The organism is Actinomycetospora sp. ABD4_176, assembly GCF_056311855.1.
In genome coordinates this window covers 3,441,050-3,498,720 of sequence record NZ_CM149974.1, presented here as the reverse complement: position 1 = coordinate 3,498,720, position 57,671 = coordinate 3,441,050, and the positions used below count along the sequence as shown (strand labels likewise).

At 75.3% G+C, this 57,671-nt stretch carries 42 protein-coding genes (2 of these 42 running past the window's edge); 28 read left to right on the top strand and 14 right to left on the bottom strand.

All coding sequences use genetic code 11. From position 1 onward, the window contains the following. From ACYX4T_RS16920 to ACYX4T_RS16895, 6 genes are all read left to right on the top strand, one after another. Window positions 1-616 carry the 3' portion of an amidase family protein gene (locus ACYX4T_RS16920; RefSeq protein ID WP_476010462.1) on the top strand. The gene continues 584 nt to the left of window position 1, outside the view, so the window shows 616 of its 1,200 coding nt (coding positions 585-1,200); the start codon falls outside the window, past its left edge; the stop codon is at window positions 614-616. A gap of 95 nt (window positions 617-711) precedes the next feature. After that, window positions 712-2,520 (top strand): alpha/beta hydrolase, encoded by a 1,809-nt coding sequence (locus ACYX4T_RS16915; RefSeq protein ID WP_476010461.1) that lies wholly within the window; start codon window positions 712-714, stop codon window positions 2,518-2,520. Further along, window positions 2,517-3,293 carry a lysostaphin resistance A-like protein gene (locus tag ACYX4T_RS16910; protein WP_476010460.1) on the top strand — a complete coding sequence of 259 codons (777 nt, stop codon included), beginning with the start codon at window positions 2,517-2,519 and terminating at the stop codon, window positions 3,291-3,293. The genes ACYX4T_RS16915 and ACYX4T_RS16910 overlap by 4 nt, the downstream gene beginning before the upstream one ends. A 26-nt stretch (window positions 3,294-3,319) precedes the next feature. Next, window positions 3,320-4,345: a magnesium/cobalt transporter CorA gene (gene corA, locus ACYX4T_RS16905; protein WP_476010459.1), complete on the top strand. Its 1,026-nt coding sequence runs from the start codon at window positions 3,320-3,322 to the stop codon at window positions 4,343-4,345. Further along, entirely contained in the window at window positions 4,342-5,088 is a 747-nt protein-coding gene (locus ACYX4T_RS16900) for a class I SAM-dependent methyltransferase (protein ID WP_476010458.1), read from the top strand. The genes corA and ACYX4T_RS16900 overlap by 4 nt, the downstream gene beginning before the upstream one ends. Window positions 5,089-5,169: 81 nt before the next feature. After that, the gene (locus ACYX4T_RS16895; RefSeq protein WP_476010457.1) at window positions 5,170-5,592 is read left to right on the top strand and encodes a hypothetical protein; all 423 of its coding nucleotides are present in this window, start codon (window positions 5,170-5,172) and stop codon (window positions 5,590-5,592) included. Here ACYX4T_RS16895 and ACYX4T_RS16890 read toward each other — a convergent pair. Next, window positions 5,577-5,840 carry a DUF1540 domain-containing protein gene (locus ACYX4T_RS16890; RefSeq protein WP_476010456.1) on the bottom strand — a complete coding sequence of 88 codons (264 nt, stop codon included), beginning with the start codon at window positions 5,838-5,840 and terminating at the stop codon, window positions 5,577-5,579. The two genes, ACYX4T_RS16895 and ACYX4T_RS16890, sit on opposite strands and share 16 nt — an antisense overlap. Before the next feature lie 303 nt (window positions 5,841-6,143). Between ACYX4T_RS16890 and ACYX4T_RS16885 the strand changes: the two genes are divergently transcribed. From ACYX4T_RS16885 to ACYX4T_RS16860, 6 genes are read left to right on the top strand one after another with little or no spacing between them, the layout of a single operon-like run. Next, entirely contained in the window at window positions 6,144-8,543 is a 2,400-nt protein-coding gene (locus tag ACYX4T_RS16885) for a xanthine dehydrogenase family protein molybdopterin-binding subunit (protein ID WP_476010455.1), read from the top strand. 32 nt (window positions 8,544-8,575) lie between these two features. Beyond that, the gene (locus ACYX4T_RS16880) at window positions 8,576-9,010 is read left to right on the top strand and encodes a class F sortase (RefSeq protein ID WP_476010454.1); all 435 of its coding nucleotides are present in this window, start codon (window positions 8,576-8,578) and stop codon (window positions 9,008-9,010) included. 41 nt (window positions 9,011-9,051) lie between these two features. Next, complete coding sequence (locus ACYX4T_RS16875) at window positions 9,052-9,960, top strand: 5-oxoprolinase subunit B family protein (RefSeq protein WP_476010453.1); 909 nt, start codon at window positions 9,052-9,054, stop codon at window positions 9,958-9,960. Next, window positions 9,957-10,928, top strand: a complete 972-nt coding sequence (locus ACYX4T_RS16870) for a 5-oxoprolinase subunit C family protein (protein ID WP_476010452.1) — start codon at window positions 9,957-9,959, stop codon at window positions 10,926-10,928. Before ACYX4T_RS16875 ends, ACYX4T_RS16870 begins: the two co-directional genes overlap by 4 nt. A gap of 22 nt (window positions 10,929-10,950) precedes the next feature. Then, window positions 10,951-11,193, top strand: a complete 243-nt coding sequence (locus ACYX4T_RS16865; protein ID WP_476010451.1) for an acetyl-CoA carboxylase — start codon at window positions 10,951-10,953, stop codon at window positions 11,191-11,193. After that, on the top strand, window positions 11,190-12,539 hold the full coding sequence (locus ACYX4T_RS16860; RefSeq protein WP_476010450.1) for an acetyl-CoA carboxylase biotin carboxylase subunit: 1,350 nt from the start codon (window positions 11,190-11,192) through the stop codon (window positions 12,537-12,539). Before ACYX4T_RS16865 ends, ACYX4T_RS16860 begins: the two co-directional genes overlap by 4 nt. Here ACYX4T_RS16860 and ACYX4T_RS16855 read toward each other — a convergent pair. Beyond that, a complete protein-coding gene (locus tag ACYX4T_RS16855) occupies window positions 12,499-13,356 on the bottom strand; it encodes a methyltransferase domain-containing protein (protein WP_476010449.1) in 858 nt (285 codons plus the stop codon). The two genes, ACYX4T_RS16860 and ACYX4T_RS16855, sit on opposite strands and share 41 nt — an antisense overlap. Window positions 13,357-13,406: 50 nt before the next feature. Here ACYX4T_RS16855 and ACYX4T_RS16850 point away from each other — a divergent pair, with 50 nt between their 5' ends. Next, window positions 13,407-14,198 carry an alpha/beta fold hydrolase gene (locus ACYX4T_RS16850; RefSeq protein WP_476010448.1) on the top strand — a complete coding sequence of 264 codons (792 nt, stop codon included), beginning with the start codon at window positions 13,407-13,409 and terminating at the stop codon, window positions 14,196-14,198. Then, window positions 14,195-15,184 carry an LLM class flavin-dependent oxidoreductase gene (locus ACYX4T_RS16845; RefSeq protein ID WP_476010447.1) on the top strand — a complete coding sequence of 330 codons (990 nt, stop codon included), beginning with the start codon at window positions 14,195-14,197 and terminating at the stop codon, window positions 15,182-15,184. The genes ACYX4T_RS16850 and ACYX4T_RS16845 overlap by 4 nt, the downstream gene beginning before the upstream one ends. Here the strand turns inward: ACYX4T_RS16845 and ACYX4T_RS16840 are convergent. From ACYX4T_RS16840 to ACYX4T_RS16830, 3 genes are all read right to left on the bottom strand, one after another. Then, the gene (locus ACYX4T_RS16840) at window positions 15,166-15,930 is read right to left on the bottom strand and encodes a LamB/YcsF family protein (RefSeq protein WP_476010446.1); all 765 of its coding nucleotides are present in this window, start codon (window positions 15,928-15,930) and stop codon (window positions 15,166-15,168) included. The two genes, ACYX4T_RS16845 and ACYX4T_RS16840, sit on opposite strands and share 19 nt — an antisense overlap. Window positions 15,931-15,941: 11 nt before the next feature. After that, entirely contained in the window at window positions 15,942-17,225 is a 1,284-nt protein-coding gene (locus ACYX4T_RS16835) for an aminotransferase family protein (RefSeq protein WP_476010445.1), read from the bottom strand. 315 nt (window positions 17,226-17,540) lie between these two features. Beyond that, the gene (locus ACYX4T_RS16830) at window positions 17,541-20,768 is read right to left on the bottom strand and encodes a BTAD domain-containing putative transcriptional regulator (protein WP_476010444.1); all 3,228 of its coding nucleotides are present in this window, start codon (window positions 20,766-20,768) and stop codon (window positions 17,541-17,543) included. Window positions 20,769-20,893: 125 nt separating this feature from the next. On the opposite strand from ACYX4T_RS16830, the gene ACYX4T_RS16825 reads away from it, so the two are divergent. Continuing rightward, entirely contained in the window at window positions 20,894-22,555 is a 1,662-nt protein-coding gene (locus tag ACYX4T_RS16825; RefSeq protein WP_476010443.1) for a phytoene desaturase family protein, read from the top strand. On the opposite strand, the gene ACYX4T_RS16820 is transcribed toward ACYX4T_RS16825, so the two are convergent. Then, on the bottom strand, window positions 22,510-23,961 hold the full coding sequence (locus tag ACYX4T_RS16820) for a lipase maturation factor family protein (protein ID WP_476010442.1): 1,452 nt from the start codon (window positions 23,959-23,961) through the stop codon (window positions 22,510-22,512). The two genes, ACYX4T_RS16825 and ACYX4T_RS16820, sit on opposite strands and share 46 nt — an antisense overlap. A gap of 116 nt (window positions 23,962-24,077) precedes the next feature. After that, entirely contained in the window at window positions 24,078-24,656 is a 579-nt protein-coding gene (locus ACYX4T_RS16815) for a sigma-70 family RNA polymerase sigma factor (RefSeq protein ID WP_476010441.1), read from the bottom strand. A 355-nt stretch (window positions 24,657-25,011) separates the two neighbouring features. Between ACYX4T_RS16815 and ACYX4T_RS16810 the strand changes: the two genes are divergently transcribed. From ACYX4T_RS16810 to ACYX4T_RS16795, 4 genes are all read left to right on the top strand, one after another. Then, complete coding sequence (locus tag ACYX4T_RS16810; protein ID WP_476010440.1) at window positions 25,012-28,962, top strand: Pls/PosA family non-ribosomal peptide synthetase; 3,951 nt, start codon at window positions 25,012-25,014, stop codon at window positions 28,960-28,962. A 31-nt stretch (window positions 28,963-28,993) separates the two neighbouring features. After that, window positions 28,994-29,884 (top strand): dimethylarginine dimethylaminohydrolase family protein, encoded by an 891-nt coding sequence (locus ACYX4T_RS16805; RefSeq protein ID WP_476010439.1) that lies wholly within the window; start codon window positions 28,994-28,996, stop codon window positions 29,882-29,884. A 353-nt stretch (window positions 29,885-30,237) separates the two neighbouring features. Continuing rightward, window positions 30,238-31,452: a heparan-alpha-glucosaminide N-acetyltransferase domain-containing protein gene (locus tag ACYX4T_RS16800; RefSeq protein ID WP_476010438.1), complete on the top strand. Its 1,215-nt coding sequence runs from the start codon at window positions 30,238-30,240 to the stop codon at window positions 31,450-31,452. Beyond that, window positions 31,449-32,876 carry a M1 family aminopeptidase gene (locus ACYX4T_RS16795; protein WP_476010437.1) on the top strand — a complete coding sequence of 476 codons (1,428 nt, stop codon included), beginning with the start codon at window positions 31,449-31,451 and terminating at the stop codon, window positions 32,874-32,876. Before ACYX4T_RS16800 ends, ACYX4T_RS16795 begins: the two co-directional genes overlap by 4 nt. A 36-nt stretch (window positions 32,877-32,912) precedes the next feature. On the opposite strand, the gene ACYX4T_RS16790 is transcribed toward ACYX4T_RS16795, so the two are convergent. Continuing rightward, window positions 32,913-35,249, bottom strand: coding sequence for a transketolase-like TK C-terminal-containing protein (locus ACYX4T_RS16790; protein WP_476010436.1), 2,337 nt, complete (start codon window positions 35,247-35,249; stop codon window positions 32,913-32,915). A 152-nt stretch (window positions 35,250-35,401) separates the two neighbouring features. Between ACYX4T_RS16790 and ACYX4T_RS16785 the strand changes: the two genes are divergently transcribed. Then, the gene (locus tag ACYX4T_RS16785) at window positions 35,402-35,872 is read left to right on the top strand and encodes an Lrp/AsnC family transcriptional regulator (protein ID WP_476010435.1); all 471 of its coding nucleotides are present in this window, start codon (window positions 35,402-35,404) and stop codon (window positions 35,870-35,872) included. A 45-nt stretch (window positions 35,873-35,917) separates the two neighbouring features. Here the strand turns inward: ACYX4T_RS16785 and ACYX4T_RS16780 are convergent, their stop codons facing one another. From ACYX4T_RS16780 to ACYX4T_RS16770, 3 genes are read right to left on the bottom strand one after another with little or no spacing between them, the layout of a single operon-like run. Continuing rightward, window positions 35,918-37,390, bottom strand: a complete 1,473-nt coding sequence (locus tag ACYX4T_RS16780) for an aldehyde dehydrogenase (RefSeq protein ID WP_476010434.1) — start codon at window positions 37,388-37,390, stop codon at window positions 35,918-35,920. A gap of 25 nt (window positions 37,391-37,415) precedes the next feature. Further along, window positions 37,416-38,303, bottom strand: coding sequence for a hydroxymethylglutaryl-CoA lyase (locus ACYX4T_RS16775; protein WP_476010433.1), 888 nt, complete (start codon window positions 38,301-38,303; stop codon window positions 37,416-37,418). Window positions 38,304-38,319: 16 nt separating this feature from the next. Beyond that, window positions 38,320-39,381, bottom strand: a complete 1,062-nt coding sequence (locus ACYX4T_RS16770; RefSeq protein WP_476010432.1) for a hypothetical protein — start codon at window positions 39,379-39,381, stop codon at window positions 38,320-38,322. Window positions 39,382-39,594: 213 nt separating this feature from the next. Between ACYX4T_RS16770 and ACYX4T_RS16765 the strand changes: the two genes are divergently transcribed. The 6 genes from ACYX4T_RS16765 (at window position 39,595) to ACYX4T_RS16740 (ending at window position 49,073) form a co-directional block, all read left to right on the top strand. Then, on the top strand, window positions 39,595-40,773 hold the full coding sequence (locus tag ACYX4T_RS16765; protein WP_476010431.1) for a lysylphosphatidylglycerol synthase transmembrane domain-containing protein: 1,179 nt from the start codon (window positions 39,595-39,597) through the stop codon (window positions 40,771-40,773). A 227-nt stretch (window positions 40,774-41,000) separates the two neighbouring features. Next, a complete protein-coding gene (locus ACYX4T_RS16760; protein ID WP_476010430.1) occupies window positions 41,001-42,353 on the top strand; it encodes a hypothetical protein in 1,353 nt (450 codons plus the stop codon). A gap of 161 nt (window positions 42,354-42,514) precedes the next feature. Beyond that, entirely contained in the window at window positions 42,515-44,428 is a 1,914-nt protein-coding gene (locus tag ACYX4T_RS16755) for a dynamin family protein (RefSeq protein WP_476010429.1), read from the top strand. 239 nt (window positions 44,429-44,667) lie between these two features. Further along, a complete protein-coding gene (locus ACYX4T_RS16750; RefSeq protein ID WP_476010428.1) occupies window positions 44,668-46,122 on the top strand; it encodes a dynamin family protein in 1,455 nt (484 codons plus the stop codon). 89 nt (window positions 46,123-46,211) lie between these two features. Further along, complete coding sequence (locus ACYX4T_RS16745; RefSeq protein ID WP_476010427.1) at window positions 46,212-47,168, top strand: hypothetical protein; 957 nt, start codon at window positions 46,212-46,214, stop codon at window positions 47,166-47,168. Between the two features lie 96 nt (window positions 47,169-47,264). Next, entirely contained in the window at window positions 47,265-49,073 is a 1,809-nt protein-coding gene (locus ACYX4T_RS16740; RefSeq protein ID WP_476010426.1) for an Hsp70 family protein, read from the top strand. A 9-nt stretch (window positions 49,074-49,082) separates the two neighbouring features. On the opposite strand, the gene ACYX4T_RS16735 is transcribed toward ACYX4T_RS16740, so the two are convergent. Continuing rightward, window positions 49,083-51,740 carry a helix-turn-helix transcriptional regulator gene (locus ACYX4T_RS16735; protein ID WP_476010425.1) on the bottom strand — a complete coding sequence of 886 codons (2,658 nt, stop codon included), beginning with the start codon at window positions 51,738-51,740 and terminating at the stop codon, window positions 49,083-49,085. Between the two features lie 364 nt (window positions 51,741-52,104). Between ACYX4T_RS16735 and ACYX4T_RS16730 the strand changes: the two genes are divergently transcribed. Continuing rightward, window positions 52,105-54,300: a protein kinase domain-containing protein gene (locus ACYX4T_RS16730; RefSeq protein ID WP_476010424.1), complete on the top strand. Its 2,196-nt coding sequence runs from the start codon at window positions 52,105-52,107 to the stop codon at window positions 54,298-54,300. A 394-nt stretch (window positions 54,301-54,694) separates the two neighbouring features. On the opposite strand, the gene ACYX4T_RS16725 is transcribed toward ACYX4T_RS16730, so the two are convergent. Both ACYX4T_RS16725 and ACYX4T_RS16720 read right to left on the bottom strand, forming a co-directional pair. Next, window positions 54,695-56,524 carry a hypothetical protein gene (locus ACYX4T_RS16725; protein ID WP_476010423.1) on the bottom strand — a complete coding sequence of 610 codons (1,830 nt, stop codon included), beginning with the start codon at window positions 56,522-56,524 and terminating at the stop codon, window positions 54,695-54,697. Window positions 56,525-56,817: 293 nt separating this feature from the next. Continuing rightward, complete coding sequence (locus ACYX4T_RS16720) at window positions 56,818-56,991, bottom strand: hypothetical protein (RefSeq protein ID WP_476010422.1); 174 nt, start codon at window positions 56,989-56,991, stop codon at window positions 56,818-56,820. A gap of 141 nt (window positions 56,992-57,132) precedes the next feature. Between ACYX4T_RS16720 and ACYX4T_RS16715 the strand changes: the two genes are divergently transcribed. After that, window positions 57,133-57,671: the beginning of a dynamin family protein gene (locus ACYX4T_RS16715; protein WP_476010421.1), read on the top strand. Its footprint extends 1,336 nt past the window's final position; only the first 539 of its 1,875 coding nucleotides appear in the window; its start codon is at window positions 57,133-57,135; its stop codon lies off the right edge, out of view.

The window sequence follows — 57,671 nt, the reverse complement described above, 5'->3', positions numbered from 1 at the left end:
TCTCGCCGCCGCCCGCGCCGCCCTCGCCGGCCATGCCCCGGCGCCGGCGTCCGGTACCCCGCCGCGGCTCCTCACCTGGGACGGGACCGATGTCGCGGACGTCTCGCCCGCGATGCGGGAGGCGCACGCCGACGCCGCCGCGCGGGCGGGCGCGGCGGGGGCGGGCCTCGCGACCTGGGACCTCGACCTGCGCCGGGCCACCGTCGACCACCGCACGGTCATGGCCGCCGAGGCGGCCACGACCGTGCCGGACGCGCCCGGTCTCGGGCCGAACCTGCGGGCCCTGCTCGCGGAGGGGCGCGCGGTGCCGCCCGACGAGCTGGCCGCCGCCCGCGAGCGCGCCGCGACGACCCGGGAGGCCGTGCTGGCGCGCCTCGACGAGGCCGACGCGGTCCTCGTCCCCGGCGCGCTCGGTGTGGCCCCGCCGGGCCTCGACGCCACCGGTGACCCGGTGCTCTCGCGGCCCTGGCACCTGCTCGGCCTGCCCGCCCTCGCCGTGCCGGGCGCCCGCGACGCCGCCGGCCTGCCGCTGGGCCTCGCCCTCATCGGCCACCCCGACCGCGAGGACGCCCTGCTCGCCGCCGGCCGCTGGCTGGAGCCGCTCCTCGGTCCGTGAGCACTTTCCGGGCCTATAGCCCCGGAAAGTGCTCACATGGGTTGGTTCTGCCACCTCCCGTGTCGCGGCTTGCGCGGCGCGGGAAGCTGGGACGCGTGGCGGAGGGCGATGCCCGCACGGAGCTCGACAGCGAGTTCCAGCGCGAGTTCGAGGAGGAGCTCGACCACCACCACCTGTGGCACCGCGACGGCCAGCGCCACCAGTTCGGCGGCGACTCCCCGCTGCTCCCGCCCCGTCTCGCCGCCCTCGTGCGCTACGTCCCGCGCGCGCACCCCGCGGGCTTCGTCGTCGGCGTCGCGTTCGCCCTGATCTCGCTCACCCCGTCCCTGATCCCCCGCGACTACCTCTTCCAGGGCCTCGCCACCGGCATCTCCGGCGGCCTGGGCTACGGGCTCGGCGTCGCGTTCGCGTGGCTGGTCGGCCGGACGGGCAAGTGGACCCACCTCACCGCGCGGGTGCAGCGCGCGACACCGGTCTGGCTGACACCCGGGGCCTGGCTCGTCCTCGTCGTCACGGCGACCGTGGCGCTGCTCGGGATGCTCGTCGCGGGCGCCGGGTGGCAGCAGCAGGTCGCCGGGCTCATGGGGATCGCGCAGCCCACCACCGACGGCTGGCTGCGCGCCGGACCGGTCGCGCTCGTCGTCGCCGGGCTGATCGTCGGGTTCGGCCGCGGCGTGCGCTGGCTCGCCGGCCGGGCCGGTGACCTGCTGCGCCGCCGCGCGCACCTCCCCGCGCAGGTGGCGACGGTCGTCGGCACCGTGGTCGTCGTCGTCCTCGTCGCCACGATCATCGACTCGCTGGTGCTGCGCACCGGCCTGCGCGTCGCCGACGCCGCCTTCAGCGCCACCAACGACGAGACCTACCCGGGCGTCGTCGCGCCGATCTCCCCGCTGCGCTCGGGGTCGCCGGCCTCGCTCGTGCCCTGGAGGTCGCTGGGGCGCGAGGGCCAGGACTTCGTCGCGGGCGGGCCCACCCTGGCCCGGCTCGGCGAGGCGTCCGGGCGCCGTCCCGTGCCGCCGGTCCGCGCCTACGTCGGGCTGATGTCCGCGCCGGGCCCGACCGAGCGGGCCCGCCTCGCCGTCGCCGAGCTCGAGCGCACCGGGGGCTTCGAGCGCGACGTCGTCGCGGTCGTCACCACCACCGGCACCGGCTGGATCGACGACCCGGTCGCCGACTCCCTGGAGATGATCTGGGGTGGGAACACCGCGATCGTCGCCACCCAGTACTCCTACCTGCCGAGCTGGCTGTCGTTCGTCGTCGACCGCAGCCGCGCCGCGGCCGAGGGGCGGGCGCTCTTCGACGCCGTCCACGCCCGCGTCGAGCAGATGCCCCCGGACCGGCGGCCCCGGCTCATCGTGTTCGGCGAGAGCCTCGGCTCGCAGGGCTCCGAGGCGGCGTTCTCCAGCCTCGAGGACGCGCGGGCCCAGGCCGACGGGGTCCTCTGGGTGGGCCCGCCGAACTCCAACCGGCTCCACGCCGCGCTCACCGCTCGCCGCGACCCCGGCACGCCGGAGGTCCTGCCCGTCGTCGACGGGGGACGCGAGGTGCGCTTCGGGGCGACCGCGGCGGACCTCCGGGAGCCGCCGGCCGTGTGGTCCTCACCACACGTGGTCTACCTGCAGCACGCCTCCGACCCGGTCGTCTGGTGGTCCCCCGAGCTCCTCTGGCGCCGACCCGACTGGCTCGCCGAACCCCCAGGTCGGGACGTGTCCGAGGCCGTCGACTGGTACCCCGTCGTGACGTTCTGGCAGGTCACCATCGACCTGACCAACTCCCTCTCGGTGCCCGACGGGCACGGCCACCAGTACCGCGCGGTGATGGTCGAAGGCTGGCTCACGATGGGTATGCCTCCGGGGTGGACCCCTGCGGACACGGAGAGGGTGGCAGGCATGCTGGGGCTGTGACCGCTCCCCAGCACACGGCCACGGACGCGCGCCCGTCGTCGGACGACCCCGCCCGGGACGGGGCGGGGGTGACGTGGACAGCGGGGACGGCCCCCCACTGGCGGCGCCTCGCCCCGCCTGCGGTCGTCGCGATCCTGCTGCTCGGCTGGAGCAACGTCGCCCTGCCGGCCCTGCCCGCCGACCCGGTGCTCAAGGCCCTGTTCAACCTCGGTGGGGTCGCCGCACTCGTCACCGTGGCCCGCCTGCTCGGGCTGACCTGGGCCGACCTCGGCATCGGCCGCGGCACCTGGGGGGCGGGCGCGCGCTGGGGCGGCGCGGCCATCGGTGTCGCGGTCCTCGGGTACGGCGCGGTGCTCGCCGTCGCGCCCCACCTGCTCGAGAACCCCCAGCTCGCCGGCGCCTCGCCCGGGGCGCTCCTCCTGCGCGGCCTCGTCCTCATCCCGCTGGGCACCGTGCTCGCCGAGGAGCTCGCGTTCCGCGGCGTGCTGCAGGGCCACACCGTCCGCTCGCTGTCCGCCCGCGTCGCGCTGAGCACCACCGCGGTGGCGTTCGGGCTCTGGCACCTCACCGTCGCGCTCGGCCCGTCGGCGGTGCCGCTCCCGCCGACCCTCCAGTGGACCTCGGCGCTCGCTGTCCTCGTCGTGACGGTGCTCGGCGGCTTCGTCCTCGGCTGGCTGCGCCACCGCACCGGCTCGGTGCTCGCCCCGATCGGGCTGCACCTGGGCACCAACGCCGTCGGGCTCGTGGCCGCCGGTGTGGCCCTCGCGCAGTAGCGCAGGCCGGAGGCGACAATGCCGCGATGACCGTCGTCGACAACGCGGTGTACGTCCACGGGGAGCGCTCCCGCGAGCCGGACTCGCTGGACCGCACCCTGGAGATGCTGCGCACGCACGGCGCCGACGACGGGTTCGCCTGGATCGGCCTGCTGCGTCCCGACGCGGAGGAGATCGACCGCCTGGCGCAGGAGCTCTCGCTGCCGCCGCTCGCGGTCGAGGACGCCGTGCACGCCCACCAGCGCCCCAAGCTGGAGCGCTACGACGACGTGGAGTTCGTCGTGCTGCGCCCCGCCTGGTACGTCGACGAGGACGAGGACGTCCAGGTCGGCGAGATCCACCTCTTCCTCGGGCACGACTTCGTCGTCACGGTCCGCCACGCCGAGACCCCCGACCTGTCGTCGGTGCGCGCGCGCCTGGAGGCGGACCCGTCGCTGCTGGCCCAGGGCCCGCGGGCGGTCCTCTACGCCGTGCTCGACCGCATCGTCGACGACTACCACCCGGTCGTACGGGGCCTGCGCCACGACATCGACCAGATCGAGACCCAGGTCTTCGGCGGCGACCCGAGCGTCTCGCGGCGCATCTACCAGCTCTCCCGCGAGGTCATCGAGCTGCAGCGCGCCGTCGACCCGCTGCGCGAGGTCCTCGACGGGCTGCTCGAGGAGCCCGCCGAGGACGAGCAGGGCGTCGCCCTGCACCGCGGCCTGCGCGACGTCGCCGACCACGTCGCCCAGACCCGGGAGTCCGCCGACAACTTCCGCCAGCTGCTCGGCAACATCCTGCAGGTCAACGCCGCGCTCGTCGGGCAGCGGCAGAACGAGGAGATGCGCCGGATCTCGGAGACCAGCCTGGCCCAGGGCGAGGAGGTCAAGAAGATCTCGAGCTGGGCGGCGATCCTGTTCACCCCGTCGCTCATCGGGGCGGTGTACGGCATGAACTTCGACCACATGCCCGAGCTCCACTGGACACTCGGCTACCCCTTCGCGCTCCTCCTCATGGTGCTGGTGTCGCTGACGCTGTTCCTGGTGTTCCGCAAGCGCGGCTGGCTGTGAACCCCGAGCGGGCCCGGTCGTTCGGCGCGGCCGCCGACGACTACGACCGCCTGCGCCCGTCCCCGGCACCCGAGGCCGTGCACTGGCTGCTGCCGGGGCCCGACGCCACCGTGCTCGACCTCGGCGCCGGGACGGGCCTGCTGACCCGCGCGCTGGCGGGCGAGGGCGTCACCGACGTCGTCGCCGTCGAGCCGGACGACGCGATGCGCGCGGTGCTGGCCGCGCAGAGCCCGGGGGTCCGGGTGCTCGCCGGCACGGCCGAGGACGTCCCGCTGCCCGACGCGTCGGTCGACGCCGTCCTCGTCGCGTCGGCGTGGCACTGGTTCGACCCGGACCGGGCGAGCGGCGAGATCGGGCGCCTCCTGCGGCCGGGCGGGGTGCTGGGCCTGCTGTGGACCTACGGGGACCCCGCGCAGGAGTGGGTCGCCGAGCTCCGGGCGATCGGGGGACTCGACGACCAGGGCCGTGCGCCGGCCGTGGACGCCGACTTCGTCGTCGAGCTGCCGGAGGGGGCGCCGTTCACTGCCGGGGAGCCGCAGGTGTTCCGGCACGCGATCGGGATGGCCGCCGACGACGTCGCCGCGATGCTCGGCACACACTCCGCGGTCCTGACGCTCCCGGCCGCCGAGCGGGCGGAGGTGGACCGCCGGGCGCGCGAGCACGTGGCGCGGGCGGTGGGCACGGACCCCGTGCGCGTGCCGTTCCTGACCGCGGCCTGGAGGGCGTTCCGGACATCGCTGTGAGTTCCGCCCAGGGCGCGTCCGGGCATGGACGGCGGCGGGCAGGCGAGGTTAGCCTCCCCTCACTGAACGAGGAGGCGGGCGATGACGCTGCGACTGCCCACGGCCGAGGTGACCGTGCTGCTCGGCGAGCCGATCGTGCGGCGACGGCTGATGGCGATGTGCGACGACGCGTCGTCGGGGGTCCGGCGGATCACCGTCGACCCGTCGTCGGGGGTGCTGGAGCGGCGCCGCCGCCTCGAGGAGGCGGGCGGTGCCGCGGTCGTGCTGGTGGACCGGGTCACCGGCGGGCTGGACGCCGCCGGGCGCCGCGTGGTGCTGGGCGCGCTGGCGAGCCTCGCCGCGCGGGGTGCCGCGGTCCTGGTCGACGACGACGACAGCGTGGCCGCGCTCGCCGTCGCCGACGCGACGCTGCGCGCCGACCCCGTGCGCGGGCTCGTGGTGGAGCCCGCGGTCGGGACCGCGGGGTCGGTCGCGCCGCTCGAGGAGCTCTACCGGGCCTCGTAGGTCAGGCAGTCGGCGACGTCCTTGCCGGCGCCGATCTCGACCGACGGGGCGGTGCACTCGAGCTTGTCGTTGAACTTGCACTCCGAGCGGTGGCACGCGCCGACCACGCCGTTGCGGTCGACGCCGCCACGGAAGGAGATCTCGACGAAGGTGCCGCACGCGGCGTTGTCGCCGGCGATGGTGATCGCGGCGGCGTGGCAGGTCGAGCCCTCGTTGTAGGCACACGAGGTCGCGGAACAACCCTGCACGGTGGGCAGGCTCTGAGCTGCGGTCATGACGTCGATGGTGGCGGTCCGACGGACCCCCTCGCCAGACAGCGAAGGCTGCCCTGACCAGGGCGGACGGCTCTCCCGGGGGTGGACGACCTGCGGGAACCGCAGCGACACCCGTGACAAACTGCCGAGAGTGTGATGACGGTCACGTTGCGTCCCACCCGTCCGGGCCTGTCGGGCGAAGGTTGTCCTGACCTCAGCCGCGGGGCTCTTCCCCATCCCGCTCGGACAGGCCACGGTGATCGGTACCACCACCGCCGGCCGACGGGAGCACCCCGGATGACCGAGACCGTCCCCCAGCCCGCCGCGACGACCACGCACGTCGGCCGGAGCCTCAAGCGCCGGGAGGACGCCGCGCTGCTCACGGGCCGCGGTACCTGGACCGACGACATCGCCCCGCCGAGCACCGTGCACCTCGCGCTCGTGCGCAGCCCCGTGGCCCACGCGCGGATCGGCGGCATCGACACGGCCGCCGCGCGCGAGGCCGACGGCGTCCTCGCCGTCCTCACCGGGGCCGACCTGTTCGACGAGTTCGTCGCCGGCATCCCCTGCGGCTGGCCGGTCACCGAGGACATCCTCGTGCCCGACCACCGGCCGCTGGCCCGCGACGAGGTCAACCACGTCGGCGACGCGGTCGCGGTCGTCGTGGCGACCGGCGCGGCCGCGGCCCGTGACGCCGCCGAGCTCGTGGTCGTCGACTACGAGGAGCTCCCCGCGGTGGTCGACGTCGAGGCGGCGCTCGCCCCGGACGCCCCGCTGGTGCACGAGGAGCTCGGCAGCAACCACTGCTACACCTGGCCGCTCGCGGTCGGTGACGTCGACGCCGCGCTGGCGCAGGCCGACGTCGTCGTCGAGGGCCGCTACATCCAGCAGCGGGTCATGGCCTCGCCGATGGAGACGCGCGCGGTGGTGGTCACCCCGGACGCGGTCGGCGGCGGGTTCACGATCCACACCTCGACCCAGGTGCCGCACTTCGTGCGCGACATCCTCGCCGCGATCTGCGGCATCTCCGACACCAAGCTGCGGGTCGTCGCCCCCGACGTCGGCGGCGGCTTCGGGGCGAAGCTCAACGTCTACGCCGAGGAGGCGCTCGCGCTGGTCCTCGCGCGGCGGCTGCGCCGGCCCGTCAAGTGGACCGAGACGCGCTCGGAGCACCACATCGCGACCACGCACGGCCGCGGGCAGGTCCAGTACATGACCGTGGGCGCGACGCGCGACGGGACGATCCTCGGGATGAAGGTCCGTCTCGTCGCGGACATGGGCGCCTACCTGCAGCTGCTCACCCCCGGCATCGCCGTGTTCGGGGCCTTCACCTACTGCGGGCTCTACGACTTCGGCGCCTACGACTTCGAGTGCCGGGGCGTGTTCACCAACCTCACCCCGACCGACGCCTACCGCGGCGCCGGGCGCTCCGAGGCGGCCTACGCCCACGAGCGGGTCCTCGACGACCTCGCCCGCGCCCTCGGGATGGACCCTGCCGAGCTGCGGCTGCGCAACCTGCACCCGCCGTTCTCCGAGCCGCGCACCGTCCCGTCCGGTGTGCAGTACGACTCCGGCGACTACGAGCCCTGCATGCGCCGCGCGCTCGAGCTCGTCGACTACGAGGGGCTTCGCGCCGAGCAGCGCCGCCGCCGCGAGGCCGGCGAGACGGTCGAGATCGGTGTCGGCATCGGCAACTTCACCGAGTCCGGCGGGCTCTCGCCGTCCAAGGTGGCCGCCGGCGTGCGGCTGCAGAGCGGCGGCTGGGAGGCCGCGACGGTCCGGATGACGACGGCGGGCCGGGCCGAGGTCGTCACCGGCACCAGCCCGCACGGCCAGGGCCACGAGACGGCGTGGGCGCAGATCGTCGCCGACTCCCTCGGCATCGACCCCGCCGACGTCGAGGTGTTCCACTCCGACACCATGATCGCGCCGTTCGGGCGGGACACCTACGGCTCGCGCAGCCTCGCGGTCGGCGGCTCGGCCGTGTACGGGGCGGCGGAGAAGGTCGTCGACAAGGCCCGGAAGATCGCCGCGCACATGCTCGAGGCGTCCGAGGACGACCTGCAGTTCACCGGCGGCGTCTTCTCGGTCGCCGGCACGTCGGGGCCGTCGCTGACGATCCAGGAGGTGGCGGGCGCGGCGTCGCTGGCCGCGGATCTGCCCGAGGGCATGGAGCCGAACCTCACCGCCGACCACCACTTCGACCCGCCCAACTTCACCTGGCCGTTCGGCACGCACATCGCCGTCGTCGAGGTCGACACCGAGACCGGTGACACGCGGGTCCGGCGCTTCGTCGCGGTCGACGACTGCGGGCGCATCGTCAACCCGCAGATCGTCGACGGGCAGCTGCACGGCGGCATCGCCCAGGGCATCGCGCAGGCCCTCTACGAGCAGGCCACCTTCGACGAGGCGGGCCAGCCGACGGCGGCGACGCTCGCCGACTACGCGGTGCCCGCCGCCGCCGACCTGCCCGGGTTCGAGCTCGACCAGCGGGTCACGCTCTCGCCGACCAACCCCCTCGGCGCGAAGGGGATCGGCGAGTCCGGGGCGATCGGGTCGTCGCCCGCGGTGGTGAACGCGGCGATCGACGCGCTCGCGGCGCGGGGCGTCACGCACCTCGACATGCCGCTCACCCCGCAGCGGGTCTGGCGCGCGCTGAAGGGCGGGGAATCGGCGCCCCCGACCATCGTCAGCTGAGCGCAAGGTGACGGCGATGGCGCCGCGCGGGCGTGCACACCGACCTCGTCACCCTGGGCCTGCGGCCCGACGGGACCGTCGAGGTCCCGCCGCACGCCGCGCGGCAGGACTCGCGGGCCGGTTGGTACCGCCACTCGCCGACCCCGGGGGAGCGCGGCCCCTCGGTGCTGCTCGGCCACGTCGACTCCGCGCAGGACGGCCCGGCGGTGTTCTTCGAGGTCGGCGCGGTGCGTCCCGGGGACACCGCGTCGGTCACCCGCGCCGACGGGAGCCGCGCGGACTTCCGGGTGACGCGGGTGTCGACCCACCCCAAGGACCGGTTCCCGACCGAGGAGGTCTACGGCGACCGCCCGGGCCCCGAACTGCGCCTGATCACCTGCGGCGGTGCCTTCGACCGGGCCGCGGGCAGCTACACCGAGAACGTGGTGGTGGACGCCGTCCTGATCGGGGCGGCGTCCGATTCCTGAGGGCTCTGGACCCGCCGACACGGACACGCCAAGGTGATCGCATGAGCGCCGGTACCGAGACCGACACCGAGACGCGGTACGACTACGGGGGCGACGAGTTCGTCTACGTCGAGCTCTCGGCGGCGATGAGCCTGCCGGTGCACTTCACGTCGCTGGCGATCACGCGGCGCCTGGGCGAGGAGGCGATCCCCGGCGTCGAGGAGATCTGCCCGTCGAACGCGTCGTACATGGTCCGCGTCGACCCCGACCGCCTGCACCCGCGTGACCTGGTGCGCGAGCTGCAGCGCATCGAGGGAGAGGTCGGATCGCTGTCCGACGACCTCACCGTGGCGACGCGCATCGTCGACGTCCCGATCATGCTGAACGACCCGTGGACCCACGAGGTCCTCATGAAGTTCCGCGACCGCCACCAGGACCCGACGGGCACCGATCTCGACTACGGGGCCCGGATCAACGGCTACTCGTCGACCGAGGACTTCATCGACGCGCTCGCCGCCTCGCCGTACCTCGTCACGATGATGGGCTTCGTGCCCGGGCTGCCGTGGTGCTTCCAGCTCGTGCCGCGGGAGCGGCAGGTCGAGGTGCCGAAGTACGTGCGCCCGCGGACCGAGACCCCGGAGCGTGCCTTCGGGTTCGGCGGCGCGTTCGCGGTGATCTACCCGGTGAAGGGTGCGGGTGGCTACCAGCTCTTCGGCTCGGCGCCCGCGCCGATCTTCGACGGCGAGCAGCGGCTGCCGGACTTCGCCGAGAACGACTCGGTGGTGTTCTTCCAGCACGGGGACGTGATCAACTACCGGCGCGTCGACCAGGCCGAGTACGACGACGTGCGCGCCCAGGTCGACGCCGGGACCTGGCGCTACTCGTACCGGGAGCTCGAGTTCTCACCGAGCCGCTTCCTCGCCGACCCGGACGGCACCAACGCGAGCATGAAGGAGGTGCTGTACGGGTGACGATCAGGGTTCAGGATCCGGGCCTGGAGACCACCGTCCAGGACACCGGGCGGCTGGGGTACTACAGCATCGGCTTCCCGCCCTCGGGCGCGCTCGACTCGTTCGCCTACCACGTGGGCAACGCGCTGGTCGGCAACGAGCCGGGAGCGGCGGCGCTGGAGGCGGTCTACCTCGGGCCGACGCTGGAGTTCACCGTGGACACGGTCATCGCCGTGACCGGCGCGGACATCCCCGCGTTCGTCGACGGCGAGGAGATCCCGACGTGGGAGTCGGTGGCCGTGTCATCGGGGTCGGTGCTGTCGTTCGGGCAGCTGCGTGCCGGCGCCCGGCCCTACGTCGCCGTCGCGGGCGGCATCGACGTGCCGCTCTACTACGGGAGCCGCTCGACCTACACGCTCGTCGGGATCGGCGGCTTCGAGGGGCGCGCGCTGCGGGCCGGGGACGAGCTGGCGCTGGGCTCCGACGCGCGGGACCCGAGGGCCGGACGACGCCTCGACGGCGGGGACGTGCCGGTGCACCCGTCGACCGCCGAGGTGCACCTGCTCGTCGGGCTGCACAGCTACCGGCTCACCGAGGACAGCCTCGCCCGGTTCACCGACACCGAGTGGAAGGTGACCCCGGACGCCAACCGCGTCGGCTACCGCTTCCGCGGAGCCGAGCTCGAGTTCGTGCCGCGCGAGCAGCCGTTCGGGGCGGGCAGCGACCCCGCGAACGTCACCGACTGCGGCTATCCCGTCGGGTCGGTGCAGGTGCCCGGGGGCGTCGAGCCGATCGTGCTGCTCCAGGACGCCGTCACCGGCGGGGGCTACGCGACGCTCGGCACCGTCGTCTCCGTCGACCGCGATCGGCTGGCGCAGACCAAGACCGGCGACAGGACCCGCTTCGTGCCGGTCGACCTCGACGGGGCGCTGGAGGTCCGCAGGGACCGCCTCGGCGCGCTCGACCGCATCCGTTCCGCGCTCACCTGAGCCGATCGACTGGGAGCCCGAGTTGGGAAGCCACACGATCACGTCCCGCACCCCGGGCGTCTTCTACCACCGGCCGTCACCCGACGCCGATCCCTACGTCACCGAGGGCGCCTCGGTGGCCGAGGGCGACACGGTCGGGCTGGTGGAGGTGATGAAGACGTTCCACGAGGTCAAGGCGGACGCCGCGGGCACCGTCTCGCGGTTCCTCGTCGAGAACGAGGACGAGGTGACGATCGGCCAGGACCTGGTCGAGCTGGAGACGTGAGCCTGCGCAGCGTCCTGGTCGCCAACCGCGGCGAGATCGCCCTGCGGGTCGTGCGCGCGTGCCGGGAGCTCGGCATCCGCGCGGTCGCGGTGTACTCCGACGCCGACGCGTCGGCCGCGCACGTGCGGATGGCCGACGACGCGGTCCACCTCGGGAAGTCGGCGGCGTCGAAGAGCTACTTGAACTCCGACGCGGTGCTCGAGGCCGCGCGCTCGGCCGGGGTCGACGCGATCCACCCCGGCTACGGCTTCCTCTCCGAGCGCCCCGGGTTCGCCGCGGCCGTCGAGGAGGCGGGCCTGGTCTTCGTGGGCCCGCCGGCGTCGGTGATCACGACGATGGGGGACAAGGCCGCCGCGCGCGCGGTCGCCCGGTCGGCGGGCGTGCCCGTGGTGCCGGGCAGCGACGAGGTGTCGTCGGTGGACGAGGCGGTGGCCGCGGCCGAGGAGGTCGGCTATCCGGTGCTGGTCAAGGCCTCGGCGGGCGGCGGCGGGCGGGGCATCCGCCCGGCGGGGTCGGCGGACGAGCTGCGCACCGTCGTCGCCGAGGCCCAGCGGGAGGCGGCGTCGGCGTTCGGCTCGGACAAGGTCTACCTCGAGCGCGCGCTGCAGGGCCCGAAGCACGTCGAGGTGCAGGTCCTCGCCGACACCCACGGCGCGGTCGTGCACTGCTGGGAGCGGGAGTGCTCGCTGCAGCGGCGCCGGCAGAAGATCCTCGAGGAGGCGCCGGCGCCGGGGCTGGATCCGGACCTGCGCTCGGGTCTCTGCGACGCGGCGGTCCGGCTCAGCCGCGAGGTGGGCTACGTCGGCGCGGGCACGGTGGAGTTCCTGGTCGAGGGCGACGAGTTCTTCTTCATCGAGATGAACACCCGCATCCAGGTCGAGCACCCGATCACCGAGTGGATCACCGGGCTCGACCTCGTCGCCGAGCAGCTGCGCATCGCCTCGGGCGACCCGCTGTCGGTGGCCCAGGACGACATCGCGTGTCACGGGGCGTCGATCGAGTTCCGGGTCAACGCCGAGGACCCCGACCAGGACTTCCTGCCCTCGCCGGGCACCGTCGAGGCCCTCGAGCTGCCGGGCGGGCCGGGCGTGCGCGTCGACACCGCGCTGATGGCGGGCGACGCCGTGCCGCCGTTCTACGACTCGCTCGTCGCCAAGCTCTCGGTGTGGGCGCCGACGCGCGAGCAGGCCCTGGCCCGCGGCCGGCGGGCGCTCGCGGAGTACCGCGTCGACGGCTTCCCGACGACGATCGGCCTGCACCGGCGCCTGCTCGACGAGCGGGCCGTCGTCGAGGGCAGCTACGACATCACGACGCTGGAGACGTGGCTGGCGGAACGGTCGCCGTGAACAGGTAGTAGCCGACCGCCCCGAACAGCCGCCCGTCGCGGTGCAGCGCGGCGATCGTCGAGGTCCAGCGCCGGCCGTCGTCGGCGTCGATCGCGCCCGCCGCGGCCGCGGCCTCGCCGATCCCGCTGAAGTACTGGGCGGCGAGGTCCGGCGAGAAGATCACCATCCGGCTGTCGACCTCGACGTCGGTGAGCCCGAGGTCGCCGAGGTCGCCGCGCAGGTCGCGCACCAGGCGCGGGTTGACGACGGCGGTGTCGGCCTCGTGCGCGAGGACGGCGCGGACGAGGCGCGCGTCGTCCACGTTGACGGTGTTGGTCTCGAAGTCGGGCTCGATGACCGCGATCCGCCCGCCGGGGCGGGTGACGCGGGCGAGCTCGGCGAGGGCGCGGCGCGGGTCGTCGAGGTAGATGAGCACGCGCTCGGCGCGGGCGACGTCGACGGCGTCGTCGTCGAACGGCAGCGCCTCGGCGTCGCCGGGGACGAGGTCGACGTCGAGCCCCGCCGCGGCGGCCCGGCGGCGCGCCTCGGCGACGAAGTCGGCGGACAGGTCGATGCCGGTGACGGTGCCGCCGGGGCGGACGAGCCGCGCCAGCCGGAGGGCCTCCAGGCCAAAGCCGCACCCGACGTCGAGGACGCGCCGGCCCGGTCCGGTGTGCGTGCGCTCGATCGCGAGGGCCTTGAGCTCGCGCAGCAGCGGCAGCCGGTCGAACGCCTCGAGCGCCGCGACGTAGGTCGACTCGGCGGAGTGGTCGATGTCGGTGAAGTCGTGCAGGGAGATCGCCGGTGCGGCGGGCTCGGGTGCGTCCTGGGCGGTCACGGCTCCTCCGGGCGTTCCTCGGTGACGTGGATCACGCTAGCGTCGTCGGGGTGGGTACGGGGGTCGACGTCCTCGAGGCGGGCGCGGGGCCGCCGGTCGTCCTGCTGCACAGCTCGGTCAGCGGCAACCGGCAGTGGAAGGCGCTCGTCGCCGACCTGCGGGACCGCCACCGCGTGCTCGCGCCGAACCTGCTCGGCTACGGCGCTACGCCGGCCTTCGCGGGGCCGGGTCCGCAGCGCCTCACCGACCAGGCCGCCCTGGTCCACGCCGTGTTGGAGGGGGTCGACGAGCCGGTCGCGCTCGTCGGGCACTCGTTCGGCGGCGCGGTCGCGATGCGGGCCGCGGTCGAGCTGGGCGACCGGGTGCGGGCGCTTGTGCTGCTCGAGCCCAACCCCGTCGCGCTGCTCGTCGCGGCGGACCGGCACGACGCGTTCGCCGAGGCGTGCGCCCTGCGCGACCACGTCCAGCGCCACGCCGCCGCCGACGACTGGACCGAGGCCGCTCCGCGCTTCGCCGACTACTGGTTGGGCGACGGCTCCTGGGACACGATGCCGGAGTCCCGGCGCGCCGCGTTCGTCGCCGCGCTGCCGCCCAACCGTCACGAGTGGGACGCCGTCACCGACCCGGAGCTGACGATCGACCACCTCGCCGCGCGCGGCGTCCCGACCCTCGTCGTCCACGACCCCGCCACCCGCCGTCCCATCCGCGAGGTGGTGGAGGTGCTGCGCGAGGCCTGTCCCGGCTGGCGGTTCGTCACCGTTCACGGGGGCGGACACATGGCCCCGCTCGTGCGCCCGGACCTCGTGAACCCGCTGGTGACCGCGTTCCTGGCGGCGTCGTGACCGGTCTCGGGGTCGGCCTGACGCCGATGGAGACCCGCCGTGACGTCGTGCTCCACGTGGCGCGGCGCGCCGAGGAGCTCGATTACTCCACCTTCCTGGTCGCGGAGGCGTGGGGGTGGGACGCCGGCGTCCTGCTCGCCGAGGTGGCCAGGGCCACGGAACGGATCGGCCTCGGCATCGGCGTCATGAACACCTGGGGCCGCAGCGCCGCGACGATCGCGATGCTCGCGGCGAGCGTGGACGCCGTCTCGGGCGGGCGGTTCCGGCTCGGTCTCGGCGCCGGGAGCCCGGCGCTCGCCGAGGGCCTCCACGACGTCGCGTTCGACCGGCCCGTCGAGCACCTCGCCGCCGTCTCCGTGCAGGTTCGCCGCCTGCTGCGCGGCGAGCGGCTCGAGCCGACGACGGGATCGCGAGGGCTGCGCCTGGCCGTGCCCCCGTGCCCGCACGTGGCCCTGCACCTCGCCGCCCTCGGGCCGCGCTCGATCCGCCGGGCCGGCGCGCTGGCCGACGGGTGGGACCCGTTCCTCGTGCCGGTGTCCGCGCTCGGACGCCTCCGGGAGGAGCTGCGCGAGGGCGCGGCGCAGGTCGGGCGGGACGTCGTCCCCGTCGTGTGTCCGGCCGTCCCCACGGCGGTCGCCGCCGACCCGGGCGTCGCCCGGGGGACAGCGTCCTGGTGGGTGGCCTTCTACCTGACCTCGATGGGTCCGCTGTACCCGCAGACGCTGCGCGCGCACGGGTTCGGTGCCGCCGTCGACGAGGTCGTCGCCGTGAACCCGACCGGACGCACCACGGAGGTCCCGGAGAGAGCGGATGTGCTCCTCGACGAGCTCACCATCCACGGCGACGCCGACCAGGGGCGTGCCGCCCTCGAGCGCTGGCGGGCCGCCGGCGCCGAGGAGCCGACGATCGTGCTGCCGCCGGGCCGGCCGGTCGAGGAGCTCGACCACGTCCTCGAGGCGCTGGCTCCTCAGCCCCGCAGCAGCTGAGCCGCCGGCACGCGTTCGACCCCGAGGTCGTCGAGGCGCCGCACGAGCGCCTCGGCGATCTCGACGGAGTTGGGCCGGTCGCCGTGCAGGCAGATGGTGTCGACCTCGACGTCGAGGTGCTTGCCGGTCGTCGACGTCACGTGCCCCTCGAGCAGGTCGACGGCCTGCTGGGCGACGGCGTCGGGATCCTTCGCCTTCGGCTCGGGCTCGACGATGATGTGCCCCTCGTCGGTGTACTCGAGGTCGGCGAAGCCCTCGCGGGCCACGGTCGCGCCCAGCGAGCGGGCGAGATCCGCGGTCGGGCCGGCGAGCCAGAAGATCATGAGGTCGGGGTCGAGGCGCAGGACGGCCTCGGTGATCGCCGACGTGATGTCCGGGTCGGTCAGCGCCATGCCGTAGAGCGCGCCGTGCGGCTTGACGTGCACGACCTCGGCGCCCTCCGCGCGAGCCGTCGCCTGCAGCGCACCCGTCTGGTACAGCACGAGCTGGGCCGCCTCGTCGGGGCGCAGCGCCATCCGCCGCCGGCCGAAGCCGACGAGGTCGGGCAGTCCCGGGTGGGAGCCGATCGCGGTGCCGGTGGCGACCGCGGTGCGCACCGAGTCGCGCATCGTCACCGGGTCGCTCGCGTGGTAGCCGCAGGCGACGTTCACCGAGGTCACGTGCACCATCAGCTCGCTGTCGTGCCCGAGCTTCCAGCGCCCGAGGCTCTCGCCGGCGTCGGCGTTGAGATCGACGCGTGTCTGCATGTGGTGACTCCTCATGCTCCGGGGGCGGACGGGACGGGGCTCTCGACCGGGAGGTCCTCCAGCCCGGTCCGGATGGCCTGGGCGAGCAGATCGATCTCCTCCTGCCCGACGACCAGCGGCGGCGAGACCGCGATGCCCTTGCCGAGCCCGCGCACCAGCACCCCCGCCTTGCGCACGGCGCGCAGCAGGACGTTCGGGGCGTCCGGGACGCCGTCGAGGATCTCCTGCTCGAGCTCGATCGCGGCGAGGAAGCCGAACCCGGCGCGGACCTCGTGGACGTAGGGGTGCGAGGTCAGCGGCGCGAGGGCCTCGAACAGCGGGCTCTCGAGCTCCTGGCCGCGCGCGATGAGCCCCTCGCGCTCGTAGATGTCGAGCGTCGCGAGGCCGACCGCGCAGGCCGTGGGGTGGCCGGAGTAGGTCGGGCCGTGGCGCAGGGTGCGCTCGCCGGGCGTCGTCCACCACGGGGCCGCGACGTCGCCCGACGCGATCACGCCGCCGAGCGGCAGGTAGCCGCTGGTGACGCCCTTGGCGAAGGTGATCATGTCGGGCCGGACGCCGAAGCGCTCGATGCCGAACCAGGTGCCGAGGCGCCCGAAGGCGCAGATGACGGCGTCGATGATCAGGAGCACGCCGTGGCGGCGGCAGAGCTCGGCGACGCCCTCGACGTAGCCGTCGACGGGCAGGTGCACCCCGCCCGCGCCCGTGACCGGCTCGATGACGAACGCGGCGATCCGCTCCGGGCCGACCTCGGCGAAGACCTTCTCGACGCCGTCGAGGTCGTGCAGCGGCGCCACGGTGTTCTCGCCGGCCAGCACCCCCCAGCCCTCGCGGTTCGGCGGGATGCCGGTGATCGAGGTCCCGTAGCCGTGGGTGCCGTGGTAGCCGGTCTCGCGGGAGACGACGTGCACGCGCCGGTGCTCGCCGCGGGCCTGCCAGTAGCCGCGGGCGAGCTTGACGGCGGTGTCGATCGCGTCCGCGCCGCCCGACCCGAAGAAGACCCGAGCGTCGTCGACGGGGGCGAGACCGGCGAGACGGTCGGCGAGCTCGAGCGCCGGCCGGTTGGCGATGTCGGCGAAGCACGAGTACGCCTCGAGCTTGCCCATCTGGGCCATCGCGACCTCGCCGAGCTCCTGCCGGCCGTGGCCGATGTTGGCGTACCAGAGGCTCGCGCAGCCGTCGAGGTAGCGCCGCCCGGCCTCGTCGAAGACCCAGGGCCCCTCGCCCCGGTCGACGACGAACTCGCGGCCGTCCACGGCCGCCATGTCGGAGAACGGATGCCACAGGCGGGTGCTCATGGGCCGGATTCTCCGCGTTCGACGCGTCCGGCGGCACCCCCGACGACGAGCTACTCGGGGCGATCGCCACGCGCGGTCGATCGCCGGAGCACCGCGCGTGATCGACGCGTGTGGCGCCTCCACTCGGCGCCCCGGTCGCTCGTGGCGGCCTGCTGAGCCGTGATCGCGATCTCGGTGACGAACCACCGCAGTTCTGCGGGCCTTCGTCACCGAGACCGTGATCAAGGGGTTGCCGCCGCCCCGCTGCCCCGCCTCGGTCACGCCTGCTCGACCGGCCGCACGAGGTCCTCGTCGACCCGCCCGGACGGCGGACGATCAGCTGCTCGGCGGCCCGCCCCCCAGGCCCAGCGGCAGCGGCGCGGCCGGGTCCGACAGCGACGCGAGGCACTGCCGGGCGGCCGCCGCCCACGGAGTCCAGCCGGCGCGGTCGGCGAGGGCGACGGAGGCGGTCCACTCCCGCTCGGCGGTGCCGGGGTCGTCGAGGGTCCGGGCCGCGAGCCCCGTCCAGAGCGTCACCGGCCCGAGGACCGCGCCGCCGAAACCGACGAGGACGGCGGCGTCGGGGTCCGCGGGCAGCACATCGCGGACGTGGGCCGCGGTGGCGCGGTCCCCGAGGCGGAAGGCGGCCGCCGAGGCCATCGCCGCCGCCGCGCGTGCGAACCACATCGCCGGGTTGACCGCCCGGCGCGCGTACTCCGCGAGGTGCCCGCGGGCCCGCTCGTCGTCCCCGGCGCACGACGCCGCGTAGGCCGCGGCGGCGGACCACGCCCCGGTGTTGAGCGCCTGGGTCGCGGCGTGCGCGGCGAGGGGAGCGAGGTCGGCGACGGTCCCGAGCAGCAGGTTCTGGACGAGCAGGTGGGCGCCGGCGGCGTAGGGCGCGGCCGGCAGCTCGAGCGCCTGGCCCCGCTGGGCCGCGCGGGCGGCCGCGGCGTCGGCGCCGGGGTCGCCCTCGGCCAGCAGCATCGCGGCCTCGGTGGTCTGGGCGGCCCAGATCGACCGCGGGCGGAACCAGCGCTCGGCGGCGGTCTCGAGCTCCACACGCAGCTTGTGGGCCTTTTCGGTGTGGCCGACGGTGAGCTCGGCGGTCATGAGCAGCTCGGTGCCGTCGAGCTGGAGTGACGGGTCGTCGGTGGCGAGCGCGAGCCGGCGGGCGTCGGCCGCGAGGGCCAGGCGCTCGACCGCGGAACTCGTCGTGTCCGCGAGGTGGCGGACCTCGAGCGCCCGGACGCGGGCCTGCACCTCGGGCTCGTCGCGCGCCAGCGTGTCGGCCAGCGCCCTCGCCTCGGCGACGAGGGCCGGGGCGCCGTCCTGCGCGGTCGCCGACGCCTCGCGCACGGTGGCGACGAGCAGGTCGAGCCGGAGGCGGGGTGCCAGCGGCCGGTCGAGGAGCCGGTGCAGCCGGGCGTGCCGGCGCGGGTCGCCCTGCACCGAGAGCCCGAGCGGCTCGTCACCGATGGCGACGAGCGCCGCGAGCCCGTCGTCACCGGCGGCGAGGGCCGCGTCGAGCGCCTCGTCGAGGGCCGTGTCGAGGGCATCGACGTCCTCGACCTGCGCGGCGCCGGCGTCCTCGTCGGTCCCCCGCAGCGCGGACCGGCAGAGCGCGCGGTGACCGAGCAGCCGGGCGCGGGCGCCGGCCTCGGCGCCGGGGAGCGCCTCGTCGAACAGGGCCAGCGCCTCGGGGAGGGCGCGCCGGCGGTAGGACGCGACGCCCGCGTCGACCTGGGCCGCGGCGCGCCGGGCCGGCGCCAGCAGCGACGCGGCGCCCTCGGTGTGGCGCAGCACCGTGAACGCGTCCGCGTCGTCGCCGAGCGCCTCGAGGCGGGCGAGGTGCAGGTGGGCGGTGCGGACCGGGGGCACGCCCGCCCGCAGGCCGTCGGCGTCGAGGTCGTGGCGCAGCACGTAGCGGTCGCCCTCGCCGGCGACGAGTCCGGCGCGCGCGGCGGGCTCGAGGTCGTCGGCGACGTCGAGCGGGCGGCGTCCCAGCACGGCGGCGAGGTCGGCGAGGTCCACCGGGTGCAGCACCGCGAGGGCCTCGAGGGCCCGGCGCGTCGCGTCCGGGAGCTGGGCGGCCTGGTGACCGACGACGGCGCGCACCTGCTCGGGCACCGCGGTGACCGCGTGCCGGGCCCCGTCGAGGGTGGAGCTGCGCGCGAGGAGGTCGAGCAGCGCGGTGACGTGGAGGGCGAGGCCCCCCGAGCGGTGGACGACGGCGGCGACGAGGTCGTCGTCCGGGGAGAGGTGGGCGAGGCGGCGCCGGACGAGGACGGCGACGGCCTCGGGCGCCAGGGGCCCGACCTCGGCGGTGTCGACGACGGCGTGTCCCCGCAGCTCGGCGAGGGCCCGCTCCCAGCGCGGGTGCGGCACGGCGTCGGGGCGGCGGGCCGCGACGACCAGGACGACCCCGGCGGGCAGGCCGCGGCGCGCGAGGGTGCGCAGCACGTCGAGCGAGGCGGAGTCGGCGCGGTGCGCGTCGTCGAGGGCCACCAGCACCGGCGCGTCCCGCGCCCGGTGGCCGAGCCGGGCGTGGAGCCAGGGCCCGAGGTCGCGGTCCGGCGCGGGCCCCCGGATCCCGAGGTCGCCCCGCACCTCGTGCCAGGGCGCGGCGGGGGTGTCGTGCTCCCCCCACGCCGACGCCGCGGTCGAGGCGCCCCGGGCCCGCGCGGTGTGGACGACGGCGCGCAGCACGGCGGTCTTCCCGGCGCCCGCGCGTCCGTGCAGGACGATCAGCCGGCCGTCACCGTGCAGGGCGTCGAGGACGGTGCCCGCGAGGGCGTCGCGCCCGACGAGCTCGGGGGGCGGGGCCCGCTCGGGACGGGGGCGGGCGGTGAGCGAGCCGTACAGGGAGCGCAGCTCCGGCCCCGGCTCCACGTCGAGCTCGTCGCGGAGCCGCCGGCGGACCTCGAGGTAGGTCTCGACGGCGTCGCGGTGCCGGCCGGCGTCGCGCAGGGCCCGGACGAGCAGCGTCGCGAGCTCCTCGTCCAGGCGGTCCTCCCCGGCCAGGAGGTCGGCGGCGTCGCCGTGGCGACCGGCGTCGAGGAGCAGCCCGGCGTGGCGGACGACGAGGGCCCGTCGCCGGTGCTGCGCGCTGCGCCGGGCCTCGGCGAGCCGGTCGGTGTCGAGCCCGAGGAACGGCGTCCCGTGCCAGGCCGCGCGGGCCTCCTCGTGGGCGGCGAGGTCCCCGCCGTGCCGGGCGACGTCGGCGAGACGGTCGAAGTGCAGGAGGTCGACGGCGTCCGGCGGGAGGCGCAGCGTGTACAGGCCGTTGCTCGCGGTGATCCACGGCTCGGGCCGCGCGCCGAGCCACGCGCGCAACCGGGTGAGCGCGACCTGGAGCGCCCCTCGCGGGTTCTGCGGCAGGTCCTCGCCCCACGCCGCGTCGATGAGCGCGTCGCCGTCGACGGCCGCGCCCGCGTGCAGGGCGAGGAGCCCGAGCAGAGCGATGTGGGTGCGGCTGCGGCGCGGCTCCGGGATCCCGTCGCGTACGACGGCCACCTCGCCGAACAGCCGGATCCCGATCGACGCCATCATCCCCCCGGACGTCACGTCACGTGATCGCTGCGCGGAAGCCTACGTCCTCCGGCGGAGCGCTCGGTGCGGCCGAGTGGACGAATCGCTCGGCCGCGCCGCCTGGCCGTGGTGCGGCCCCGGCGACCGGGAACACTGCGCCCATGACATCGGCCCCGGGTGCCTCCGCCCTGACCACCGGCACGGAGACCGCCGACGCGGTGGTCGTCGGGGCCGGGCACAACGGGCTGGTGGCGGCCAACCTGCTCGCCGACGCCGGCTGGAGCGTCGTCGTCCTCGAGGCCTCGGACGCGCCGGGCGGGGCCACGCGCACCGAGGAGATCACCGAGCCCGGGTTCCTCAGCGACCTCGGCAGCGCGTTCCACCCCATGGGCTACGTCTCGCCGGTGCTGCGCGGGCTCGACCTCGGCGCCCACGGCCTGGAGTGGAGCCACCCGCACGAGCCGCTGGCCCACGTCCTGCCCGACGACCGGGGCGTGCTGCTCTCGCGCGACCTCGACGTCACCGCGGCCTCGGTCGACCGCTTCGCGCCCGGCGACGGCGACGCGTGGCGGCGGCTCGCCGAGGAGTGGCAGCAGCTGCGCGACCCGCTGATCGCCGCGTTCCTCGGGCCGTTCCCGCCGGTGAGGGACGCGACGACGGTGCTGCGGACCCTCGGCGGCCCCGACGCGCTGCGCCTGGCCCGGCGGATGCTGCTGCCGGCGACACGGTTCGGGCAGGAGGAGTTCCGCGGCGAGGGCGCCCGGGCGCTCGTCGCCGGCAACGCGCTGCACACCGACCTCGGCGTCACCCAGACCGCGAGCACGGCCTTCGGCTGGCTGCTCTCGATGCTCGCCCAGGACGTGGGGTTCCCGGTGCCGGTGGGCGGGTCCCGCTCGATCGCGCGGTCCCTCGTCGCGCGCCTCGCCACCCGCGGCGGTGCCGTGCACAGCCGCCGGCCCGTGACCCGGGTCCTGGTCGAGGGCGGCCGGGCCGTCGGGGTGGTGGACGCGGAGGGCGGCGTCGTGCGGGCGCGGCGGGCCGTGCTCGCCGACGTCCCGGCGCCCCTGCTGCTGCGCGACCTCGTCGGCGACGAGCACCTGCCGGCCCGTCTCGTCGCCGACCTCGAGCGCTTCCAGTGGGACGACGCGATCCTCAAGGTCGACTGGGCCCTGTCCGGCCCGATCCCGTGGACCGCGCCCGAGCCCCGCGCCGCGGGCACCGTGCACCTCGGCGGCGACGTCGCCGGGCTCGTCGACTTCGGCGCCGACCTCGACGCCGGCCGCATGCCCGCGAACCCGTTCATGCTGCTCGGCCAGATGACCCTCGCCGACCCGACGCGCTCGCCGGCGGGCACCGAGTCGGTGTGGGCGTACACGCACCTCCCGCACGCGCGCGAGCACTCCGACGCCGAGCTCGACGAGCAGGTCCGCCGTATGACGGCGTGGATCGACCACCACGCGCCGGGGTTCTCCGACCTCGTCGTCCGCCGGACCGTCTCCCGCCCGTCGGACCTGCAGGCCCGCAACCCGTCCCTGGTGTCCGGCGCGCTCATGGCCGGGACGGCGCAGATCCACCAGATGCTCGTGTTCCGCCCGACCCCCGGCCTCGGCCGGCCCGACACCGTCGTCGACGGCCTGTTCCTCGCCGGCGCGACGGCCCACCCGGCGGGCGCGGTGCACGGCGCGCCCGGCGCGAACGCGGCGCGGGCGGCGCTGGCGCGGGCGGGGCGTCTCGGCCGCGTCTACGCCGCCGGGATCCGCGCCGGGCACCGGCTGGTCTACGGCGCCGCCGATTCCCGCGGCAGGGTCCTCGCGGGCAGGTAGTCACCGATCAGCTCGCGGTGCCACCAGGCCCCGGTCGCGCGGCGCTCGGCGCGGGTGGTGAAGCGGTAGCGGTAGAGGCGCGCCCGCACCCAGGCCGGGCGCTCGCCGTCGAACGGGTCGCGGCGCAGGAGCCGCAGCGTCGGGCGGTCGGCCTCGAGCAGGCGGTCGAGCAGCGTCGGCAGCCACGTGCGCGCCATCCGCGGGGCGAGCGGCGCGAACCACATCAGCCAGTCGAGCCGGCGGTGGTACGGCGCGGTCTGGGGCGGGCGCCGGTACGGGTCGCCGGGCTTGGAGCGGAACTCGTACTCGCGCCACACGACGTCGTCGGGGGAGTCGCCGCCCGACGGGTCGTCGGTGCCCTCGAGGACGACCTCGTCGCGCTCGCGGGTCACCGAGCCGAACGCCCCGTAGGTGTTGCCGAGGTGCACCGGCGTGATGCCGGCGTTCATCTTCTGCCGCGGGCTGAGCATGTTCGTCGCCGGCCACACCGACAGCGCCAGCATCAGCCCCGTCACCGCGAGCACGACGACCGCGAACCACAGGGGGAGCGGCGCGGGGTCGGGCAGCGGGATCGGCAGCAGCCATCGCAGGCGCGCGTCGTCGACCGCGACGACGGCCAGCGAGATCGTCAGGAAGTTCAGCCAGGCGAAGTTGCCGCTGCTCACGAGCCAGCCCTGGGTCACGATCACCACCGCGGCGCCGACCGACGCGACCGGCTGGGGGAGGAAGAGCAGGAAGGGGACCGCGAGCTGCGTGACGTGGTTGGCGAGCACCTCGACGCGGTGCAGCGGGCGCGGCAGGTGGTGGAACCACCAGCTCGTCGGGCTCGGGAGCGGCTGGGTCTCGTGGTGGTAGTCGAGGCAGGTGAGGTCGCGCCAGCAGCGGTCGCCGCGCATCTTGATCAGGCCGGCGCCGAGCTCGACGCGGAAGAGCAGCCACACCAGCAGCCAGAGGATCGGCGCGGGCGGGGCGACGTCGGCCGGCCCGAGGAACGTCACGAGGAAGCCGGCCTCGAGCAGCAGCGACTCCCAGCCGAAGCCGTACCAGACCTGTCCGACGGTGACGATCGACAGGTAGAGCACCCAGAGCAGGCCCCACAGCGCGAGCCCGGCGCCGAGCGGCAGGACGTCGGTGGCGCCGGCGAGGGCGGCGACGGCGAGCACGAGGCCGGTGCCGGCGACGACGCGGAAGAGCGTGTCGGAGTAGCGCAGGTGGAAGACGCTGGGGTGGCGGCGGAAGGTCGTGCGGGCGAGGAAGCGGGGGATCGGGGTCAGCCCGCGCTCGCCGATCAGCGGGCGGAACTGGGCCAGCGCGACCGTGAACGCGATGACGTAGACCAGGGCGACGAGGTGCTGGAGCACCCAGCGGGCGGTGGCGTAGTCGGGTGCGGCGAGCCAGTCGAGCACGGGCGCCTCCCCTCGGCAGGTGAAGGTGGCGTGTACCCGCTGGGCCGGTCGGACGATGCCTACCGCGTGATCGAACGAGGAGCGAGCACCTCATGCCGGGGCGGGCCTCGAGGGCGTCAGCGCTCCACCCCCATCCGGTCGACCTGCCCCCGGAGAGCCCTGAGCGCGTAGAACACGCGACTGCGCAGCGTGCCCTCCGGGATCGACTCCTCGGCCGCGACCTCCGCGTAGGGCCGGGCGTGCAGGTAGGTCTCGACGAGCGCGGCACGGTGCTCGACGCTCAGGCCGTCGAGCGCGGCCGCCAGGAGCTGGGCGTCGAGGACGGCGTCGTCGAAGTCGGGCTCGGACTCCGCCATCGCGACCAGGTCGTCCCTGTCCACCGGCACGTCGGGGCGGGCCTGCCGGCGCCGCATGCGGTCGATGACGACGTTGCGGGCGATGCCGAAGAGCCACACGCGGAGGCTGGCGATCCCCGGGTCGAACCGGTCGGCCTGGCGCCAGGCCCGCACGAAGACCTCCTGCACCACCTCCTGGGCGGCGCCGTCGTCGTGCAGCCGGCGCACCGCGAAGCCGTACAGCTCGTCACCGTGGGTGCGGTAGGCCGCTCGCAGGCCGTCCTCGTCGGCGACACCCGCGGTGTCGCCGTCGCGTCCTCGGCGTGCCGTGACGTCGCCCGAGGCCGTCCATCGGCGCATCGACGCTGCCCCCCGTCGGATCCTCGGCGACCGACCGTACGGACACGCGGGAGACGTTCACGCCGTCGAGACCTTGCGGTCCGCTGTCGAATCGCGATCTTCGACGGAAGGTGACGACAGCCACCACGACGGAGTGAACGCACCCGGCCCAGCGTGCGAAAACACCCTCCGGTGCCCGACCACACGCGGCCCGTGTCCGTGGCCCGTCCGACCGGATCCACCCCTGCGCGTGGTTCCCGGTCGGCCTGCCGCCGCTGCCGCCCCGAGGGAGCGCATGACCGGCATCGACGCCCATCAGCCGTCCCCCGCACGCCATCGACCCCCCGTGCCCGATGCGCCCGGGGACAGCGGCGACGTGACCGTCGTCGACCTCCTGCCGCGCCGGCGTCCCCGGCGCATGGAGCACGTGTTCGAACGCTCCGCCGACACCGTCCCGCTGGCCGTGGCGCTGGACCACGACGGCGCGGAGACGACCTACGCGCAGCTCGAAGCGCGCGCCAACCAGCTCGCCCACCGTCTGCGGCACGCCGGCGTCGGAACGGGTGCCCGGGTCGCGATCCTGCTCGAGCGGTCGCCGGAGACCTACGTCGCCCTCCTCGGCGTGCTCAAGGCGGGTGCGGCGTTCGTCCCCGTCGACCCCGAGGCCCCGGCCGACCGCGTCGCCTACATCGCCGAGGACGCCGCGGTCGACCTCGTCGTCACGAGCAGTGACCTGGCCCCGTCGCTCGCCACCTCGAGCACGCCACGCCTGGAGCTCGACACCGCCCGAGCGGAGATCGACGCCTGCCCGACGACACGACCGGCCGTCCCGCCGGCTGACGACCCGCCCGCCTACGTGATCTACACCTCCGGGTCGAGCGGGCGTCCGAAGGGCGTCGAGGTCGCGCAGTCCAGCATCGTCAACTTCCTCGACGTGGTGCCCGACGTCTACGACGTGCGCCCGGAGGACCGCGTCTACCAGGGCATGACGATCTCGTTCGACTTCTCCATCGAGGAGATCTGGCCGACGTTCGCCCGCGGGGCGACGCTGGTGATCGGTCCGAACGACTCCCGGCGCCTCGGCGGGGAGCTCGCCGACTTCCTCGAGCAGTCGCGGGTCAGCGTCCTGTACTGCGTGCCCACCCTGCTCGCGACGCTGCCGCGCGACCTGCCCGGCCTGCGCAGCGTCCTCGTGGGCGGGGAGGCCTGCCCGGCCGAGCTCGTCGAGCGCTGGAGCCGCCCGGGCCGGCGGATGCTCAACACCTACGGACCCACCGAGGCCACCGTCACCGCCACCTGGTGCGAGCTCCTCCCGGGCCGGCCGGTGACCATCGGGCGGGCGATGCCGACGTACTCGATCGTCCTGCTCGACGACGACCGGGAGCCGGTGCCCGACGGCGACGTCGGCGAGATCTGCATCGGCGGTCCCGGCGTGGCCCTGGGCTACGTCGGCCTGCCGGAGAAGACCGCCGACCGCTTCGTGCCGCACCGGCTCGCGCCCGCCGGCGGCCGGCTCTACCGGACCGGTGACCTCGGTCGGATCACCGGCGACGGCGAGATCGAGTACCGGGGACGGGCCGACGCCGAGGTCAAGGTCCGCGGCCACCGGGTCGACCTCGGTGAGATCGAGAGCGTGCTGCTCACCGACGCCGCGGTCGGCGCGGCCGTGGTGACGCTGGTCGAGGAGACCGGCTCCCTCGCCGCGTTCGTCGTCCCGCCCCACGGGACGGACCGGCCGGACGAGGCGGAGCTGGCCGCCCGCCTGCACGGGGTGGTGCACGAGCGGCTGCCCGAGTACATGATCCCGTCCACCCTCGACGTCCTCGTCGAGCTCCCGACCATGCCCAGCGGCAAGGTCGACCGCACGAAGCTGCCCGCACCCGCCGGACGGCGGCTCGTCGCGGACACCGGCCCGGTGGTCGAGGCGCAGGGGCAGGCCGAGGAACGCCTGCGCGCGGTGTGGGCCGACGTGTTCGGCCTGCGGGTCGCCGAGCTGTCGGTGACCGCCGACTTCTTCGAGGACCTGGGCGGGCACTCGCTGCTCGCGGCCACCGCGGTGTCGCGGATGCGCGAGCAGGGGGTGGGCGCCGGCCCCGCCGTCCGCGACCTCTACGCGCACCCCAGCGTCCGCGCCCTCGCCGCGCACCTGGCCCAGGAGTCCGCGGCGCCGGCCATCGACGCGCCGCCGCGCCCGGGGCCGGCGCGGCACAGCGGGCGGCAGGTGGCGCGCGCCGGCCTCGCGCAGGCCGTGCTGATCTACGGCTTCCTGCTCGCGGCGACCCTGCCGGTGTCGTTCGTCTACACGCGCAACGACGGCACCGTCTCCATCGGGGTGCTGCTCCAGCTGATGGGCGCCGTCGTGGCCACCTACCTCGGCACCCGCTGGCTCCTGCCGCTGCTGGTGCGCCCGCTGACCGCCGGTGTCCGCCCCGGGCGCTACCGGCTCTGGGGCGTCACCTACGTGCGGCTGTGGTTCGCCGACCTGCTGCTGGGGGCGAGCCCCCTGCCGGTGCTGTCCGGCTCGATGGCGGCCGGGGCCTACCTGCGCCTGCTCGGGGCGGACGTCGGTGACCGCGCCACGATCGCCACCAGCACGATCTCGCTGCCGCGGCTGGTCCGCATCGGCGACGACGCCGCGGTCGGCTACGGGGTGCACGTGCGGCCGTGGGAGGTGCGCGACGGGATCGTCACCGTCGGCACCGTGACCGTCGGCCGGGCCTCCTACGTGGGGGCGAACGCCGTCCTGGGACCGGGCAGCACGGTCGGCGACGAGGCCGCCCTGGGCGAGCAGTCGGTGCTCGACGAGGGTGAGACGGTCCCCGACGGCGAGGGCCGCGCGGGCTCGCCACCGGTGCCGGTGACGAGCCTCGACCCGGCGGTGGAGGAGATGCTCGTCGCGCCGCCCGCGCCGGGGTGGCGCTGGTACCACGTGGCCGCCACCGCTGCCGGCGTGGTGGGGCTCGAGGCCGCCGCGGTGGCGATGGTCCTGCCCGCCGTGGGAGTGGTCTGGTCGGCGTTGCTGGCCTGGGGCGTGCTGGCGGGCCTGGCCTCGACGCTGCTCGCCGGCCCGGTCTTCGTGCTGACCGTCTGCGCGGTCGTCGCGACGGGCAAGCGGGTCGTGCTGCCGCGGCTGCCGCAGGGGATCCATCCCGTGCGGTCGGGGCTGGGCATCCGCAAGTGGATCGCCGACACGCTCTTCGAGTTCAGCCTCGCGTTCACCAACGCGCTCTACGCGACGCTCTACACGGTGCCCTGGCTGCGGCTGCTGGGCGCCCGCGTCGGGTCGGGCGCGGAGGTCTCCACCGCCGCGCACCTCGATCCCGACCTGTTGGTGCTGGGCCGCGAGAGCTTCGTCGCCGACATGGCCAGTGTCGGCAGCGCCTCCTTCGCCCACGGCCGGATGGCCCTCGCCCCCACCGAGATCGGCGCCCGCTCGTTCGTCGGCAACGCGGCGTGCGTCCCGGCCGGGACCCGCACCGGTGAGGGCTCGCTGGTCGGGGTGCAGACCGTGCCCCCGGCCGAGGGCGTCCCGCACGACAGCTCGTGGCTGGGCTCGCCGGCGATCCACCTGCCCCGGCGGCAGGACAGCGGCGACTTCGACGAGGCGTCGACGTACCGGCCGGGCCGCCGGGCCGTGCGGCAGCGTCTCGCGATCGAGTTCGCCCGCGCGACCCTGCCTGGCTCGGTCATCGCCGTGAGCGTCTACCTCTACCTGCTGGCGCTCTCCGCGCTGGCCCAGGGCCGTGCCCTGCCGGAGGTGGCCTTCGGCGCGCCCCTGATCGCGATGGCGGCGGCGTTGCTCGTCGTGCTCTACGTCGCGGCGGTCAAGAAGCACGTCGTCGGCACCTACGAGCCGCGGGTGGAGCCGCTGTGGAGCCCGTTCGTGCGCCGCACCGAGTTCGTGACCGGCCTCTACGAGGCGGCCGCGGTCCCGGTGCTGCTCGGCCTGCTCGTCGGCACCCCCGCCCTGCCCGCGGCGCTGCGCCTGATGGGCGCCCGCATCGGGCGCCGCGCCTGGATCGGCACGACCTACCTCACCGAGTTCGATCTCGTCCAGGTCGGCGACGACGCGTGCGTCGGCACGGCGGTCTCGCTGCAGACCCACCTGTTCGAGGACCGGGTGATGAAGATGTCCGCCCTGCGCGTCGGCGACGGCGCGAGCGTCGGCACCCGCTCGGTCGTGCTCTACGACGCGGTGGTCGGCGACGACGTCGCCCTCGCGCCGCTGTCGCTGCTGATGAAGGGCGAGGAACTGCCCGCGGGGAGCGACTGGCGCGGCATCCCCGCGCAGGGCGCGACCCCGGCCGCGGCCCCGACCGCCGCCTGACCACCACCACACCCTCGTCTCGGAGACATTCGTGCTCAACACGCACCTGCTCGTGTCGGACGCCCGGCACTTCCGGATCGACGACGTGATCAACCCCTACATGGACACCACCGACCAGCCCGATCCCGCGGCGGCGGCCGCGGAGCACGAGGCCCTCGTCGACGCCCACCTCGCCGCGGGGCGGACCGTCGAGCGCATGCCCACCGTCGCCGGACAGCCCGACATGGTCTACACGGCCAACGGCGCGGTCGTCGTCGACGGTGTCGCCGTGCTCGGCGACCCGCCGGCGCCCCGCCGCGGGGAGATCCCCCACCACCGGCGGGCCCTCGCCGACCTGGGACTCACGGTCCTCGAGGCGCCGTTCCCGTTCAGCGGGCAGGGCGACGTCCTGGCCTGCGGGAACCTGCTGCTCGCCGCGCACGGCCGCCGCACCGACGCCCGCATGCTGCCGTTCCTGGCCGAGCACCTGGGCCGGACCATCCTGCCCCTGCGCACCGCGGGCCCCGAGTGGTACGACCTGGATCTGGCCGTCGGTGTCGTGGACGCGACCACGGTGGCCTGGTTCCCGGACGGTCTCGAGGCGTCCAGCCGGCAGCGGCTCGCCCTCCTCGCGGACATCGAGGGCATCGACCTCGTCGAGGTGACGCGGGCCGACGCGGAGGCGTTCGCGCTCAACCTCGTCAGCGACGGCCGGACCGTCACGATGACCGACGGCGCGCCGCGGCTGGCCGCCGAGCTGCGCCACCGTGGCTACGCGGTGGACGAGGTCGGCACCGCGCAGCTGCGCAAGGGCGGTGGCGGGGTGCGGTGCACCGCGCTGACGCTGGACGGGGCGCCGGCGCACCGGGCTCCGCACGACCTCGGTGCCGACGTCCTCGTGCGCCCCGGCGAGGGCGCGTCGCTGCCGGCGGGCCGCCGGTGAGCGCCCCCCGCCGCTCCACGGACGGGAGGCACGGCGCCGACGGGCCGACGGTCTTCCTGCCCCGTCCCTCACCCCGCCCGGACCGGGCACCCCGGCCGAGCCCGCGTCCCCGCCGCGGGCCGGACGGCTCCACCGACCGGCCGACCGAGCCCCTGCCCCCCGTGCCGGCCCCGCCAGACCTCCCGAGCCCGCGCGTGGGCCCCGAGCGGAACGGCCTGGTGCGTCTCGACGTCCTCGCCGCCCCGTCCCACGCCCCGGAACGGGCATCGAGGCCGGAGCCGGCGCCGGAGTCGGCGCCGGAGCCGGAGCCGGAGCCGGCGTCGCCACGCGACGCGCGGGGAGCAGCAGCCGCGGTGGCCGCTCCCGGTCCCGACCGCGAGGACGCCCGCCCGCCCGCGCGGAGCACCGGGCTCGACGCCGCCCGCGGCGTCGCGCTCGTGGGCATGGTCGCCGTCCATTCGCTGGTCGTGGTCGACGCCGCCGGCAGCCCCACGCTCGTCGGCCAGATCTTCCAGGGTCGCTCGGCGGCGCTGTTCGCTGTGCTGGCCGGTGTCGGGATCGCCGTCCTCACCGGCCGGAGCCGCGTCCGCGCGGCCGACGGGGCGGGCGCCGCCGCCTCGCTGATCACCCGCGCGCTGCTGCTCGGCGTGCTCGGCCTGGCCCTCGGCGGCGTCGACGCCGAGGTCGCCGCGGTGATCCTGCCGTACTACTCCCTGCTGTTCGTCCTGGCCGTGCCCCTGGTGTTCCTGGACCGCTGGTCGCTCCTGGCGCTCGGGGTGGTGGGGATGGTCGCCGTGCCGGTCGCGAGCCACGTCCTGCGCGGGTACCTGCCGCCGGCGGACCTGGACAACGTCACCCTGGGCGCGTTCGTCGCGGACCCGGCCGCGGTGCTCCTCGAGCTCGGCCTCACCGGGTACTACCCCGCGCTGTCGTGGCTGCCCTACCTCTGCGTCGGGATGGCGGTCGGGCGGATGCGACTGTCGTCGGTGCGGGTCGCGGGCGTCCTGCTCGTCGGCGGTGCGGTCGCGGCGGTCGCGGCGAAGCTCGGCTCGTGGCTGGCCCTCCAGCGCTTCGGCGGGCTCGCCGCGCTGCAGGCGGACGCCTCCGCGAACGGCATCCCGCCCGCGCTGCTGCAGGAGTACCTCACGGTCGGTCCGGCCGGGACGACACCGCCCACCTCCTGGTGGTGGCTGACCGTCGCCACGCCGCACTCCTCGACCCCGCCCGACCTCGTCCACACGACGGGCGTGGCGCTGGCGGTGCTCGGGCTCATGCTGCTGCTCGACCACGTCGCCCGGCCCGGGGCGCGCGTCGCGGCCGGTGCGCTGCGGGCCCCGCTGGCCGCCCTCGGCGGCCTGACCCTCACCCTCTACACGGTGCACATCCTGTTCATCGGCTCGGACTTCGACACCTTCGCGCCGGTACCGGGCTATGTCGTCCAGGCGGTCGTCGCGGTCCTGTTCGCCCTCGGCTGGCGGGCGACGGCCGGACGTGGACCCCTCGAGTCGGTCGTATCCGTGCTCTCCCGGGGTGCGGCCCGCGCCGTCACGCGCCGGCCGGCCCGGTGAGCGCGGGACGCGCCCGGCCCGTCACCGCGCTGGTGGCCCTGCTGGCGACCCTGGTCCTGCTCGGTCTCGCCGCGTGCAGCGACGCACCGGGAGGGCCGTCGCGGGCCGACGCGGCGCCCTCGGACCAGCGTCCGGTGGTCGACCTCGCGTTCGACGTCCCTCCCGACATGGGGCTCGTCACCGGTCGGGAGACCGTCGCGTTCACCCCGGACCTGCCCGTGTGTGAGCTGGTGTTCCGGAGCTGGCCCAATGCGCCGTCCCCTGCCCGGGAGGGCAACGCCCTCACGGTCACCAGCGCCGCCGTGGACGGTCGGCCGGTGGCGCCCGTGGTGCTGCCGGCCGGGGCGGCCGAGGGCGCGCCGGGCACGCTGGTCGAGCTCCCGCTGCCGGCCTGCATCGCGCCCGGGACGACCGTCCGGGCCGAGCTCACCTTCGCCCTGCGCCTCGGCGAGGACGCGGACGAGCGCCTCGGGACCTCGCCCTCCACCCGCACGGCGTGGTGGGGCAGCGGCTTCCCGCTGCTCGCGTGGGTCCGGGGCGAGGGCTGGGCGCGGGAGGACGCGGTCTCCATCGCCGGGGAGACCGCGACCAGCGAGGACTTCCGTCTGGCCTCGCTGCGGGTCACGACACCCAACGGGATGGAGGTCGCCGGCACCGGGCAGCCCGCGGGCACGGAGGCCGGGCCGCGGCCGGGCACGACCACCCACCGCTTCACCGCGGAGGCCGTGCGCGACGTCGCGGTCGCCGCCGGCCGCTACCGGGTGCTCGAGCGCGACCTCGGCGGGACCCGGCTGCACCTCTACACCCCGGTCGACGGGACCCGCGTCCCGCCCGAGCAGTGGGCGGACGTCGTCGGGACCGCGGTCGACCGCCTCGTCGAGCAGTTCGGACCGTTCCCCTACCCGGACCTGTGGGTGGCCGTGGCGCCGTCGCAGTCGTCCGGGATCGAGTTCCCGACCGCGCTGCAGTTCGGGGACACCCGCGAGGACGATCTCCCCGCCCTGGCCACCCACGAGCTGGCGCACCAGTGGTTCTACGGGCTGGTCGGCAACAACCAGGCCCGCGACCCCTGGATCGACGAGGCGTTCGCGACCTACGCCGAAGAGCTGGTCGCCGGCGAGGGCGAGGGGCCCGATCCCGACGACGTCCCGGCCCGCGTCGAGGGCGACCTCGGCGAGAGCATGGGCTACTGGGGCGAGCGCAGCTTCGGCGCCTACTACCGCGGCGTCTACCAGCAGGGCGCGGCCGCGCTGCTCGCGGCACGCGAGGACGCCGGGCCGGAGCGGTTCGATGCGGCCGTGCGGGACTACCTCGCCGCGAACGCCCACGAGGTGGTGTCGCCGGCCGAGGTGGAGGCGGCCTTCCGGGACGTCCCGGAGGTGATCGACCGGCTCCGGGAGGCCGGCGCGCTCCCGCCGCCGTGAGCCGCCCCGGGCCGCTCCCGGGCCGCTCCCGGGCGGTCAGGTCAGCGCGGCGGCGACGATCGCGTCGGTGTCGAGGCGGTGGTGGGTCCAGGACGCGGCGAGGTCCGACGACCGCCCGAAGTCGGTGACGCCCAGGTGCGCCGCCCGCACCCGGTGGATGCCGGCCAGGAACGCCAGCGTGTGCGGGTGGCCGTCGAGCACCGTCACGAGCTTCGCCGCACGCTCGGCGGGGAAGGCGGCGTCGAGGACCCAGCTCGGCGCGTCCTCGGTCGGCCCGGTCGCCGCGGTGCGGGCGCGCAGGGCGCGGAAGACCCGGTCCGGGCTGGTCACGACGACGACGTCGGCGCCGACGCCCTGGTCGCCGAGGCGGTCGGCGGCCGCGAGCGCCTGACCGACCAGCGGGCCCATCGCCGCGATCGTCACCTGCGGGGTGCCCGGCGCGCGGCGCAGCAGGTAGGCGCCGGCGGTGACCTCGCGGCGTCGCTGCGCGCGGGCGGCGGGATCGCTCGGGACGTCGGCGAGGCTCTGGTCGACGGGCACGGTCGACAGGCGCAGGTAGGTCGACGACCCGCCGGGCCGGCCGAGGCGCGCCAGCCCGTCGAGCAGGCACCAGCCCACCTCGACCCCGAACGCCGGTTCGAACGCCACGCAGCCGGGCTGCTCGAGGCCGATCGACGGCGTGGTGATCGACTGGTGCGCGCCGCCCTCGGGCGCCAGCGACACCCCGGAGGGCGTGCCGACGAGGATCGACTGCCCGCCCGCGTACATCCCGAACGCCCACGGCTCGAGGGCGCGCGAGACGAACGGGTCGTAGAGCACCCCGATCGGCAGCAGCGGCTCGCCCCACCGCGACCATGTCGCCCCGAGCTCGCCGAGCAGCCCGACGAGGTTGGTCTCGGCGATCCCGAGCTCGATGTGCTGTCCGCTGGGCAGCTCGTGCCAGTGCAGGATCGTCTCGGCGTCGTCGGCGAACCAGTCGCGGCGCTCGTGCGGCGACCACGACCCGACCTTGTTCAGCCAGCCGCCGAGGTTCGTCGACGACGTGACGTCCGGGCTGACCGTCACCACCCGGCGGGCGGCCTCGGGCGCCGAGCGCGTCAGGTCCAGCAGCGCCCGGCCGAGCGCCTGCTGGGTGTGGCCGGTGCCGGTGGGCGTGCGGTCGAGGTCGGCGGGGACCTCCGGTGGTGCGGCCGGGGTGGCCGGGCGGCGCCGGAGGCGTTCGGCGACGGTGCGGCACAGGTCGGCGGCGGGACCGTCGGGCAGCGGCGCCCAGGGGTCGTCGAGGTCGGTGCCCAGCCCCGTCGCGAGCGCCCGCATCTGGGTCTCGGTGAGCAGGCTCGAGTGGTTCTGCGGGTGCCCCTGCGTGGCGAGGCCGTAGCCCTTCACGGTGTAGGCGAAGATCACCGTCGGGCGGGCGTCGTCGATGGCGTCGTAGGCGTCGGCGAGCGCGCCGAGGTCGTGGCCGCCGAGGTTGCGGATGGCCGCGTGCACCGCCCCGTCGTCGACCTCCCGCAGCAGGCCCGAGATCGCCTCGGCGTCCGGCCCGTCGCCGGGGAGGCGCTCGCGCAGCTGCAGCGGGGTGCAGCGCAGCAGCCGCTGGTACTCGGGGTTGGTCATCTCGTCGATGCGCCGGCGCAGGGCCTCCCCGCCCGGCTTCGCGTACAGCTCGGCGAGCAGCCGCCCGTACTTGACGGTGATGACCTGCCACCCCGCCGCGGAGAACAGGCCGTGCAGCCGCGTCGCGGAGATGTCGGGGACGACGCGGTCGAGCGACTGGCGGTTGAAGTCGACGATCCAGCAGATCTCGCCGAGCTCGCGGACCATCGGGTCGAGCACGGCCTCCCACACCGCGCCCTCGTCGAGCTCGGCGTCCCCCACCAGCGAGAACTGCCGGCCCGTGCCCGCGGTGTGCGAGATGCCGTCGACGTAGCGGCGCGCGATCGTCCCCCAGATCGGGGCGGTCGCGCCGATGCCGACCGAGCCGGTGGAGTAGTCGACGGGGTCGGGGTCCTTGGAGCGCGAGGGGTAGGACTGCAGCCCGCCGGCCTCGCGCAGCGTCGTCAGGTACGACGCGTCGAGCTCGCCGAGCAGGTGGTTGATCGCGTGCAGCACCGGCGACGCGTGGGGCTTGACCGACACCCGGTCGTCGGGGCGCAGCGTGTGGAACCACAGCGCGGTCATGATCGAGACGATCGACGCGGACGACGCCTGGTGCCCGCCGACCTTGAGCCCGCTCGGGTTCGGCCGCACGCGGTTGGCGTGGTCGACGATCGCCGTCGACAGCCACAGCACCCGGTCCTCCACGGCCTGCAGCGCCTCGCGCTCTCCCCCGGGGTCCGCGGTCGGGGCGGGGGCGGGACGCGTGGATGTCATCGATGGCCTCCGGGGTCCACTGCCGTGTCCACTGCCGTGTCCACTTCGGTGCGGAAAGGGTTCGTCATGGCGTCGAACTGCGCAAGCGGGCCGGGCGATGTTGAGCGCTATGGTCAGCGCGACGCCGTCGCGACCCCGCGGGAGTGAGCAGGATGGAACCCGTCGACGCCCTCGACGCGCGGCTGCTGCAGGCGCTCGCGGCCGAGCCGCGCGCCACGGTCGTCGCGCTCGCCGAACGTCTCGGGCTCGCCCGCAACACCGTCCAGGCCCGCCTGGCGCGCCTCGAGGACCGCGGGGTGCTCGGCGACTTCGGGCGCCGCATCGAGCCGGCCGCCCTCGGCCACCCGCTGCGCGCCTACGTCACCACGCGCGTCGACCAGCGCCGGCTCTCCGAGGTGACGGCGGCGCTCGCGCGCATCCCCGAGGTCGTCGAGGTCGTCGGCCTCGCGGGCGACGACGACCTGCTCGTCCAGGTGGTCGCCCGCGACGCCGACGCGCTCTACACGGTCGCGGGCAGCCTGCTCGCCGTCCCCGGCGTCGAGCGGACCTCCACCGCGCTCGTCATGCGCCAGCTCGTGCCCTTCCGCCTCGACCCCCTCCTGGAGCGCCGCGCCAGTACGTGAGCACTTTCCGGGCCTATAGGCCCGGAAAGTGCTCACATAGGACGGTCAGCCCAGCGTGAACGGGTCGCGGGTGCCGCCGGTGAGCTCGACCCAGACCGCCTTGGTCTCGAGGTAGGCGTCGATGGCGTGGGTGCCGTTCTCGCGCCCGACGCCGGAGTCCTTGAAGCCGCCGAAGGGCACGCTCGGGGCGACGACGCGGTAGGCGTTGATCCACACCGTGCCGGCCCTGATCCGCGCCGCGACGCGGTGGGCGCGGTGCACGTCCTTGGTCCACACCGCCCCGGCGAGGCCGTAGGGCGTGTCGTTGGCCAGCTTGATCGCCTCGTCCTCGTCGGTGAACGTGGTGGCGGCGAGCACCGGCCCGAAGACCTCCTCGCGGAAGACGGTGTCGGTGGGCTTCACCGAGAGCACCGTGGGCTGGACGAAGTAGCCGCCCAGCGACTCCTCGCTCGACCCGCCGTAGGCGATCGTCGCGCCCTGTTCGCGCGCCGTGGACAGGTACCCGACGACCTTCTCGTACTGCATCCGGTTCGCGACCGGGCCCATCTCGGTGTCCGCGCCGAACGGGTCGCCGAGCTTGATCTGCGAGGCGCGCTCGGCCACCAGCCGCACCAGCTCGTCGTGGACGTCGGCGTGCACGATCAGCCGTGAGCCCGCCATGCACGTCTGCCCGGTCGCGGCGAACACCCCCGCGACCAGCCCGTTCGCGGCGGCCTGCAGGTCGGCGTCGGGGAACACGACCTGCGGCGACTTCCCGCCCAGCTCCAGCGTCGCGGGGTGCAGCTTCTCGGCGGCCGCGGCGGCGACCTTGCGCCCGGTCGCGGTCGAGCCGGTGAACGCCACCTTGTCGACGTCCGGGTGCGCGGCCAGGTGCGCGCCGACCTCGCCGGAGTCCGCGGTGACGACGTTGATCACGCCGTCGGGGATGCCGGCCTGCGCGATCAGCTCGGCGAACCCGAGCGTCGAGCCCGGCGCGTGCTCCGAGGGCTTGACGACCACGGTGCAGCCGGCCGCGAGCGCCGGCGCGACCTTCCAGCTCATCAGCAGCAGCGGCGAGTTCCAGGGCGTGATCGCCGCGACGACCCCGACCGGCTCGCGGCGGGTGTAGACGAGGTAGTTCGGGTTCGGCGAGGGGATCTGCGCGCCCTCGATCTTGTCCGCGAGCCCCGCGTAGTAGTGGTACCAGCCGCCCAGGCCCTGCAGCTGCCCGAGCATCTCGCGGTAGAGCTTGCCGGAGTCGTTGACCTCGAGGCGGGCGAGGCGCTCGGCGTTCTCGGTGATGAGGTCGGCGAGGCGGCGCAGGCGCGCGGCGCGGGCGAAGCCCGTCATCTGCCCCCACTCGCCGTCCAGCGCGGCGCGGGCCGCGGCCACGGCCGCGTCGACGTCCTCGGTCCCGCCGTCGGGGATGAGCGCCCACGGCTGCCCGGTGTACGGGTTCTCCGAGGAGAACGTCCGGCCGGAGATCGCGCCGGTCGGCTTGCCGCCGACCAGCATGGACAGCTGCTCGAGCTCGCTCATCGATCGGTCTCCTTCGGCGTGGAGGTCAGGAGGGGAAGGTGCCCGCGCGCGGCAGCAGGGCGGGGACGCGGTAGCCGAGCTGGTCGGACAGGAAGCCCGCGATCGGGAGCAGCGCGTCGAGGTCGAGGCCGGTGGGGTGGCCCATGCGGTGCAGCAGGTAGACGAGGTCCTCGGTGGCGATGTTGCCGGTGGCCGCCGGGGCGAACGGGCAGCCGCCGATCCCGCCGTTCGACGAGTCCAGCCAGTCCACGCCCCACTCGAGGGCGGCGACGGCGTTGGCGAAGCCGGTGTTGCGGGTGTTGTGGAAGTGCGCCCGCATCAGCGCGTCCGGGGCCACGGCCCGCACCCCGTCGAGCAGGGTGCGCACCTGGGTCGGCACCCCGACGCCGATGGTGTCGGCGATCGCGATCTCCTTCGCTCCCGCCGCGGCGCCCCGGCGGGCCACCTCCACCACGCGGTCCGGGTCCACCTCGCCGTCGAACGGGCAGCCGAACGACGTCGCGATCGTCAGCGACGCGAACAGGTCCCGCGAGGCGGCCTCGGCGAGGATCTCCTCGGCGAGCGCGGTGAGGGCCGCGGTCGTCGAGTTCTGGTTGGCCTTGGCGAACCCGTCGGAGGCGGGCACGACGACGTTGACCTCGTCGACCCCGGCCGCCACCGCCCGGTCGTAGCCGCGGCGGTTGAGCACCAGCCCGATGTAGGACACCCCGTCGGCGCGGGTCAGGCCCTCCATGACGGCCTCGGCGTCGGCCATCGCCGGCACCAGCTTCGGGTGGACGAACGACACCGCCTCGATGCGCCGCACGCCGGCCGCCGTGGCCTGCTCGATCAGCTCGATCTTCGCGCCCGTCTCCAGCAGCGCCCGCTCGTTCTGCAGCCCGTCGCGCGGGCTGACCTCCACGATCCCGACCACGCGCCCGATCCTGCCCCTAGCCGCGGACCGCGGCCACCGTCGCGGCGTGCTCGCGCAGCGTCGCCGCGGGGTCCTCGCCGCGCTGCCGGCCCATGCCGCAGTACTGGGCGACGCCGAAGTCGGCGAGGTGGCGCGAGGCGGTCGCCTGCCGGCGCCGCAGGCCGTCCGCGCCGTCGATCGGCAGCACGATGCCGAGGAAGACCCGGGTGTCGGGGACGTCGAGATCGGCGAGCGGGGCGAAGAACGCGTCGTCCTCGCTGCGCAGGTAGCGGGGCCCGGCGAGGTGGACCCAGTCGAGCGGGCGCCCCGCACGGGCGACGGCGTGGTTCGCCATCCGGACGATGAGGCCCATGTCGCGCGCCTCGAACATCGGCCACTCGGGGAACGTCCCGTAGCAGAGGTGCAGGCCCATGAGGACGTCCTCGGGCACCCGCGGGGCGAGCCGTGACCAGGGCCCGGCGAAGCGCTCCCAGGCGTCCCCCGCCGTCCACCCGAGCACGCCCTCGAGGTCGATCACCTCGTAGGCGAGGTCCCACTGCAGGGCCAGGTCGTCCGCGGGGATCGTCGCGAGCAGCTCGTCGACCGCGCGCGACCACAGGTCCTCGAGCGCCGGGCCGACGATCGCCCAGTTGCGGGCGTCGTCGTCCTTGAACGCGCCGGTGAACACGCTCGACGGGCCGGGCAGGCCGACCTGGAAGCGCAGGTCCGGCGGGATCACCCCGTCGGCCCGCAGCGCCACGAAGCGCTCGTAGGAGGCGAGGGTCTCGCCGACCCGCGGCCACGCGTCGAAGCGCAGGGTCTCGACGCCGTCGGCGACGGTGAGGCGCGCGGTGTCGTAGGCGTGGCGGGCGAGGCCGGTCGGTGACGGCGACGGGGCGATCACCGTGATGTCGGGGTGCGGCTCGAGCAGGGTCGTGCGGTCGTAGCCGACCCAGGCCCCGCGCGCCCCGGACTCCCCGTCGGGCAGGGCCGCGACGCGGTCGGCGAACAGCTCCGCGCCGGCCCGGAAGCCGTCGTCGGGCGAGTCGACCGGGAGACTCCCGACGAGCAGCAGGTCGGCGTCCACGCGGCGGCTCATCGCGGGTGTCCTCCTCGATCGACCGGGGGCACGTCGGGGCGCCGACGTCGTCGGGCAGCATGTCACCGCTGCGGTGCGGGCTCACCCCGTCGACGCGCGGACCGCTCGTCGCCGGGCCCGGACCGGTCGTGCGGTCTCCGTCGGCGCCACGCGTGCCCGCGGGCGTGATCGGTCACCCACCGGTGATCGGGCCGGCAGGAGGACACTGGAGGGGTGAGCGCGACCGTGACCACCGCGTCGACGGGCCTGACCAGCGCCACCCCGCGGACCCGCCGTGTGCTGCGCATCACCACCGGCATCCTCGTGGCGGCCGTCGTCACCACCGGCGTGGTCATCGTCTGGCCGACGGTCCAGGCCGCCGGCGCCGCGCTGCTCGAGGCCGACCCCTGGTGGGTCGTCGTCGCCGTCGCCGCCGAGGCGGGGGCGCTCGTCGCGTTCTCCGTGCTCCACCACCGGCTGCTGGTGGCCGCGTCGGTGCGGGTGTCGCTCGGTGCGGTGACGATGGCGACGCTCGCCGCGAACGCCCTGCACCTGACCGTCCCGGGCGGTGCCGCGCTGTCGACGGCCTACACCTACAAGCGCCGCCGCGCGTGGGGCGCCACGGTGCCCGCGACGACGTGGACGATGGTCGCCGGCGGGGTCGCGGCCTCCCTCGCGCTCGCCGCGATCGCCTTCGGCTCGGCGCTCGTGGTCGGCGGGCGGCCGACCTCGCTGACCTGGCTGGTGCTGCAGATCCTCGGTGTCGCGGCCCTCGGAGCGGGCGTCGTGGTCGTCGCGCGCCGTCCCGGGCTCCTGGTCGCCGCGGGCTCGGGGGGCCTGCGCCTGGTCAACCGCGTGCGCCACCGTCCGCGCGAGACGGGCGTGGCCGAGCTCGCCGACCAGATCGCCGCGCTGCAGCTCATCGAGCTGCGCGGGCGCGGGCGGGTCGTCGTCGGGAGCGCGGCGCTCGCGAACTGGCTGCTCGACATCGCCTGCCTCGCCGCCTGCTGCGCCGCCGTCGGGGCGGAGGGCATGACGCTCGCGCTGGTGCTCGTCGCCTACGCCGCCGCCACCGCGGCCTCGAGCGCGGCGTTCCTGCCCGGCGGGCTCGGTCTCGTCGACGGAGCGCTGCTCGCCGCGCTGGTCGCCGGGGGCGTGCCGTCGCACCCCGCCCTCGCGGCGGTCCTGCTCTACCGCCTCGTCAGCTTCGTCGGGGTCGCCGCCGCGGGGTGGGTCGCGTGGTTCGTCGTCCACGCCAAGGAGACCCCGGCCGCCGTGGCCGGCGACGACGCCGGCGGTGTCGAGGGGGTCGAGGCCCCGGACGACGCGGGTCCCGACGACGCCCGGACCGTCGACGCCCGGACCGTCGACGAGCACGACACCCCGGCGGGGCGCCGGCCCGGCTCGCGCTGACCTCCCGGCCCCGGTGAGTAGCGCCGGCGCCGGGCGACGAGCGCTACTCATGTCCCCCGAGCGCAGCGAGGGTCCCGCGCGGGCCCGACCGAGTAGTCCCCGGGCGGTCGTCGCCGCCTTCGAGTAGTCCGCTGCTCATGACCGGGGGGTACCGGCGCCCGCAGTCTTGTCCCGACCGAGAGAGCGGGCCCGGCACACCGGTCCCCCCGGAACGGAACGAGACCGACATGACCATCCCCGCGAACCCCGCGAACGTCCCCGCCCAGCCCGCGATGCAGCCCGTGATCGCCGACCCGGCGAGCGACCTCGACGACACCACGACGCCGCCCCCCGTCGGCGAGACGCCGCCGGGGGAGACGCCGCCCGAGGAGCCCATCATCGAGGAGCCGACCTCCGAGGAGCCGACCTCCGAGGACGAGTACGGCGTGGGCGAGTACGGCGAGGGCGAGTGGGGCCACCAGCCGCCGGGCGACGAGTACATCAAGGACGACTGCCCGCCCTACGACAGCTGCAGCACCTACATCGAGCAGGGCTGCCTGCCGCGGGACTACAACTGCCCCGCGCACGCCACTTACTGCGGCCCCGACTGCAGCTACCTCTACGACAACCTCGAGCCCTCCGGCCACTACGGCGACCCGTACGAGTACGACCCGGTGTGGAACCCGCACTGCTACCACGAGGTGCACAACCCCTGGGGCTTCCACCCGGTGCAGAACCCGTACTGCTGGCACCCGCACTACAACCCGGACTGCTACCACCCGGTCCACCGCCCCGAGGGCTACAACCCGGACTACTGCCCCGACGCCCCGCGGCCGCCGTACTGCCCGGACCCGGACGAGTGGTACCAGACCCACCCGCACCACCAGCCGGTCCCGCCCCCGGCGGTGACCATGCCGCCGCCCATCGACGAGGACGGGGAGATCTACACCCCGGGCCCGGTGACCCGGACGCCGGCGGAGGACGACGAGGCGCGCGAGCAGGACGAGGCGCGGGAGCAGGACGAGCAGGCGCGGGCGGAGGAGCAGGCGCGGGCGGAGGAGCAGGAGCGCGAGCAGGAGCGGGAGGACGAGCAGGCGCGGGCGGAGGAGCAGGAGCGGGAGCGGGAGGACGAGCAGGCGCGGGAGGCCGAGGACGCTCGGGCGGAGGACGAGGCGATCGACGACCTCACCCCGGTCGCCCGGACGATCGACGAGGAACCCGCGCCGGTGACGGAACCCGGGGGCGGGATCGACGAGGAGCCTTCGGTCAGCGAGATCGAGATCGAGCCGGCAGGCGGCGACCTGGTCTTCCACGGCACAGGCAACGGCGGCAGCAGCGGCTCGTCCACCGAGGAGCCGACCGACGAGTCGTCGAGCGCGGGCGGTGGCTTCGAGGAGGAGCCGCAGGAGGAGCCCGTCCTCGAGACCGTCGGCGGTGGCAGCGGCAGCGGCGGCGGCGGTGACGACCTCGGCTCCGGCGGTGGCTTCGAGTCCGGCGGCGGGGGCTTCGAGTCCGGCGGCGGCGGCTCCGGCGGCTCCGGCGGCGACAGCGGCGGCGACAGCGGTGGCGACAGCGGCGGCTCGGACAGCGTCGACGGCTGATCCCGACCGACCCGCACCGACGGTCCGGCACGGTCCTCGTGACCGTGCCGGGCCGTCCCGCGCGGTCGAGGCCGTGGGCGCGCCGGACATGAGTAGTCGCTGCTCATGACGATCACGCCCGGGTGGCGGAGGCTCGTCCCCGGGCGGGTGAGAGGAGAGGCATGGCGGTCCAGCAGCAGCAGAAGCAGAGCGCCGCTGCGCGCCACGCCGTCGAGAGCATCGACATGGCGATCAAGGGCGCGCAGGCCTACGAGCGCGACGACCTGGTCGCGCGGCTCCGGGGCGCCAAGCAGATCCTCGGCGACTCGTCGATCACGGTGCACGTCGTCGGCGAGTTCAAGCAGGGCAAGAGCTCGCTGATCAACGCGTTGCTGACCGCGCCGATCTGCCCCGTCGACGACGACGTGGCCACCGCCGTGCTGACCGAGGTGCGCTACGCCAAGACCCTCACCGCGAGCGCGGTCTTCGAGCCGACGTCCGGCGCCGCGGGCGCCGGGTGGAACGAGACGATCGCGCCGTCGGACGTCGCGCAGTACGCCTCCGAGGCCGGCAACCCGGGCAACAACCGCGGCCTGCGGCGCGTCACCGTCGGCCTCGACCGGCCGATCCTGTCGAACGGTTTGGTCCTCGTGGACACGCCCGGCGTCGGCGGCATCGGGTCGGTGTCGAACGCGTCGACGATCAGTTCGCTGCCCCGCTCGCACGCGGTGCTCTTCGTCAGCGACTGCAGCCAGGAGCTCACCGAGAGCGAGGTGACGTTCCTGCGCACGGTGAAGGAACTGTGCCCGACGGTCCTGTTCGTCCTGACCAAGACCGACCTCTACCCGCACTCCGACCGCATGCTCGAGCGCGACCGCGAGCACCTGCGGCGGGCCGGGATCGAGATCGAGTCGCTGGCGGTGTCGTCGGAGGTGCGCTCGCTCGCGGCGAGCACGATGAGCAAGGACCTGAACAACGAGTCCGGCTTCCCGACGCTGATCGCCCGCCTCAACGAGATCGTCGCCGGCGGGGAGCGCCTCGCCCTCGACGCCGCGATCACCCACGTGCACTCCGCGGTGGAGCAGATGGAGGCCGTGGCGCGCGCCCGCCTCGCCGCCCTGGCCGACCCGCAGCGCTCGGCGGTGCTCGTCGCCGAGCTGACCCGGGCCAAGGAGCGGGCCGACGCGCTGCGAGAGCGCTCGTCGAAGTGGCAGACGGTGCTGCAGGACGGCTTCGCCGACATCTCCTCCGACACCGATTTCGACCTCCGCCAGCGCACGCGCAAGGTCGTCCATGAGGCCGAGGAGTCGATCGACCAGGGCGACCCGGCGACGAACTGGGAGGAGTTCGAGGCGTGGCTGCGCCAGCGCCTGGCCGGCGAGGCGCTGGAGAACTACGCCCTGTTCGTGACGCGGGCGAAGGAGGTCGCGATCTCCGTCGGGCAGCACTTCGACATGGCGGAGTCGCAGGTGGTGCGGGCGCGGGAGGTCGCCGCCCCGGTCGAGCTGATCGACGGCATGAAGACCGACGCGAGCTTCGCCGAGAAGAAGGCGAAGGGCGCGGGGATGGCCGCCTTCCAGAAGTCCTACGGCGGCTTCCTCATGTTCACGATGCTGACGAGCATGACCGGACTGCCGGTGCCGATGGGGCTCGGGCTCATCCCGGGCCTGCTGCTCGGGCGGATGGGGTGGAAGGAGGAGCAGAAGCGGGCCCTGGAGAAGCGCCGCAGCGAGGCCAAGGCGGCGGTCCGCCGGTTCGTCGACGAGTTCAACATGCACTTCGGCAAGGACTCGCGCGACGCCGTGCGCCACGTGCAGCGCGAGCTGCGCAACGCCTGGTCCCAGCGCGTGGCCGAGCTCCAGCGCTCGGCGACCGAGGCGCTCGCCGCCGCCACGGAGGCGGCGAAGGCCACCGAGACGGACACCGGGGCGCGCAGCCGCGCCGAGACCGACCTGGCCTCCCTGGACGCCCTCAAGGCACGGGTGGAGGACCTCTCCGCCCACCTGGAGCGCACCCGCGCCTCCGGCCTCGCCGCCGCCACCCCGGCCCCGACGCCGGTCGCCGCACCCGCCGCACCTGCCAGGGCCGCCCGGTGAACCGTGACGACCGGCCCCGCCCGCGCCCCTCCGGTACCCCGCCCCGCGGCGTCCCGGGTCCCGGTGGGCCCGGTGGGCCGAGCCGCCCCGCTGGCCCACCCGGTGGCGTCGGCGGCCCACCCGGGCCGGGTGGCCCGCCCCGCGGCTTCCCCGGACCCCCGCCCGGACCGCCCGGACCGCCCGGACCGCCCGGACCGCCACGTCCGGCGCCGCCCCCGCCGTCGTCGCTGCTGACCCGCGTGCGGGGCCTCCTGGCGCAGGCCCAGCAGATCTACGCGGGCGGGCCCGCGCTGCCCGGTCTGCAGGCGGCGGCCGCCCGGCTCGAGGAACCGCTGCGGGTGGCGATCGCCGGCCGGATCAAGTCGGGCAAGTCGACGCTGCTCAACGCCCTGGTCGGGCAGGAGCTCGCGGCCACCGACGCGGGGGAGTGCACGCGGGTCGTCACCTGGTACCGCGACGGCCTCACCTACCGGGTCATGGCCCACCCGCACCAGGGCCCGCCCCGGCAGCTCCCGCCCGGGCCCGCCGGCGGCCTGCTCGACAGCGACCTCGGTGGCATGCGCGCCCAGGACATCGACCGTCTCGTCGTCGACTGGCCCTCGCCGTCGCTCAAGACGATGACCCTCATCGACACCCCGGGCATGGACTCGCTGACCACCGAGCTCGCCCGGCGCACCGAGACGGCGCTGGACGAGCACGGCGGGGGCCCCGGCACGGCCGACGCCGTCGTCTACCTCATGCGCCACATCCACACGTCCGACATCCGGTTCCTCGAGACGTTCCGCGACGACCCGAGCGAGCGCCGGCCGATCAACACCCTCGGCGTCCTGGCCCGGGCCGACGAGGTGGGCCACGGCCGCCCCGACGCCCTCGAGAGCGCCGCGCGCGTCGCCGACCGCTACCGCGTCGACCCGCGGGTGCAGGCGCTGTGCCAGACCGTCGTCCCGGTCGCGGGCCTCCTCGCGTCCACCGCGGCGACCCTGCGCGAGGACGAGTTCCGCGCCGTCGAGAAGCTCGCCGAGGCGCCGGAGGACGACGTCGAGGCGCTGTTGCTGACCGCCGGCCGGTTCGCGCACCGGGACGTGCCCGACCTCGACCTCTCGCCCGCGCGCCGGGCCGCGCTCCTCGACCGGTTCGGCCTGTTCGGCGTCCGGCTCTCGGTGCGCCTGCGCTACACCGGCGTCGCCGGCACCGCGGGCGCGCTCTCGCGCGAGCTGCTCACCCGCAGCGGCCTGCAGCCCCTGCGCGAGGCGCTGCTCAGCCGCTTCGCCGGGCGCGCCGAGGTGCTCAAGGCCCGGTCGGCGCTGCTCGCCGTCGAGTCCGTGATCCGGCGCTACCCGGTACCGGCGGCCCAGCAGCTGCTGCACGAGCTCGAGATCGTCAACTCCGGGGCGCACGAGTTCGCCGAGGTCCGCCTGCTCGACGGCCTGCGCGTCGGGTCCCTCATGCTCACAGAGACCGAGCGGGAGTCCGCGGAGCGGCTGCTCGGCGGCGGGGGTGTCGAGGTCCGGCAACGGCTGGGGCTCGAGCCCGACACCCCGCCGGCGGAGGTCCAGCGGGCGGCGCGCGCGGCGCTCGCCCAGTGGCAGCGCCGTGCCGAGCACCCCGCGTCGGCCCGCGACGTCCGGCAGGCCGCGCGGATCCTGGTGCGCACCTGCGAGGGCCTGGTCGTCGGCTCGCTCGGGTCGTGGTGACCGCGATGAGCAACACGCCGCCGGGCCGCACCGGAAACCGAGTAGCCGTTGCTCATGACCCCCGGTCCGCCCCGCCCGAGACTCGTGCCGTGACCGTCGCCCGCACCCCCGGTGCCGTGCCCCCCGGGATGCCCGCGCATCTCTGGGAGGCCGCGAAGCGCGACGTGCGCGGGGTGATCCCCGACTGGCTGCGCAGCGCGAAGGAGAACGGGGCGGACGCGCCGGCGCACATCCGCGAGGTCGCCCGCCGGGCGGCGAAGGCCGGCGCGGGGCTCGGGTTGGCGATCGCCGTCGGCACCCAGGTCGACGCCGCCGCGGCGGGGACCGACGGCCCGGCCGGCCCCGCGGTCGCCGCCGTCGCCCACACGACCCCCGACGTCCCGCTCCCGCCGGGCGAGGGGCCGGCGCTGGCGGAGTCGTTCCGCGTGCTCGACCCGCAGGGCGTCGACGACGGCTGGCTCTCGGTCGAGCTGTACCAGGACGTGGTGGTCAACGAGGTGGTCAGCGGGGTGGCTGACGGGGCCTACCACGTCGACGCCTTCCAGTACCTGGTGGTCTCCGACGACGCCGGTGGGCGCTACGTCTTCAAGGAGCACCACCACGCCGCGGTGTCCGAGCCCCCGGCCCGCGAGACCGACCTGCTCATCCACGAGCGCGGCCAGGTGCACGTCGTCGAGAACCCCGACGGCAGCTTCTCGGTCGACACCGTCAGCTACGACCGCAGCGTCAACGGCGTCAGCGACCCGGCGCCCGCCGGCGGGCTGAACGACGGGCCGGACGACGAGCTCGTCGACCCGCCAGACGACCTCCCCGACTGGACACCGCCGACACCGCCGGCGCGGGTCCCGGCGCCGGCGGTGTCGCCCGAGGACGAGCACCTCGCCGGCGGCCCGGAGCCCGTCGACGACCCCGATGCCCCCGACCCGACCACCGCCGTCGCCGACCCGGACGCCGCCGAGAACGGGCCGGGGACGGCCGCCGCGGCGGAGCCCGACGACGACGGCCCCGGTCACGACCCGCCCGACCCGGGCGACCTCGCCGTCTGACCTCGCCGTCTGACCTCGTCGTCTGACCGGCGACACGACCGGCGCGACCCCGCACCCGACACCCCCACGACCGCACGAGCGAGAGAGGAGATTCCGGTGGGCTACGGACTCGGAGTGGATCTCGGAACCACCTTCACCGCCGCGGCGGTCGACCGGGACGGCCGCGTGGAGATGGCCACCCTCGGCGACCGGGCCGCCGCCGTGCCCTCGGTGATCCTCATCCGCGAGGACGGTGCCGTCCTGACCGGCGACGCCGCGGAGCGGCGCGCGGCCACGGAGCCCGACCGCGTCGCCCGCGAGGTGAAGCGCCGCTTCGGCGACCCGATGCCGCTGATCCTCGGCGGCTCGCCCTACGCGGCCGGCGACCTCATGGCCCGCCAGCTGCGTGACGTCGTGCGGGCGGTCAGCGAGCGCGAGGGCGGGATGCCCGACGTCGTGACGCTGACCCACCCCGCCAACTGGGGCCCCTACAAGCGCGAGCTGTTCGACCAGATCCCGCGCCAGGCCGGCCTGCGCAACGTGCAGATGATCACCGAGCCGGAGGCGGCCGCCGCCCACTACGCCACCAACGAGCGTCTCGAGGACGGCGCCACGGTCGCGGTCTACGACCTCGGCGGTGGCACCTTCGACGCCACGGTGCTGCGCACGGCGGGGAAGGGCTTCGAGCTGCTCGGGACGCCGGAGGGCATCGAGGGCCTCGGCGGCATCGACTTCGACGAGGCGGTGTTCGCCCACGTCGACCGCGTGCTCGGCGGCCCGGTCTCCGCGCTCGACCCGTCGGACCCGCACGCGACGAGCGCCGTGATCCGGCTGCGGCAGGACTGCGTGCTCGCCAAGGAGGCCCTCTCGGCCGACACCGAGACGACGATCCCGGTGATGCTGCCGTCGCTGCAGACCGAGGTGCGGCTGACCCGCGGCGAGTTCGAGGACATGATCCGCCCGTCGATCACGGCGACGATCGCCTCGCTGCGCCGGGCGCTCGAGTCGGCGAACGTGCGCCCCGAGCAGCTGACGACGGTCCTGCTCGTCGGGGGGTCGTCGCGGATCCCGCTGGTGGCCCAGATGGTGTCCGCGGAGCTGGGGCGCCCGACCGCGGTCGACGCCCACCCCAAGCACGCGATCGTCCTGGGCGCGGCCGGCATGGCCCACACCGAGTACGTCCACGGCGGCACCGCGCCCGGCGTCACGACGGGCCCGCAGGTGTGGCGCACCGCGGCGGCGGCCACCACCGCCGTCGGTCCGATGACCGGCCCGTCGTCGGGCACCTTCCGCCGTCCCGGGACGCTGCCGCCGCCGCGGCGCACCGGCCCGCCGTCCGGGGCGATGCCGGTGGTCGGCGGCGTCCCCATCACCTCGGTGATGCCCGGCGTCGGGCCGCCGGTCCCGGGGCGCGGACCGGCGCCGGCCGGGACGCCGGCGGCCGGCCTGCCGGCCCCCGCGCTGCAGGGCGCCCCCGAGCCCGGGCCCGAGCGCCGCCGGCGCGTGCCGATGGCCGTCGCCGGCGCGCTGCTGCTGGCACTGCTCGCCGGCGGCGGCACCTACGTCTACCGCGTCGCGTCCGCCGAGAGCCCGGCGCCCACCGACGCCTCGATCGTCGCGCCGCCGCCCGCGGCCGTGGTGCCGGCGCCGGTACCGGTCGCGCCCGTGGCCCCGGCCGCGCCGGCCGGGGAACCGGCCGCGGGCTCGTCGGGCGGGAGCCGGCAGGGCGAGAGTGCCGCCCGACGGGCGCCCAGCGGCGGCGGTGGCGGCGGTGGGCGCAGCGAGCGCACGACGTACCGCACCACCGAGCCGCGCCCCTCGCGCACGACCGACGGCGGCACCACCGACGGCGGCAGCACCGACGGCGGCACCAGCGACGGCGGCGGGAGCAGCTCGGGGAGCGGCTCGGGCAGCAGCGGGTCCTGACGCCCGGGATCAGCGGGCGACGTGGAGACCGGCGACCTGCGAGAGCTCCCCGCGCCCGGACACGCCCAGCTTCGCGTAGACCGCGCGGAGCACGTTGTCGACGGTGCGCACCGAGACGACGAGCTGCTCGGCGATCGCCTTGCTGGTCAGCCCGGTCGCGGCCAGCGACGCGATCTCCAGCTCGCGGCGCGTCAGCTCCGTCGACGCCTCGAGGAGCCCCAGCGCCGGGGTCCGCGCGTCCTCGCACTCCTGGGCCCACGCGCGGGAGCGGGCCGCCGACGCCCGCGCGGGCACGGTGCTGCCGTCCGCGCGGTGCACCGCGGACGCCTGGGCGGCCACCTCGGCGGCGAGCAGGAGCGCCCCGAGCGCCGCGAAGCGCCCGGCGACCTCATCGAGGGTGGCGCCGTCGCGCGCGCTCAGGGCCCGCGAGTGGGCGACCATCACCGCCGGCAGCGCGCCGTCGAGGTCGGCGGCGAGGACCTCCAGCTCGTCGGCCACCACGCCGGTGGCCCGCAGCCGGATGACGGCGTGCAGTGTCTGGAGCCGGTGCCCGGGGTCGTCGGGCGTGGTGACGGCGGCGATCGCGGCCTCGGTCGCGGCCGACACCCGGCCCTCGACGCCGAGCAGCCAGACGCCGGCGGCGGTCTGCCAGCCGTTGAGCAGGCCGCCGCCGGGGACGTCGTCGGCGGTGTCGAGCACGGTGCGGGCCTCGGCGAGCTCCCCGGACGCGGCGAGGGCCATCGACAGCTCGGCGGCCAGCGGCACCGCGAAGCAGAAGCGCGACGCGGACACCGCGGCCCCCGCCTCCCGCAGCCAGCGCGCGGCGGCCCGGACCCGGCCCCGGCGGCCCGCGACGATCCCCTGCCACGTCGCGTAGAGGGCCACCGGCGTGCGCAGGCCCTGCGCCAGCGCCTCGGCGTACCCGTCGCGGGCGAGCTCGTCGGCGTGCTCCAGGTCGCCGGCCTGCAGGTCGGCGTACCAGGAGGCCGCGAGGAACTGGAACCGCAGCCAGCCGCCGCTCGGGTCGCCGTCGCGCTCGATCCTCGGCAGGCCGCGCGCGACGAGCTCCCGGGCACGGCCCAGCAGGCCCGCGCGGGCGGCGGCGAACGCGGCGACCGAGAGCGCGGCGACGCGGACCTCGGGGGGCTCGGGGTCGGCGGCGTCGGGGGCGAGCAGCGGCTCGAGGCGGTCGAGGGCGGCGCGGGGCCGGCCCTCGAGCAGCGCCGAGACCGCCCGCAGCCACGTCACGCCGGCGGGGGCCTCGCCCGCGGCGACGGTCTGCTCCAGGGCGCGCAGGACGTCGCGCGCCCCGACGACGTCGTGCAGGCCCCAGGCCGCGTTGGGCACGCGGACGAGGGCGGACGCGACGAGCGCGGACGCCGGGGCCGAGCCCGCCTCCGGGCGCGCCGCCACCTCGGCGAGCACCGCCTCGGCCTCGCTGAAGCGGTCGGCGGCGACCAGGGCGCGGGCGAGCTGGAGGCGCACCTCGACGGTGCCGCCGGAGTCCGCGGCGGCGCGCAGCAGCTGGTCGGCGAGCCCCGCGTCGGCGGCCGCCGCGTCACGGGCGGCGGCGAGCAGCTCGTGCGCGTCGGCCTCCTCGCCCTGGCCGACCCGGAACCCGAGCAGCCGGCTGCGGTCCTCGCCACGGCGGGTGCCGTGCGCCTCCATCGCCCGCGCGAGGCGGTGGTAGGCCTGGCGCTCCTGCAGCGGGGTGGCCTGCTGGCGGAGGATCTCGGCGTAGAGCGGGTGCTTGAGGCGGACGTTCACCCGCCGCCCCTCGCGCAGCGACTCGACGAGCCCCCGGCGCTCCAGCGTCGCGAGCACCGACGGCGAGACGAGCCCGGCCGCGACCTCGCTGCCGAGCGGCTGCCCGAACGCGAGCAGCCGCAGCAGGTCGCGCTCCGGGGCGGCGAGCGTGCCCATGCGGGCCTCGACCATCTCCACCAGCCGCGACGACGGCTCGAACGGCCCCTCCCAGCGCCACACCGCCCCGTGCTGGCGCAGGGTGCCGTTCTCGCGCGCGCCGTCGACGAGCTCGCGCAGGAAGAGCGCGTTGCCCAGCGCGTACCGCCACAGCCGCTGCAGGGCCGCGCCGTCCACGTGTCCGCCGAGCGCGCGGGCCACCAGCTGGTCGCTCTGGGCGCGGTCGAACTCACCGATGTCGAGGCGGTCGACCAGCCCCTCCTTCCAGAGCGCGAAGATCGGGTCCGGGACACTGAGCCCGGTCGGTGCGGTCACCACGAGGAAGGCGTCGCCGGAGACGGCGAGCTGCTGGAGCAGGACCGCCGAGGTCGTGTCGAGGACGTGCGCGTCGTCGACGGCGAGGACGAGCTGGGTGCCGGGCTCGGGGCGCAGGGCGCGCCGCGCCTCGTGCAGCAGGTGGCCGGTCAGCGCGTCGCCGTCCGGCACCGTCTCCGTCCCCGGCAGCAGGTGGCTCATCGCGCCGAGCGGGATGTCCTGGGTCGAGCGGCTCGCCATCACCCAGACGGGCGAGACCTCGGGACCCTCCGTGGTCGCGATCGCGGCCAGCGCCGCTCGGGCCAGTCGGGTGCGACCGACGCCGGGCGGGCCCACGAGGAGCACGCCGGCGCACTGACGTGTCGAGGCGAGGTGGACGATCGCGGACAGCGTCTCGGAGCGCCCGACCAGCGGCCAGACCTCCGGCATGGCGCCGTACCTCCTCGGCTCCGCGCTCCCACCCGCGCCCGTGCGTGCCTCGTATGGTTCACGGAGCGTACAGGGAGGACAAGGTGTCGATCGGCCGGGGCGACCGGGCACATCGGTCCGGTCCGATGCCGTGACCAGCGCGATCATCCGGCGGCGGGGTCGGCGTCGGCGGCGGGGCGGTCGCGCGGCGCTCGGGTGCCCGGGGGGCTCGGCGTCACCCGGACGGCGGCATCGCCCGTCCCCGGCCCGCTCGGCGACGGTCGGGGTGGAACGGGGCAGGAACAGGACCGCGCCGTGGGGGCACGGCGATAACCTACGGCGCGGGTCGTCCGGGGGGCGCCGGCCGGGACAGGGGTGTGATCAGGTGGCCGCCGAGGGCGAGGTGTTCGGCCCGTACCAGCTGAGGCGTCTGGTCGGACGCGGCGCGATGGGTGAGGTGTGGGAGGCCTTCGACACGCGGCGTGAGCGTCCTGTCGCGCTGAAGCTCCTCGGCGGCGCGGTGGCGGCCGACCCCCAGTTCCGGGCGCGCTTCGCGCAGGAGGCGCGGGTGACCGCGAGGCTGTCCTCGTTGCACGTCATCCCGATCCACGACTTCGGCGAGATCGACGGCCGCCTCTTCGTCGACATGCGGCTCGTCGACGGCGGCGACCTCGCGGCCGTGGTCCGCGCCCACCCGACGGGCCTGCCGCCCGCCCGCGCCGTCGACATCGTCGGGCAGATCGCCGAGGCCCTGGACGCGGCACACGACGCCGGCCTCGTGCACCGCGACGTCAAGCCGTCGAACGTGCTGCTCACCGGGCAACGCACCGGCGACTTCTGCTTCCTCGTCGACTTCGGCATCGCTCGCATCGCCGGGGCGGGCTCGTCGCACCTGACCACCTCCGGGACCGTGCTGGGCACCACCGCCTACATGGCGCCGGAGCTGTTCAGCGGCGAGACGGCGACCTTCCGCAGCGACGTCTACGCGCTGGCGTGCCTGTTCTTCGAGCTGCTCACCGGGCGCCGCCCCTACGCCGGCCCCGACCCGGTGGCGCACATGGGCCAGCACGTGCACCAGCCGGTGCCCGCGCCCTCGTGGTCCCGCGCCGACCTCGCGGTGTTCGACCGGGTCGTCGCCACCGGCATGGCGAAGGACCCCGCGCACCGCTACCCGACCCCCGGGGCGCTGGCCGACGCGGCGCTCGCGGTGGGGCGTCCCGGTCCGGGGGCCGCGCCGGTCGGGGCCACGACGTCCCTGCTCGGCACGGGCCGCGGCGGCCCGCCTCCCGCTCCGACCCGCCACGGTCCCCCGGGCTCCGGGTGGCCCACCCCGGACGGCGCGCGCACGGGCACCGTCACGGGCCCGGTGACGGCCCCGTCCTCGGCGTCGTCGGCGTCGTCGGCGTCGGCAGCCCCGGCGTCGGCCCCGTCGGGTGCGCCCGACGGGACCACGACCCCCGGCGGACCCCCGCCCCCGCCCGCGCTGGGGGCGACGGGGAAGCGCCGGCCGTGGCGGTGGGCCGCCGTCGGGCTCGCGGCGCTGGTGATCGTCGCGGCCGGCGTGGTCGGCGCGGACCAGGTCTCCGACTTCCTGTCCCCGGGATCGGTGCCGACGGCGCAGGCCGTGGACCCGCCGGTACAGAGCCCGCGGTGGGTCGAGCTGAGCCCCGACGGGCGCCGGGCGTTCGTCAGCGGCCAGGGCGGCAGCCCGACGCCGTCGCCGTCGGTCGCCCTCGTCGACACCGCGACCAACCGGCTCACCGGCACGGTCCCGGTCGGCACCTTCCCCGGCGACCTCGCGGTCAGCGGCGACGGGACGCGGCTGTTCGTCAGCGAGCGGGGCTCGGAGGCCGCGCCCGGGAGCGCGCTGGCGATCATCGACACGGCGGCGGGCAGCGTCTCGGCGCAGATCGAGATCGGGGTGGCGCCGTCGGGCCTCGCGCTCAGCCCCGACGGGCGGCGCGTGTACGTCGCCAACGAGGGGACGAACGCCGAACCCGGCAGCACCGTGTCGGTGGTCGACCTCGCGACCTCGGCGGTGGCCGCGACCGTGCCGGTCGGCCAGGGCCCCAGCGGCCTCGCGATCACCCCCGACGGGCGCAAGCTCTACGTCGCCAACGAGGGGGTGCTCACCGGTGTCGGCAACACCGTCTCGGTCGTCGACACCGCGACCAACGCGGTGACCGCGACGATCCCGGTGGGCGACACCCCGCGCAGCATCGCCGTCCGCCCCGACGGGCGCTACGCCTACGTCGCGAGCCAGGGCACGCAGCAGGCGCCGCAGGGCTCGGTCAGCGTCGTCGACACGACCACCGACACCGTGACCGCCACGATCACCGAGGGCGTCGGCGGACCGATCGGCGTGGCGGTCACGGGCGACGGCCGCAACGTGCTGGTCACCAACTACGGGGGCGACGCCGCGCCCGGCTCCACCGTGACCGTGATCAACAGCCGCGACGACGCCATCGGCACGGTCCCCGTCGGTCCGCTGCCTTTCGGGGTCGCCACCTCCCGTGACGGCACCCGCGCCTACGTGACCAGCCGTACGGAGTTCTGGCAGCTCGACTTTCCCGCCCGCTGAGCAGCCCGGCGACATCGCGACCTCAGCAGGTGCCGTGGCCGTCTCCCGGAGTGAGTAGCCGTCGAGAGCGCAGGCGTGCGGCGACGGGACGAGGCCGCGGCATTGGGGTGAGGAGAAGTAACAGGTATCGGCCCGGACTGGTGCCCGCCGACCCCTCTGAGCCCTCAGACGTCCCTCGTAGCCAGGATCGATCCGTCACGCGACGCCGGTGGGCCGGCCTCGGCGTCGCTGCTCGAGGTCCGGTATCGACGGTCGACGCCCGAGTAGTACCCCTCGCCGGGCCGCGGGCATGAGTAGGTCCCTACTCATGACGGTCATTCCCGTGATCACCACTCTGGGTGACGTCACCGCGGACCTCCACCGGTCGGCCCTCTCGGCGCGACACGGAACCTTGTCACCCGGGCCGCGGCCACCAGCGACGAGAGGACCGGAGATGTCGGAGACCTTGGAGCCGACGGGGACGAGCGGCGGGAACCTGTTCCAGAACCAGCAGGGTGCCGGCGGGGACGGCGGGAACCAGTTCAACCAGCAGGGTGTCGCCGGGGGCGGCGACAGCGGCGGCGGGAACCTGTTCCAGAACCAGCAGGGTGCCGGCGGGGACGGCGGGAACCAGTTCAGCCAGCAAGGTGTCGCCGGGGGCGGTGACAGCGGCGGCGGGAACCTGTTCCAGAATCAGCAGGGCGCCGGCGGAGCCCCTCCCTATCACTGCCCACTCCACGGCGAGCGGGCTCTCTGTCCGGGGGAGTGCGACTACCTCCAGGACTACGTCGCCGACTGGGGCGACCCGCTGCAGTTCAACCAGCAGGGTGTCGCCGGTGGCGGTGACTCGGGCGGGAACTTGTTCCAGAACCAGCAGGGTGCCGCTGGTGGTGGCGGCGGGAACCAGTTCAACCAGCAGGGTGTCGCCGGTGGCGGCGACAGCGGCGGCGGGAACTTGTTCCAGAACGCTCAGGGTGCCGCTGGTGGTGGCGGCGGGAACCAGTTCAACCAGCAGGGTGTCGCCGGTGGCGGCGACAGCGGTGGCGGGAACTTGTTCCAGAACCAGCAGGGCGCCGGTGGTTCTGGTGGGAACCAGTTCAACCAGCAGGGTGTCGCCGGTGGCGGTGACAGCGGTGGCGGGAACTTGTTCCAGAACCAGCAGGGTGCCGCTGGTGGTGGCGGTGGGAACCAGTTCAACCAGCAGGGTGTCGCCGGTGGCGGTGACTCGGGCGGGAACTTGTTCCAGAACGCTCAGGGTGCCGCTGGTGGTGGCGGCGGGAACCAGTTCAACCAGCAGGGTGTCGCCGGTGGCGGTGACAGCGGCGGCGGGAACTTGTTCCAGAACCAGCAGGGTGCCGCTGGTGGTGGCGGCGGGAACCAGTTCAACCAGCAGGGTGTCGCCGGTGGCGGTGACAGCGGCGGCGGGAACTTGTTCCAGAACCAGCAGGGTGCCGGTGGTTCTGGTGGGAACCAGTTCAACCAGCAGGGCGTGGCCGGTGGCGGCGACAGCGGTGGCGGGAACCTGTTCCAGAACGCCCAGGGCGCCGGCGGGAACGGTGGGAACCAGTTCAACCAGCAGGGTGTCGCCGGTGGCGGCGACAGCGGTGACTCGGGCGGGAACCTGTTCCAGAACGCCCAGGGCGCCGGCGGGAACGGCGGGAACCAGTTCAACCAGCAGGGTGTCGCCGGCGGCGGTGACTCGGGCGGGAACCTGTTCCAGAACGCCCAGGGCGCCGCGGGTGGCGGTGGTGGGAACCAGTTCAACCAGCAGGGCGTGGCCGGGGGCGGCGACAGCGGCGGCGGGAACCTGTTCCAGAACGCCCAGGGCGCCGGCGGGAACGGCGGGAACCAGTTCAACCAGCAGGGTGTCGCCGGTGGCGGCGACTCGGGCGGGAACCTGTTCCAGAACCAGCAGGGTGCCGGGGACGGCGGCAACCAGTTCAACCAGCAGGGTGTCGCCGGTGGCGGCGACAGCGGCGGGAACCTGTTCCAGAACGCCCAGGGCGCCGGTGGTTCTGGTGGGAACCAGTTCAACCAGCAGGGTGTCGCCGGCGGCGGAGGTTCCGGCGGTGGGAACCTGTTCCAGAACGCGCAGGGCGCCGGAGGCAGCGGCGCGGGCGCCCAGTTCAGTCAGCAGGGCCTGGCCGCGGGTGCTGCCGGCTCGGGTTCGAGCGAGGGCGGCGGGAACCTGTTCCAGAACGCCCAGGGCGGCGGCGGTTCGGGCGGGAACCAGTTCAACCAGCAAGGCATCGCCGGTGGCGACGACTCGGGCGGGAACCTGTTCCAGAACCAGCAGGCTGCCGGCGACGGTGGGAACCAGTTCAACCAGCAGGGCATCGCCGGTGGCGACGACTCGGGCGGGAACCTGTTCCAGAACCAGCAGGCTGCCGGCGACGGTGGGAACCAGTTCAACCAGCAGGGCATCGCCGGTGGCGACGACTCGGGCGGGAACCTGTTCCAGAACCAGCAGGCTGCCGGTGACGGTGGGAACCAGTTCAACCAGCAGGGCATCGCCGACGGCGGCTCCGACGACGGGTTCTACGGGACGTCCGCGGACACGACGTCGAGCTCGTCCAGCTCCTCGAGCACGTCGAGCACGGACAGCGACGACGGTGGCGAGGCCCTGAGGTTCGCCGACGAGGACGACGGTTCCTCGTCGAGCTCGTCCAGCTCGTCGAGCTGGGAGTCGTCGTCCGGTGAGAGCAGCTCCACGGGGTCCGACTACGAGTCGGAGAGCTCCTCGGGAGACAGCAGCGGCTCGTCCGACAGCGGGTCGAGCAGCGCCGGTGAGGACAGCGGCGCCGAGCTCGCCGGCGCCTGATCACCGCTCGACACGGCAACTCGAGGAGAACCATGTCCGGGAAGCAGGCGCCGAGCGCCGCGGCGGCGCACGCCGTCGAGACGCTCGACCTGGCCGTCAAAGGCGCCAAGGCCTACGAGCGGGACGACCTCGTGACGAGACTGTCCGGCGCTCGGCGCCTGCTGACCGACTCCACCATCACCGTGCACGTGGTCGGCGAGTTCAAGCAGGGCAAGAGCTCGCTGGTCAACGGGTTGCTCACCGCACCCGTGTGCCCGGTGGACGACGACATCGCCACCTGCGTGCCCACCGAGGTGCGCTACTCCTCCCAGGTCACGGCGAGCGCGACGTTCGAATCCGCAGCCGGTTCGGGAGGGTCGGGGTGGACCGAGGCCATCCCGCCGACCGAGATCGCGTCGTACGCCTCGGAGGCGGGCAACCCCAACAACAATCGCCGGCTCAAGGCGGTAACCGTCGGCATCGACCGGCCGCTGCTGGCCGGCGGCCTGGCGCTCGTCGACACCCCCGGGGTGGGTGGGATCGGGTCGGTCCACCACGCCGCCACCGTCGGCAGCCTCCCCCAGTCCCATGC

Coding starts and splice junctions, on each gene's coding strand:
- corA (WP_476010459.1), top strand. CDS start 3,320: ATGACCGTCGTCGACAACGCGGTGTACGTCCACGGGGAGCGCTCCCGC.
- ACYX4T_RS16895 (WP_476010457.1), top strand. CDS start 5,170: ATGACGCTGCGACTGCCCACGGCCGAGGTGACCGTGCTGCTCGGCGAG.
- ACYX4T_RS16885 (WP_476010455.1), top strand. CDS start 6,144: ATGACCGAGACCGTCCCCCAGCCCGCCGCGACGACCACGCACGTCGGC.
- ACYX4T_RS16875 (WP_476010453.1), top strand. CDS start 9,052: ATGAGCGCCGGTACCGAGACCGACACCGAGACGCGGTACGACTACGGG.
- ACYX4T_RS16840 (WP_476010446.1), bottom strand. CDS start 15,930: ATGCAGACACGCGTCGATCTCAACGCCGACGCCGGCGAGAGCCTCGGG.
- ACYX4T_RS16835 (WP_476010445.1), bottom strand. CDS start 17,225: ATGAGCACCCGCCTGTGGCATCCGTTCTCCGACATGGCGGCCGTGGAC.
- ACYX4T_RS16825 (WP_476010443.1), top strand. CDS start 20,894: ATGACATCGGCCCCGGGTGCCTCCGCCCTGACCACCGGCACGGAGACC.
- ACYX4T_RS16815 (WP_476010441.1), bottom strand. CDS start 24,656: ATGCGCCGATGGACGGCCTCGGGCGACGTCACGGCACGCCGAGGACGC.
- ACYX4T_RS16790 (WP_476010436.1), bottom strand. CDS start 35,249: ATGACATCCACGCGTCCCGCCCCCGCCCCGACCGCGGACCCCGGGGGA.
- ACYX4T_RS16785 (WP_476010435.1), top strand. CDS start 35,402: ATGGAACCCGTCGACGCCCTCGACGCGCGGCTGCTGCAGGCGCTCGCG.
- ACYX4T_RS16780 (WP_476010434.1), bottom strand. CDS start 37,390: ATGAGCGAGCTCGAGCAGCTGTCCATGCTGGTCGGCGGCAAGCCGACC.
- ACYX4T_RS16770 (WP_476010432.1), bottom strand. CDS start 39,381: ATGAGCCGCCGCGTGGACGCCGACCTGCTGCTCGTCGGGAGTCTCCCG.
- ACYX4T_RS16760 (WP_476010430.1), top strand. CDS start 41,001: ATGACCATCCCCGCGAACCCCGCGAACGTCCCCGCCCAGCCCGCGATG.
- ACYX4T_RS16755 (WP_476010429.1), top strand. CDS start 42,515: ATGGCGGTCCAGCAGCAGCAGAAGCAGAGCGCCGCTGCGCGCCACGCC.
- ACYX4T_RS16735 (WP_476010425.1), bottom strand. CDS start 51,740: ATGCCGGAGGTCTGGCCGCTGGTCGGGCGCTCCGAGACGCTGTCCGCG.